The following is a 56,077-nucleotide window of genomic DNA, read 5'->3' as shown; positions in this document are numbered from 1 at the left end:
GGCCCGTCGGGAACCTCCAGCCCACCTCGGCATCGACGATCACCTTGCTGCCCTCGTAGATCGGCAGACCGCCGTCCTCGACCCGGATGGCGCCGCTGTCCAGGTGGTCCTCGTACCACGAACCGTAGTAGCTGAGGCGCAGGTTGGCGTGGAAGACTTCGCGCTGGTGGTTGATGCTGAAGTAGCCCTTGGTCTTCGGCAGCGACTCCTCGATCTTGTAGACGCGGGCCTCGTTGATGAAGTTCGCGTCGTAGCGATCCACCTTGGACCGGTTCCAGTTCGCCGCCAGCGCGTACGTCGTCTTGCCGCCAAGATGCCCGGTTTCGACGCTGGTCACCACGTCGACGCCGGTGGTGGTCGTGTCGAAGGCGTTGCCGAAGTAGGTCACCGAGTTGAGCGAGGCCGCTTCCGGATTGCCCGAGGCCACCAGCGCCGCGCGTTCCGCGTCGGTCAGCTCGAAGCTGGTACTCAGCGCGATGCGGTCTTCCACCTGGATGCGGTAGCCGTCAACGGTCACCAGCCAGTCGCCGCTGCTCCATACCATGCCCAGCGACGCGCTGCGGGATTCTTCCGGCGTGAGCGCGCGGGAACCCTTCAGCTGTGCGATGGGATTGGTCGGCGGCAACGTGGCGATGTCGATCAGCGCGCTGCCTTCGAACGCCGTGGTGATCTGGCTGATGTTGGCCTGGCCGGGCGTGGGCGCACGGAAGCCGGTGTTGACGGCACCGCGCAGCGCGAACGTGTCGCTGACGTCGAAGCGGCCGGTCAGCTTGCCGTTGGTGGTGCTGCCGAAGTCGTCGAAATCCTCGCGACGCACGGCGGCGGCCAGCAGGAACCGCTCGGTGAACTGCGCCTCCATGTCCAGGTAGACCGCCCAGTTCTTGCGATCCCACTCGCCGGCCGTGCGTGCGCTGAAGCCGTTGAAGCCGTTGGACCCCAGTGCGAAGCCCTGCTGCGTCAGCGGGCCGATGGCGGTGGACGGCCCGTCGCCCGACTTGACCTGGAAGCTCTCCACGCGCCATTCCGTACCGGCCGACAGGCGCACCGGTTGCGTGGTGAACGACGTTTCGATGTCGGTGCCGACATCGAAGTTCACGCCTTTCTCGGTCTGCGTATTGCCTCCGGGAAAGAAGCGCAGGCCGTCGGGTTGCGCCGCCCCGAGCGAGGCGTTGACCGTGTTGTAGATGGTGAAGTCGATGTCGTTGCGGCCGTAGGTCACGCTGGCATCCCAATGCCACGCATTGCCCCAGGTGCCCTTGACGCCGCCGACCACCGACACGTCCTCCAACGAACCGCCGAAGCGTGGCGTGAAGCCGCCGGGCAACGACGAGAGGAAGGTGAAGCAGTTGGAGGGCAGCGCCGCCACGGCCGAGCTGACCGTGCCGTACGGGATGAGATTGCCCGCGCCGTCGCGCAACGCGATGGTCGGACACGCACCGACGCCGGTGGTGTTGCCGATCAGCAGCGTTTCGCCGCCATCGTTGGAGTAGACGCCGGAACGCGCGGTCGGATCACGGAAGTAGAAGCCGCCATCGACATCGCGCTGCGCGTAATTGCCGAACAGGTAGACATCGACGGTGTCGCCGCTGATGCCCAGGTTGGCGACGAACTTGATGTCGTCGTTGACCTCCGGCGAACCCCAGATCTGCGCCGGTACCGGCACGTCCGGATAACCCGCGGCGATCGCCGCCGCCGCGTCGTTGCGCTGCACGCTGCGCGAGGTGGCTTCGACGTTGCGCCATTCCGCGGTCAGCGTGGCGTATCCGCGCGAGGTCAGCGGCAGGCCGATCTGCGCGGTGTACTGCGTGGTGAAGCCGTCGCCTTTGTAGTACTGGCCGGCGAACGCCTCGAAAGCGCCGCCCTCGCTGATCTTCTTCAGGCCGAAGTTGATGACGCCGGCGATGGCGTCGGAACCGTACTGCGCCGCGGCGCCGTCTCGCAGCACTTCGACCTGCTCCAGTGCCATCGACGGGAACACCGACAGGTCGGGACCCTGTGCGCCGTCCGACAGGCCATGGCCGAGGAAGGTGATGACGGCCGAACGATGGAACCGCTTGCCGTTGAGCAGTACCAGGGTGTTGTCCGGCGGCAGGCCACGCAGGTTGGCGGGGCGGATGAGGCTGGCGGCATCGTCGATCGGGATGGTGCTGACGTTGAACGATGGCACCAGCACGCGCAGCTGGTCGAGCGCATCCGTGGCGCCCTGGTTGCGGAATTCCTCGGCAGTGATGATGTCGATCGGCACGGCGGACGTCGACACCGAGCGCGGCTGGCTGCGGCTGCCGAGCACGGAGACCGTGTCGAGCGTGGTGGCCTCCTCGGCGGCCGGTGTGGCGGCTGGCGTCGCCGCCGGTTCCGCCGTCTGCGCGACGGTGTTGCCGCTGCCGACGACGGTGGCCGCGACCAGCGCCCATCTCACTGCGGATGCCAGCGGCGTCCTGAAAACACGTGCGTACGGCTGCTCTCTCTTGCCCATGCGTTGCGCCCCTGAATAGTGCGTTGGAAGTGGAGGATCTCTCTCGTGTGCGGGATGCAATGAAGCGCGCGCATCCCACGCACATCGGTAACCGGCGTAACGCTGTTGCGCAACAGCGTCGTGTTACCAGATCCACCTTAGGCGGCGGCGAAGTGCGTGAAGTGAGCAGACGATCACAGGGCGAGCTGCAATGACGCGAAGGTAATCCGCGTTATGTCCTGAAGCGTGCGGTTTCCATACGCTTTTTCCTTCGCGCACTGGCGTGGTGCGTCGTGCGCCAGCATCGTGCGAACGGCGCGGAACAGGTGTACACGCATGTATGTGAGCGTGTGCATGCGCGACATCAACGACGCGTCACGCGCGGTCGGTGTGGCGCCGGGGCGGGGCGTCCACGCCGGCGCCCGACTGGATCAGGCGCGCAGTTCCACCACGGGAACGAAACCGCCGAAGATCATGCGCTGGCCGTCGAAGGGCATCGGCGGATTGTCCTGGTTGGCCGGATCCATGCGGGGGTCTTCCATCATCTTCTTCATGCCGGCATCGCGCGTGGCCTTGTCGGGCCATTCCACCCAGGAGAACGCCACCGTTTCATCGTCCCTGGCCTGCACGGAGCGGAAGAAATCCGTCTGCTTGCCATGCGGTACGTCATCGCCCCAGCCTTCGATGATGCGGGTCGCGCCAAAGTCCATGAAGAACGTGTCGAAGATCGTGGCGTGCTCGATGAAGGCCGCCTTCGCCCGCGTCGGCACGGCGAGGATGAAGCCATCCACATAGGGCGATGACGCGTCGGGCGTGCCGAGTTCGAGTGCTGGCACGAAGCCGCCGTAGATCAGCCGCTTGCCATCGAACGGCATCGGATTGTTCTCAGGCGACATGCGCGGGTCGTCCATCATCTTCTTCATGCCGGCATCGCGTGTGGCCTTGTCGGGCCATTCGATCCATGAAAACAGCACGCTTTCGTCTTCCTTCGCCTGCACGGTCTTGCGGAAGTCGGTGACCTTGCCGTCCGGCACATCGTCCTCCCAGCATTCGACCACGCGCGTGGCCCCCTGTTCGATGAACACGGGATCGCCGAGGTTGGCGTGGTCGATGAACGTCTGCTTGTTGGCGGTGGGCACGGCGGCCACGAAACCATCGATGTACGGCATGGGAGACCTCCGGGGAATGCAGCGCCGGGATGGCGCCCTCCTGAACGCGACGCGCGGGCCAGGCGGATTTCGACAACCCGCCGGCGAGGGTCGTCATGCAATCTGCCCGACCCGCCGGAACGGCGGCGTGATGACCGCGGTGGCCGTGTCAGCGCTGCAGGCAGTTCCGATACCGCTCGTCCACGCGCGTGGCGAACCAGGCGGTGGTCAGCTCGCGGGTGATCTTCGGACTTTCCAACGTGATGCCGGGTATCACGGCACGGGGCAGCGGCGTGCCCGCGCGCGCTTCCGCCAGCGCATAGACGCGTGCGTACAGGTCGGTGTCGCCGAAGGCGAGGCGGTTGCCCTGCTCGAGCGCGCCGCGGATCGCGCGGTCATCCATGCGCAGCGCGTCGGCCAGCGAGCGCACCGCGCGTTCGGTCTGCCCGGGCTTGTCGAGCGGTGCACCGGGATCCAGCAGGTCGCCATCGAGTGCCAGCGTTGCGCCGGCGGCGATGCCGACGGCACGCTGGAAGGCGGCATTGCGGCTGGCGTACCAGCCGGCGTTGTAGTCGGCGAAGCGATGCACCTTGCGTGTATAGGGCGTCTCGTAGCCCAGCAGGTGGGCGATGCCGAAATACAGGCCGCCGCGGCGGGTGAAGACCTCGTCGCGGATGCTGCCCTGCACGGCATACGGATAGCCGGAGGCTTTCGATTCGGCGAACGGGATGCCGACCTGCATCGGGCCGCCGGTCTGTACCGGGTTGTAGTCGGCGAACAACCGCTTGCCGAGCGGCACGCTGCCGATCATGTCCTCGTAGATGTCGCTGAGGTCGCGTTCGGTACGCACCGTGCGCAGGCGCTCCGCATAGGTGCGCCCATCGGGCGAGCGCAGCGCAAGCGCGGCATCCACCATGAACTTCGGTACGTGCATCGTCGCGGCACGACGGTCGATCTCGCCGCGCGAAATTCTGGGAAGGTTGGCCACCGCAGGATTGGCGACGTAGCCGGATTCCTGTTCGGTGATGGCCAGTACCGCGCAGATGTTTTCCGTCGTGGGCTCGATGCGCTGCGCGGCGAAGGCGGTTTCGATGTCCGCGGCCCAGCGTTCGCGCTCGGCGACCTTGGCGGGCATCCGGCGCACGATCTCGCTGCGGGTATCGGCGGGTGGCCGGGTCGGCGCGGGTGGGGCGGTCACGCAGCCGGCCAGCAACAGCATGGCCAGCAGTGGTGCGATACGGGGCAGGAAATGGCGCGTGGCGTGCAGGGTCATGCGTGCAGCATACGGAGCAGGCCACGCCGATGCACGAGGACCGGGCGCGACCATGCGTGCGCGTGGATAATCACGGGACTGCCCGACTTCCGCGATCATGGACACCGCCCTCGACAACCCCTTCTGGTCCGCACTGGATTCGATCCACCGTGACATCGCGCTGCGCGCGGGCGATGTCGCGCGCTATCCCGCCGACCATGCGCCGTTCCTGGGCGTATCGTCTGCCGGAGTGTCGCTGGACGACGCGATCGAGTCGCTGGTCGCACCTGGCGAGGCGGTCTACCTGCTCGGCGTGGCACCGCACACCCCCGTGGGCTGGACGCTGCAGGCATTCCATCCGCTGGCGCAGATGGTGTGCGACACACCACTGCCCGTTGTCGACGGGCCCGACATCGTTCCACTCGACGACGCGCATCGTGATGACGTGCTTGCGCTGACGGCGCTCGTGTATCCGCATTATTTTCGCGCGCGGACGATGGACCTGGGGCACTACTTCGGCATCTATGAGGGCGGCCGGCTCGCCGCGATGATCGGCGAACGCCTCGGCAGTGCGGACCGTCGCGAGATGAGCGCCATCTGCACCCACCCGGACTCCACGGGTCGCGGTTACGCGCGCCACCTCACCACCTGGCTGACCAACCACACGCTGGCGCGTGGCGTGCAACCCTTCCTGCATGTCAGTCATGAGAATTCGCGCGCCAAGGCGCTGTACGAACAACTCGGCTATCGCGTCAGACGCGACATCGGCTTCTGGTCGCTGAAGCGTCGTCAGTGATGATGCCGGTGTGCCGGAACGGTGCAGGTTCGTGAAGCGGATTTGACGCGTCCATGCGCTGGCGCGGCTAAGGTCGCCGCTGGCTTCCACGGAGTGTGCGCATGATCGAGATCCTGGCCAGTCCGCCCCATGTGGCGGCGTACCGTTTCACCGACCAGCTCACCAGCACGGATTACGACACCTGCATCGCCGATCTCGAATCCCGGCTGGCGCGCTTTCCGCGCATCGGCGTGATCAGCGACATCAGCGACCTGCATGGCCTGGCGTTGGAGGTCGTCGGCAAGGACCTGCGCTACGCGTTGTCCAAGCGGGGCGAATACGAACGTTTCGCCCGGGCAGGCGTGGTGACCGACAAGCGCTGGTTGGTGGCCGTGACGGAACTGGCGGACCGGATCATGCCGCGGACGGACCTGCGCACGTTCGCCCAGGAGGAACGCATGCGTGCGTTGGCATGGGCGGCGGAAGTGGATCCGCATTCCGCGACCTCCTGATCCGCTACGGGAACAGCGCCCCGCTGAGCACCGCCAGCGTCATGCCCAGTCCCATGAAGGCCAGGCGGTGCAGCATGGAAAAGGGGGCGGGTGCGCGGTGCATGGTGCTATCCGAACCTGAGCGGCGCGAACGCGCCGTGAAATCCCCTGTAACCGCATCAACGCCGTGCCAGGAAGCAACCGGCCAGCCGGTGTCAGCACGGCGCGGGGGCAGTCCGCACGGGTGGCACACCGGTCACGGCGGAGCATGGACGGCCGCGTGGTCGTTCGGTCCGCGCAACGCGAGAACGCCGGCGGCGCGCCGGCGTTCTCGTGTCTGTCCGATGCGATCCATCAGCGCTGGTCGACGCTCCAGCCACCGGCGCCACGCGCGGCCAGCAGGATGAAGCCGCCGGCGATGGCGATGTTCTTCAGGAACATGATCTGCTGGATCTGGTCGCCCAGGGCGCTGTGGAAGAGCACGGCGCTGGCGATCGAGAACAGGGCCAGCAGGCTGGCGACGATGCGCGTCCGGTAGCCGGCAATGATGGCCAGGCCGCCGACCACTTCCAGCGCGATGACGAGCGGCAGCAGGGCGCCGGGAACGCCGACCGATGCCATGTAGCCGGCCGTGCCAGCGTAGGCGGCCAGCTTGCCGAGGCCCGAAATGATGAACAGCGAGGCGAGCAGAGTGCGGCCGACGAGGTCGGCGGCGCCACGAAGGGCAGGGGTGCGGGTAGCGGTGACGGTGGACATGGTGGACTCCGGGGAATGAGGTGGGTGCAGCGGGTACGGAGCGCAGGTTAGGCCGTCGCCAGGCATCCCGGAAGCCTATATATTTCGATGAAATCCATCGTCTGGAGCGATACATGCTGGACGCCGTCACCCTCGACCAGTTGCGCACCTTCATCGCGGCGGCGGAGCAGGGCAGTTTTTCCGCGGCGGGACGCAAGCTGCGACGCGCGCAATCGGTGGTCAGCCAGACGCTCGCCAACCTGGAACTGCAACTGGGCGTGACGCTGTTCGATCGCAGCAGCCGTTATCCGACACTCACCGATGCCGGCCATGCGCTGCTGATCGAAGCGCGCGCCGTGGCCGAGCACATGGACACGTTCAAGGCGCGCGCTCGCAGCGTGGCGGAGGGGTTGGAGCCGGAACTGTCGGTCGCGGTGGACGTGATGTTCCCGATGCAGGCGCTGACCCGCGCTGCCGCCCACAGCGGCACCGCGTTTCCGCATACGCCGCTGCGCTTGTACGTCGAGGTGCTGGGTGGCGTGATCCAGCCGGTGCTCGATGGAACCTGCCGGATCGGCGTGGTCGGTTCACTGCCGGACCTGCCTGACGACCTGGCGGTGGAGCCGCTGGTGCCGGTGCCGCTCGTCACCGTCGTCTCGCCCGCGCATCCGCTGGCGGCCGTACGAGGGACGGTGCCGACGAAGACCTTGGTGAAGCAGGTGCAACTGGTGCTGACGGATCGCACGCCGCTGACGGCGGGCCGCGATTTCGCCGTGCAGTCGCCGCTGACGTGGCGGCTGGCGGACCTCGGTGCGAAGCATGCGTTCCTGCGCGCCGGCCTGGGCTGGGGACACATGCCCTTGCATATCGTCGAGGAGGATCTGGCGACGGGCCGCTTGAAACGCCTGCGGATCGCGGAAGCCGATCCGCGCTATGCGCAGATGCCGATGCGCGCGGTGTGGCGCAAGGACGCGCCGCCGGGTCCGGCAGGACGCGCCTTCGTCGCGCAACTGCGTGAGGCGCGGGTGTAGCTCGCAGGCGTATTCAGGCGCGTGAAAACACGATGACCTCACTGAAGACCCCGTTCGCGATGTCAACGCGTGCGGTGGCCGTGCGTTGGCATGCCTGTCGCACCCGAGGAGCACGCCATGATCCGACGCGAAGCCGTCAGCGCCGCCAACCGGTTTGGGCTGGGTGCGCGCCCGGGCACGCTCGACCGTATCGACGATCCACGCGGCTGGCTGCATGCACAGCTGCGTGCGGTGCCTGCGGTCGCGCCCGCGGACCTGCCGTCCAGCGGCGATTATCTGCAGGCGGAGTACGACTACCAGCGCGACCGCCGCCAAGCGCGCCGGGCCGATAAACCCGGCGAAGCGGTCATGGGATTCCGCGAGCGGTTCGGCAGGCAGCAGCAGACGGAACTCGGCTGGCGCTATCGCCAGGCGGTGGTGACCGAACAGGATTTCGTCGAACGGCTGGTGCGGTTCTGGTCGAACCATTTCGCCGTCTCCCTCGACAAGCGCACGGCGACGCTCTACGCCGCACCGATGGAGCGCGAAGCGATCCGTCCGCATGCGACCGGCGACTTCGCCGGCCTGCTGCTGGCGGTCGAACAGCATCCGGCGATGTTGCGCTACCTCGACAACGTGCGCTCCGTCGGAGAGCAGTCGCGGCTGGCGGAGCGCCAGCGGCGACGCGCGCGGAATGACACGGCGCCGCGCGCCGGCCTCAACGAAAACCTCGCGCGCGAGATTTTCGAGCTGCACACGCTGGGCGTCGATGGCGGCTACACGCAGGACGACGTCCGTGAACTCGCACGCGCGATCACTGGCTGGAGCGTGCCGGCGGCGCGCGCCACGCAGGCCGGTCCCGGTGCGGCGATCTTCCAGTTCCGTGCCAATGCGCATGATGCGGGGGCGCGCCTGGTGCTCGGTCGTCGCTACGCCGCCGATGGCGAAGCGCAGGGCCGCGCGATCCTGCGCGACCTGGCGATGCATCCGGCCACCGCGCGGCATGTGTGCGGCAAGCTGGCGCGGCATTTCATCAGCGATGCACCACCGCCTGCGGTGATCGAGCGCATGACCGCGGCCTGGCAGCGGCACGCGGGCGCCCTGCGGCCGGTGTACGCCGCGCTGATCGACAGCCACGAGGCGTGGGCGGCCGATGCACGCAAACTGAAGACGCCGGACGACTTCGTCGTGTCGATGCTGCGCGGTGCCGGTGCGACGACGCTGGTGCAGCCGCGCGCGCTGGTCAGCCTGCTGGGACGGCTCGGGCAACCCCCGTTCACGCCGCGCTCGCCGGCAGGCTTCGCCGACGCGGCCGCAGACTGGAGCGGCGCGGACGCGATATGGAAACGCATCCAGGCCGCGCAATCACTGGCCGAGACCGCGGCGGGCGAGCACCCCGATCCCGTACGCACCGCTGCCGCCGTCTTCGGGGATGCGCTCGACGCCGACACGCGGCTGGCGATCCAGCGCGCCGAATCGCCCCGGGAGGGACTGGCGTTGTTGTTCGCCAGTCCCGCTTTCCAATGGAGGACGTGATCATGTCGATGTCGCTGACCCGACGCCATTTCCTTGCCGCAGGTGCGGCCGCAACGACGCTCAGCATGTGGCCGCGTTTCGCGCGGGCCACCGGCAGCAACGACACACGCCTGCTGATCGTGCTGTTGCGCGGCGGCCTGGATGGCCTGCACGCGGTGATTCCCGCCGGTGACCCGCAATACGCGTCGTTGCGCGGTCGTCTGGCGGTCCCGGATGCCCGCCGGCTGGACGCGGATTTCGCATTGCATCCGGCGCTCGCCTTCAGTCATGAGCTGTATGCCCGCCGCGAATGGTTGCCGATCGTGGCGGTCGCCCCGCCGTACCGGCAGCGCTCGCACTTCGAAGCGCAGGACAACCTGGAGAGTGGCGCAGCGGCGACAGGCGGCGCGTCGAACGGGTGGCTCAACCGGTGCGTCGCGGCCTTGCCGACATCGCGTGCACTGTCCGTCAGCACGGTGATGCCGCTGATCCTGCGCGGTCCGGCGGACGCGACGACATGGTCGCCGCCGCTCCCGGACGAGGTGAATCCGATCCTGCTGCAGCATCTGCAGCGGCTCTATGCCGCTGACGCGGTGCTGGCGCATCCCTTTGGACAGGCGATGGCCGCGCAGGGCATGCAGGCCGGCGGCAACGTCGCGCGCCTGCCGCAGGCGATGGCGGCGGCGGCGCGCTTCATGGCCGCGGTTGATGGTCCACGCATCGGCTTCGTCGAAAACGCCGGTTGGGATACCCATGCGCAACAGGCGCCGGTGCTTGCGCGAAAGCTGGCGGAACTCGACCAGGGCCTCAAGCAGTTCCACGACGGAATGGGTGGCGAATGGGCGCGCACTGTGGTGATGGTGGTCACCGAGTTCGGCCGCACGGCGGCGGTGAACGGCACCGGAGGCACCGACCACGGGACCGGCACGCTGGCGATGCTGGCCGGCGGTGCGGTGGCGGGTGGGCGTATCGCCGGCGACTGGCCGGGACTGGCGCGTGCGCAGCTCAACGAGGGCCGCGATCTGCGCGCGACCAACGACCTGCGGGGCGTGTTCAAGGGGGTGGTGGGCGATCATCTGGGCATCGCCCGTACGGCGCTCGACACGCGCGTGTTTCCCGACAGCAGTAACGCCCCGGCGATGGCCGGGCTGCTGCGTGGGTGAGGCTCAGCTGGCGGCGTGGCGCAGCTCGCCGCGCGCCAGCGTGGTGGCTTCCTCGACTTCCATGGGACGGCCGAAGAAATAACCCTGCATCTCGTCGCAGCCCATCTGCCGCAGTGCATGCATCTGTTCGGACGTTTCCACGCCTTCGGCGATCGTGCGCATACCCATTTCGTGCGCCAGCACGAGGATGGTGCGTGCGATCGCGCGGTCGGTGCTTTCGGCGGCGATGCCGTCGACGAAGCTGCGGTCGATCTTGATGATGTCCAGCGGCAGGCGCTGCAGGTACGCCATGCTGGAGTAGCCGGTGCCGAAGTCGTCCAGCGCCAGGCGGACGCCGAGCGCGTGCAGCGTCTGCAGCATTTCCTGGGCGGCGCCCATGTCTTCCACCAGCACGCTTTCGGTGAGTTCCAGGGTCAGTGCGTTCGCCGGCAGGTCGTGGCGTTGCAGGCATTCGGCGATCCACGGCGCCAGCGTAGGCTGGCCCAGCTGGCTGGGCGACAGGTTCACCGCCATCCCCAGCGTACGCAGCCCCATGCCGCGCCAGCGCGCCAGCTGCTGGCAGGCCTGTTCCAGCACGAAGTGGCCAACGTCTTCCATCAGTCCCGCGCTTTCCGCCAGCGGGATGAAGACCGAGGGCGGCACCTCCCCCCATACCGGGTGGCGCCAGCGCGCCAGGGCTTCGAAACCGGTGAGCTGTGAGGTGTCGCCGGCCACCACGGGCTGGTAAGCGAGCCGCAACTGCCCACGGGCGACGGCTTCGCGCAGGGCGGTCACGCGGCTCAGGCGATCGTTGGCCTCCTGCTGCGAACTCGCCGAGGGCAGACGCACCTGGTTGCGGCCGGCGCGCTTGGCCAGGTAGCGCGCTTCGTCGGCGCTGCGCAGCAGGGTCTGCAGGTCCGTGCCGTGTTCGGGTGAGTGCGCCAGGCCGATGCTGGCGGTGACCGTGAACGACGGATGCGTGGAATACAGCGCGATGGGTTGGCCGACGGCGCGGCGGATGTCTTCGGCCAGCCGGGTGAGCTGGTCGATGTCGATGTCGGCGAAATGCGCCAGGAAGCCCTCGCCGCCGTAGCGGTAGACGCTGCCTTGCGCATCGCAGGCCACCGAAATGCGTTGGCCCATCCGCCGCAGCACTTCGTCGCCGCCGTCGTGGCCGAACGAGTCGTTGACCATGCCGAAACCGTCGAGGTCGACGATCGCCAGTCCATGGCCGTACGCGGAGGGTCCCGCGATCTTCTCGGTGATCAGCGTGGCCTGTGCGGAGAAGCGCGGCAGGCCGGTCGCGCTGTCCAGCGCGGCCGCATCGTTGAGGCGACGCTGTGCATCGAGGCGGCGTTCGGTTTCCAGCAGCAGCGAGCGCGCGGTTTCCGCCGCTTCCGAAGAGCGCCGTCGCGAGATGTCGAGCAGGAACAGCACGAAGGCGATCAGCAGGCCGCTGCTGAGACCGCCGACGACCAGCGCGCGCGGCAGCGTGAACGAAGTCAGCGCCGGCGGCGCCCACAGTTCCAGCTGCACCTCATGGCCCGGCAGCGCCACGCGCTCGATCGACAGCGGTGTGCCCTGCGGGCGTCCCTGTTCCAGCGTGGGCATGCCGGCGGCGGAGGCGCGCACCGGGCGATCCGACAGCACCGCCTTGCTCAGCGTCCTCACGAAATCGTCCAGCGCGATGAAGCCCTGCGTGCGGCGTCCGGCGGTGTCGACGGTGAGCCACCAGCCGCCGGGAACCGGTTGCAGGTGGCCCGCATCCGCCACCGGCATGGGCGGGGAGGGCGCGACCGGTGCCTCGAAGCCCGGCTGCACCCAGCGGAACTCGCCGCCCTCGCCCACGCTGCGGACCACGCGGAAGCCGGCGAAGGCGCCGACCATGTCGTTGACGTAGTGGTCGAACAAGCCTTCCGCGGACGCCGGCACGGCCGCGCTCAGCGACGCCGACAACTGGCGCAGCGCGCCGCGGCGCAGTTCGATGCCGCGCAGGAAGGTCGGCGTGGTGCTGGCGGCCTGCGTCTTCATCACGTTGCGCGCCATCGCGTCGCGATCGCCGGATGCGGCCGTCCAATACAGGGCACCCAGCATCAACGCCGCGGCCATCGGCAGCACGCCGAACATGCGTTCGCGCAGCGAGTTCTCGCCGGCCACCGCCAGCGACAGGCCCAGCGCCACCAGCTGCGCCGACGCCGTCAGCGAGATCTGGTAGATCGACAATCCTTCGCGGTGGTACGGCAACTGGATCAGCAGTCCCAGCGTCGCCATGCCCGCGACCGAGGCCATCGCAATGCCGAGTCCGCGGGTGATGCCCCAACGCACGCTTTCCCAGCGCTGCAACGATTGCGGCAGGACGGCGACGGCCAGCCACGCGGTCAGCACGCCGTAGTCGGTATACCCGCCGATGATGGGTGTCGTGGGGCGCGGCAGCCACCCCAGCCGATGCAGCAACGTATTGGCGGGCGTGGTGATGTCGCCCAGTGTCTGCAACAGGGTGAGCAGCAACGGAACCGTGACGAGGGCGAGCACCATCCACGCTGCGCGCTCCTGTTCCCGCTGGCGCAGCAGCAGCGCCAGGGCCACCAGCGCGACGCAGAGCGTCGAGACCGGACGCATCGGCGGGAAGTCCACCCCCATCTTGCCGACCAGGCTGCCGGGAACATGCCAGCCGACCAGCGCAATCAGCGCGAATGCCAGCACGAACGCGACCAGCTCGGTGCTGGTGTCGAGGGTGCGGCCGTCGCGCAGCGTTGGCGTGTACACCAGCAGGAACATGGCCAGCGCCGTCAGCGACAACGACCAGCCGATCTCGGTCGTGGTTCCGCCGGGCTGCAGCGCACCCAGCACCGGCTGCACGGCGAGCAGCAGCAGCGCGGCGGCGAAGATGCGCATGACGAATTCGGGCCAGAATCCGCGCCAGACCCGCATCCACGCGATGATCGTCGCAGCTGCCAGCACCAGGCAGATGCCCAGCGCATGGAACTGCCACAGGTGCATCAGGAGCAGTGCCGTCAGCAGGCCGGCCACCGCCAACCGCACGGGCCGCTGCGGGCTGCGCCAGGTGGCGATGGCCACCAGCACGCCGACCACCGGCACGCTGTCGTCGAGGACGTGGCCACTGCCGGCGTCCACCAGGATGAAGGTGGCGGCCAGCAGCCAGGCGAATGCCGCCGCGAAGCGCTGTGCCCATTGGACAGGCCGCCAAAGGTCCTGGTGTATCGCCACTGCATTCCCCTGCGGAGCCGACACTCCGTGGCACTGTGATACCCAAATCACCGGCAAGCCGCAAGCGCTGCCGTGTTGTTCAGGGACCACGGACGCCGGTTTACGGCAGGACGCCAAGCAGTAAGCATCCAGCGTGCAGGATGCGGGCCGGCTGGTGCGAAGGTCGCGCACGAGGTCGCGACGCCGCTACCTGCGTGAACCCCGCGATGATCGGGCTGATGCGTACGGACGCGACCTGCGTCGACCTTCGCGACCCATGGCGTGGACGGCGACCATCGTGCGGCCAGCACGCCTGAACACGCGCGTGTCGGCGGCTGCAGGGACGTCGAATACGCTGGGTTCGACCGTCCACGGGGCACATGGGCGTCGTCCGGCCGCGCTAGAGTGCGCGGCATCGCCCACCGGGAGCCGCCGCCATGCCGATCGAACTGAAGATGCTCGCCTGGTCCGTTGCGCTGGGCCTGGTGCACGTCCTGCTGGGGGCGGCGCTGACCACGCGCCAGCGCGGGCTGAAGTGGAACGTCGGCGCGCGCGATGCCGCCTTGCCGCCGCTGACGGGCGCTGCCGCGCGGGTCGACCGTGCGCTGCGCAACTTCCTGGAAACCTTCCCGTTCTTCGCCGGCGCGGCGCTGGCGGTGGTGATGCTGGAGCGCGGCGATGCCAGCACCGCCCTGGGCGCGCAGTGCTACTTCTGGGCCCGATTGGCCTACCTGCCGGTGTACGCCGCGGGCATTCCTTACCTGCGCACGCTGATCTGGGCGGTCTCGCTGTGGGGGCTGCTGCAGTTGCTGTGGGCCCTGCTCTGACGCGGTGCGCCGGCGCAGGTTCATCGCACGGTGGGTGGGCGCCGCGGGTTTGACACTAGACTAGACCGCTCTCTCCTGCGTCCTGGGCTCTGGCCCGGCGTCGTGCCGCGATCGATCGGATGCCGTCTTTCCCTCTCTGCCGCCTGCCCCTGTCGTTGTTGCTGATCGCCACCCTTGGGCTGGCGGCATGCCGCGTGGGTGAGCCGGACGGCGTGGCGCCCGATGCGCTGGCCGAGGCGGCGCAGGATCCTGCCCCGCAGGACACGCCTGCGCAGCAGGCCGAGCGCGGCGACGGCGCGGTATCGACCGGTCCGCTCGCGGTACCGGCCCCGGCATCGCGTGACGGCATGCCGACCGACTGGCCTGTCTCGAAGGTGGTATCCGGCAAGGCCTGGATCAGCTGCCAGGCCGAGTACAACACCGAGGAAGGCGACGGCACGCCACTGGAATCGCTGGCGTTCTTCAGCGTGGTCGACGCGTTGTCGCCGTGCCAGAAGGGCGGCGTGCTGCGGTTGCGCTACCAGGGCAAGATCGCCGCCGACTTCACCGACCTGGTGTCGCGCGTGGCCGACATCGCCGGCCGCATGGATATCCACAAACGCATCCTCGACCTCGATTCCGCAGGCGGGCAGGTGGAGGACGCGATCAAGGCCGGTGACGCCATCGGCGCCAGCGGCTGGACCATCTGGGTACGCGAAGGCTCGGTCTGCCACAGCGCATGCGTGTTCGTGCTGGGCGCGGGCGACAACCGGATGATCTCCGGCAAGGTCGGCGTGCACCGCATCATCCGCATGAGCTCGACCGCCACCACGCGCGCCGAACTCAACGAGGAACTGCGCGGCGTCTACGACCGGGTGAAGGATTACCTGTCGCGCAACGGCGTGGCGGTGGCGGTGGCCGACCTGATGATGACCGTGCCCAACCGCCGCCTGCGCCTGCTCAGCAAGGACGAACTGCAGGAATACGGCCTGGACGGCACCAACGCGGCGCAGGACGACCTGGACCGCCTGCAGCTGATGCGCCGCTGCGGCGGCGACTTCGTGATGCGCCGCGATGCCTTCATGCGCAGCTTCGACAGCACGTGCAAGAAGGCGGGCGCGGGGCTGGACGACATGCAGGCGTGCGGCCTGGAACTGCGCACGCAGTTCGGCTTCCCGGATGCCAAGTGCCCGGCCGACAGCCCGCTGTCGGAGTTCGACCGCATGGCCGACAGCGACGATGCGCCCGTGGTGTTGCCCGAGAGCGCCGGCGCGGTGCCGTAGCGGGCGACGTCTTCCTGAAAGACGTCTGTCGTACGGAAGAGCAGCATTGAGCGCCTCGCGAGAGGCTTCGAGCGTGGAGCGAGCGACTTTTCGCCGCTTGGGCGAGGGTTTTATCCGCTCGCACGCCGAGAGGTGAGGCTGGAGCGCGGCCGCGTCGGGATCAGCCGTGGCCGCTGGCGACCCGGATCTCCACGTCGTCGATCCTGACCACCTGGCCGGCACGGATCTTCGCGGTCTTGCGCAGTTCCACCACGCCGTCCACCGACACGTCGCCGCTGGCCACGATCGCCTTGCCCTGGCCGCCGCTGTCGGCGATGCCGACCAGCTTCAGCAACTGGTTGAGTTCCACGAAGTCGTGGTCCGGATCAAGGTCGAAGTCGATGTGTGGCATGCGCGCAGTGTAAGCCAGCCGCGCTCATTCGCTTTCGAAGCGGGCGATCTCGTCGATCTGCCGGCGGGCACGGTGCAGGCTGCCGCCGGTGACGCTGGCCTCCACCGCATTGGCCAGCCGCGGCCGCGATGGATCGCGCGACCAGCGATGGAACCAGGCCGTTGCGGCCAATCCCGCCGCCCCGACGCCCAGGCCGATCCACACCACGCTCGGTGCCTTCGCATACAGGTCGTTCCCGCCCAGGCCGGCCAGCACCATCAGCAGCGGCACCCACAGGAACCACCACGGCAGGCCGGCGCACATGCCGTTGACGATGTAGGTGCGCCGCAGGGTGGCCAGTCGCTTCTGGATATCGACGATCGGCTGCGCATAGTCGATCTCGCGGATCCGGCGCAGGGTTTCACCCGCCATCGCGGTGGTCGCGATGCCGTACAGCTGCACCACGATGCCGGCCACGATCGTCGTCCACGGCAGGCCATCGGCCGACTGTCCGCCACTGATCCACAGCAGCACCGCCAGCAGGATGAAGGGGATGCCGAACAGCGTCTGCACCACCTGGCCCCAGAACAGCGGGCGCAGGCTGGACAGCGCCTTCTGCTTGCGCTGCTCCAGCAGCACATGGGTCTGCAGGGCGTCATGGCGTTCCAGGCGACGCGACAGCGCCTGCCAGGCGAGTTTCAGATCATCGGGTTCCATGGGGAGGTTTCCGTGTGCGGTGGTCATGGGTCAGAGTTCCTGGCGCAGCCGCTGCTTCAGCCGGCCGATCTTGGTGGCGACGTTGGTTTCGCTCAGGCCGAGTACGTCGGCCATCTCGCGGTAGCTGTGGTTTTCCAGGTAGAGCAGCAGCAGGGCGCGGTCGAGCGGCGGCTGCGCCTGGATGAAGCGGTACAGCAGGTCGACCTGCTGGCGGCCCTCATGGTCGTGCGCGTGCGGATCGGCCAGGTCGTGGTGGTCCTCGTTCCAGGCCTCGGACGGGACGCCACGCGTACGGCCGCGGACCTGCGAGATCGCCACGTTCAGCGCGATCCGGTACATCCAGGTGGCGAACGGACGGGTGCTGTCGTAGGACGGCCAGGCGCGCCACAACTGGGTGGCGATGTCCTGCATCAGGTCGTCGCGGTCGTCGGGGTGCCAGGCGTAGGTGCCGGCGACCTTGGCGACGATGCCGCGGTGGGCCTGCAGCAGCGACTGGAAGCCCTCCTGCGGGGCCGTAGCAGTCTGGGACGTCATGGAGAGGGTGGATTCCATTGCGGCAGCGGGTCGATTGTGCGGTCTGCAAGGTGATTCGCCGGGGCGCGGAAAAAATCACGCCGCATCGTGTCCCGACCCGGTCGGGCGTGCTGCAACGCGACAGGAGCCCCCCGAAGGCGCACAATATGCGGCTCGGCGTGCGGCTCCGCGACGCCCCGGAGTGTCCGCATGTCTACCGAATCCCCCACGCCCGCCCCCCTCCTGTTCGCCGATCTCGGCCTGCCGGCGCCCGTCATGGCGGCCGTCACCGAGGTGGGTTACGAAAGCCCGTCGCCGATCCAGGCCGCCACCATTCCCGCCATGCTGGCCGGCCGCGACGTGCTGGGCACGGCGCAGACCGGTACCGGCAAGACCGCGGCGTTCGCGCTGCCGGTGCTGGCCAACATCAAGATGAACGCCACCAGCCCGCAGGCGCTGGTGCTGGCGCCGACGCGCGAGCTGGCGATCCAGGTGGCCGAGGCGTTCCAGAAGTACGCCGGCAAGATCCCCGGCTTCCACGTGCTGCCGATCTACGGCGGCCAGAGCTACTACCCGCAGCTGCAGGCACTGAAGCGCGGCGTGCACGTCGTGGTCGGCACGCCCGGCCGCGTGATCGACCACCTGGAGCGCGGTTCGCTGGACCTGTCCGGCCTGACCACGCTGGTGCTGGACGAAGCCGACGAAATGCTGCGCATGGGCTTCATCGACGACGTCGAGACCGTGCTCAAGAAGACCCCGGAGACGCGTCAGGTGGCGCTGTTCTCGGCGACGATGCCGCCGGCCATCCGCCGCATCGCGCAGACCTACCTGAAGGAACCGGTCGAGGTGAACATCGCCTCGAAGACGACGACGTCGGCCAACATCCGCCAGCGTTACTGGTGGGTCAGCGGCATGCACAAGCTGGATGCGCTGACCCGCATCCTGGAAGTGGAACCGTTCGACGGCATGATCGTGTTCGCCCGCACCAAGGCGGCCACCGAAGAACTCGCCGACAAGCTGCAGGCCCGTGGCCTGGCCGCGGCGGCGATCAACGGCGACATGCAGCAGGCGGCGCGCGAGAAGACCATCCAGCAGCTCAAGGACGGCAAGCTCGACATCCTCGTCGCCACCGACGTGGCCGCGCGCGGGCTGGACGTCGAGCGCATCAGCCACGTGCTGAACTACGACATCCCGTACGACACCGAAAGCTACGTGCACCGCATCGGCCGTACCGGCCGTGCCGGCCGTACCGGTGATGCGATCCTGTTCGTCACCCCGCGCGAGAAGGGCATGCTGCGCTCGATCGAGCGCGCCACCCGCCAGCCGATCGAAGAGATGCAGCTGCCCAGCGTGGAAGCGGTCAACGATCGCCGCGTGGAGAAGTTCCTGGCGCGCATCACCGACACGCTTGCCTCCGGCAAGGCGGGCGAGTTCCGCGCGCTGATCGAGCGCTACGAGCGCGAGCAGAACGTGCCGGCGGTGGACATCGCCGCCGCGCTGGCGCAGCTGGTCCAGGGCGACACGCCGCTGCTGCTGTCGCAGGAGCGCACGCCGCGCGAACAGCGCCCGGTCCGCAGCGAGACCTACGGCAACGCGCCGCGCCGCGAGCGCGACGAGCGTCCGCGCCGCGACGACGGCCCGGGCGAGCGTCCGGCGCGCAGCGTCGACAAGCCCGAGCGCTCGAAGATCGAACGTCCCGACAGCGACCGTCCGCGCGCCGCCGCGCCGCCGCGCAGCACGCCCGACGTCGGCATGGAGACGTACCGGATCGAAGTGGGCCACGCGCACGGCGTCAAGCCGGCCAACATCGTCGGCGCGATCGCCAACGAGGCGGGGCTGGAGAGCCGCTACATCGGCCGCATCGACATCCAGAACGAATACACCACGCTGGACCTGCCCGAAGGCATGCCGCGCGAAGTGCTGATGCACCTGAAGAAGGTCTGGGTGTCCGGCCAGCAGCTGCGCATCCACAAGCCGGGCGAGGGCGGTGGTGCCGGTGCGGGTGCCGCGCCGCAGCGCAAGTTCGGCGGGCCGGGCAAGGGCAAGCCGCGCGGCGACAAGCCGTTCGGTGCCGGCAAGCCGCACCGCAAGGGACCGCCGCGCGAGTGACGCAGACCGGTGCGTAGGCGCCGGGAGTGACGAGGCAAGTCCGGCATGGGGATGCCGGCACGTGGCACGGAAATTGCATTTCGCAGACGCAAGCCAGCACACCGGATGTCGGGAAGCGGCGACGTATCGGAGTGTTGGTGAAGTCGATCGGGGAACGAGCAGGCGGGATCACGGGGTGGCTGTTGCTGCTCGTGGCCTTGTCGTGCCCGGCGCTGGCGACCCCGCAGCCGGGCCGTGACTACCTCGTCACTGGCGCGCCCACCTCCGAACAGGCCCCGCAGCGTCACTGTACGCCCGGGATGCAGGCCAAACTGACCGAACGGGTCGAGATTCCCGCGCCGCCCGGTGGATGGTCGGGTGCGCCGCAGGCGATCGACGTCTTCAACATCTTTGCCGGTGAGGTGCGCGTGCACCACGGCGACCGCGAGATCTGCGGGCGCATGCACGACGCGCGCACGCGCGATTCGCGCTTCCGTGCCGGCGTCGGCATGGTGGTGGTGCCACCGGCCGGCAACCACGAGCCCATCCAGGTGGCGTGGGAAACGCCGCTGAAGCCGGGCTGGATACCCACCGTGCGCATCGGCGCGCCGAGTCCCGTGCAGCAGTTCGACACCGCACGCCTGCTGGTGCGCACCGCCTGCATCGCCATCGCCATCGCGCTGGCCTTCATGGCCCTGATGGGCTTCCTGAGCACGCGCGACCGGGTCTTCTTCGGCTACGCGCTGCTGTGCGCGGTGAGCGTGCTGGGGCAGTCGGTGCTCAGCGGCCTGAGCGGTTACCCGGAGCCCTGGCTGCCCGCGGATGGGCAGGAGTCGCGCTGGCTGGTGGCATTTTCCTGCGTGGGATCGCCGATCCTGCTGTACGTGATGTGGCTGCTCGTCGGCGGCGCGCGCTTCTGGCCCAGGACGCAGCGCTGGCTGCCATGGTTCACGGCAGGCCTGTGTGCGCTCGCCCTGGCGACGGCATGGCTGCCGACGGCGGGCCTCTCCCGGCTGGCCATCGCGATGGACTTCGGCTTCGTGCTGGGCTGCATCGTGGTGTTCGCACTGGGCGTGGCGCTGCTGCGCCACCAGCGCGCCGATGCGACGGCCGCCATCGCATCGGTGCTGCCGTTCCTGACGATGGCGGCGATGGACCTGGCCGACAGTGGCCTGCTGATCGAGTACCGCGTGGAAGCGGTCCAGTTGTCGATCACCTGGTTCCTGACCGTCAGTGCCTATGTATTGAACCTGCGCCTTGGCCAGCTGCGTCGCCAGCGCGACGAGATGCGCGCGCTCGCCGACACCGACGAACTGACCGGCCTGCCGAACCGGCGCGCCGGCCTGAAGCGGCTGGAACAGCACATGCGCGACGCGCGCACCACGGCGGATTCGCTGGCGGTGGGCTTCCTCGACATCGATCTGTTCAAGCGCATCAATGACGTGCACGGGCACGAAGCCGGCGACCGCGTGCTGGTGGCGGTGGCGGCGACACTGACCGCGGCGGTACGCGATCCGGCGGACGTGATCCGCATGGGCGGCGAGGAATTCCTCGTGCTGCTGCCTGGCATCGGCGGCGCGACCGCCCGCGCGCGCCTGGAAGCGATGCGGACACAGGTCAGCGCCGCCGGCAGCCGCCTGGATATCGACGGTCTGGCGGTGACCGCCAGCATCGGCCTGGCGACGCTGATCGCGGACGACGCCGACGCGGCATCGTTGCTGCGCCGGGCCGACGAAGCCATGTACCGGGCCAAGCGTGCAGGACGCGACCGCGTGGTGGATGCCGAAGCCGCGCTGGACGTCGAGAACTGACGCACCGCGCCCGTCGCGGGCGACGACGGCTTGCCGATCCCGGATAATGGCGGCATGACCATCCGCCTCAACAAACACATCGCCGAGACCGGCTTCTGTTCCCGCCGCGAGGCCGACCGCTTGATCGCCGAGCGCCGCGTCACCGTCAACGGCATTGCCGCCGGCATGGGCGCGGTGGTGGGCGAGGGCGACGAGGTGCGCGTCGACGGCCAGCCGATCAAGGTGCGCGCCGCCAAACCGGGTAAGCGCAAGCATGTCTACATCGTGCTCAACAAGCCGGTTGGCATCACCTGCACCACGGAGTCGTCGGTGGACGGCAACATCGTCGACTTCATCGGCCACGAGCAGCGCATCTTCCCGATCGGCCGCCTCGACAAGGATTCGGAAGGCCTGATCCTGCTGACCAGCAACGGCGACATCGTCAACCAGATCCTGCGCGCGGAGAACCGCCACGAGAAGGAATACCTGGTGGCGGTGAACAAGCCGGTGACCGACGAGTTCCTGCGCGGCATGGCGCGCGGCGTGCGGGTGCACGGGAAGATGACGCTGCCGTGCCGCACCAGCCGGATCGCCAAGTTCGGTTTCCGCATCGCCCTGACCCAGGGCCTGAACCGCCAGATCCGCCTGATGGCGGCGGCGTTCGATTACCGCGTCACCCAGTTGCGGCGCGTGCGCATCGACAACGTGAAGCTGGGCGACCTGAAGGCCGGGCGCTGGCGCAACCTCACCGACCAGGAACTGCGCGGCCTGCTGCCGCAGCAGGAGGTCTGGTAGCGGTAGCGTGACCGCGGTCGCGTCAGTGGTGCTTACGTGCTTAGCGAACGCAGGCATACTGCCGCCGTCCTGATTCCTTACCGATCGCATGAGCCGACCGCCCAAGCCGGACAACGAAGCAGCGCGCCTGGCCGCGCTGCGCAGCTTCGACATCCTCGACAGCGAACCCGAGCACGCGTTCGACGACCTGGTCCGCATTGCCGCCGGCATCTGCGGCGTGCCGATGGCGGCGGTGACGCTGATCGACGGCGACCGCCAATGGTTCAAGGCGCAGGTGGGCATGGCGGATCCGGATCCGTCGCTCGATACCTCGTTCTGTGCGCACACCGTGCTGGATCCATCCGCCGCCACCGTGGTGCCCGACGCCACCCTCGACCAGCGCTTCGCGACCAATCCGCTGGTGGCCGCGGCCAACGGCATCCGCTTCTATGCCGGTGCGCCGCTGGTCACGCAGGAGGGCTTCGCGCTCGGCGCGCTCTGCGTGGTGGACGACCAGCCGCATGAACTGGCCCCGTTCCAGTTGCAGGCGCTGGATGCGCTGTCGCGGCAGATCGTGCAGTTGCTCGAACTGCGTCGCGTCAGCAGGCAACTGCGCCACCAGCTGCACGAGCGCACGTGGTACGAGCAGCAGATGCAGCGGTACCAGGACGAACTGGAACAGCAGAACGCCGATCTCTCGGAACAGACGAAGACCGATCCGCTGACCGGGCTGCCGAACCGCCGCGCGTTCACGGCGGCGCTGGATGGCGCCATGCAGAAGGCGGCGCAGAGCGGCGATCCGCTCGCCGTGGCGGTGCTCGACGTGGACCACTTCAAGACGGTCAACGATCTCCACGGCCACGACGAGGGCGACCGCGTGCTGGTGGCGCTGGGCGACATGCTGAAGGCGCAGGCGGCCGGCCGTGGCCTGGCGGCACGCCACGGCGGCGAGGAGTTCGTCATCCTGATGCCTGGTGCCACGCTGGAGGAAGCGCGCCTGCAGTGCGAATTCATGCGCCAGAGCGTCGGCCTGCTGCCGATCGGCCTGCCGGTGTCCGTCAGCATCGGCGTGGCCGCACGGCAGCGGGACGACAGCGCCGAGGCCATGTTCCGCCGCGCCGACCAGGCCCTGTACGAGGCCAAGCGCAGCGGCCGCGATCGGGTGGTGGCCGCCGCCTGATTTGATCCCGATCAATGCGCGCTGCGACCGGCGGACGCATCGTGTCCGTGTCGGCGGCGCATCGTGCGCTCGCCCTGCATGCGGAGCACGACGATGAAGATCCTGGTGGCAGTGGATGGAAGCGAGGTCGGCCTGGCCGCCGTGCGGCAGCTGGTCGACTTCAGTGCCGCGCTGGCGGAACCGCCGGACATCACCCTGTTCTATGCCGATCCGCCGCTGTTGCGCTCGGTCGCCCTTAACCTGGGCAAGGATGGCGTGGTGAGCTACCACGCGGAGAACGCCGCGTACGCGATGAAGAAGGCACGCACCGCGCTCAAGCGCGCGCGGCTGCCGTTCCAGGAGGCCTATCTGGTCGGCGAGCCCGCGGACAGCATCGTCAAGCAGGCGAAGGCATCGAAGTGCGACCTGGTGGTCGTCGGCACGCATGGCCGCGGTGCGCTGAAGCAGCTGTTCGTGGGTTCGGTCGCGCTGAAGGTCATCGCGCTGAGCCCGGTGCCGGTGCTGGTCGCGCGCTGACCGGCGTCCGTCGACGATGTTTCAGTCGACGACGTTCCTGGCCTCGGAGGTACCCAGCATCTCCGGGTGCTCGATGCGCTTCGGGCGCTGCACCAGCGGGTGCAGGAACACGGCGGCGAGGATGATGCCCACGCCGAGGTAGAACAGCGGCGTCAGCTCGCGCTGTTCGCCCAGCAGCACGATGGCTAGTACGATGGCGTAGACCGGTTCCAGGTTGGTCACCAGCTGCACGCCGTACGCGCTCAGGTGCTTCAGCGCCACCAGCGACAGCGCGAACGGCAGCAGCGTGCAGGCCAGCGACAGCACCACCAGCAGCGCGCCGTCCTTCAGGCCGGGCAACACGAACAGGTCACCGGCGAAGGCGGGGAACAGCATCGGCATCAGCGGCGCGAGCAGGGTCAGCAGCACCGTACCGGCGCCCAGTTCCAGCCCGGTGATCGTCAGCGGTTCGCCGTGGTCGATCAGGCGCTTGTTGAGCGGGCCGAACACCGCCACCAGCAACGCCGAGATGGCACCGACCAGCACGCCCAGCCGCATGCCGTCGGGGATGCCGCCGACCACCAGCGCCACGCCCGGCAATACCGCGACGCCGAACAGCAGTTCGCGCCAGGAGAACGGCCGGCGCGTCAGCCAAGGTTCTATCACCGAGGTGAAGGCAGGGGCGAGGGCGATGCAGGTGACCGCCACCGAGGCGTTGGACAGCTTGATCGCGCCGTAGAAGGTCAACCAGTGCAGCGCGACGATCGCGCCGATGCCGCAATAGGCCAGCACCAGCTTCGGCGACATCGCCCGCAGTCCGCGCCACACGCGCGGCAGGAAGGCGAGGGCGACCACCACGATCAGCATGCGCCACCACACCAGCGGCAGGGCGGACAGGCTGATCAGCTTGCCCAGGATCGGGGTGAAGCCCCACAGCAGCACGCACAGGTGGATCTGCAGCTGGGCCTTGGCGGTCGGGGTCATCGGCATGGGGCGCATTGTCGCTGAAGCACTGCTTGGCTGGCGATGGGGATGGTACGGGTCGGACATGCGCGGCCCTGCTGTGGGAGCGACGTAAGTCGCGAGCTTCTTGCCGGTTCGACGGGAAGGCCCATCGCTCGATGCCCTGCTCGATGTCGGATCCCGGCGTTCCATCGCGACTTACGTCGCTCCCACAGAGAGCCTAGAGGAACCGTGCGGCTGGACGCCTACTGCCGGTCATGCGATGGTCGCGCGCCACGGCCGCACCGACCCGCAGGACCCCCCGCATGAGCACCGGCGACGCACCGCCCCCACCGCAACGCCCGTTCGACCGTCGCGATGCGAAGACGCTGGGCCTGTCGGCGCTGGGTGGTGCGCTGGAGTTCTACGACTTCGTCGTCTTCGTGTTCTTCGCCAAGACCCTCGGTGTGCTGTTCTTCCCGCCCGGCACCGAACCGTGGCTGGCGCAACTGCAGGTGTACGGCATCTTCGCCGCGGGTTACGTGGCACGGCCGCTGGGCGGCATCGTGATGGCGCATTTCGGCGACCGGCTGGGGCGCAAGCGCATGTTCACCCTCAGCGTCTTCATGATGTCGGTGCCCACGCTGCTGATCGGCCTGCTGCCGACGCATGCGCAGGCCGGCGTGCTGGCGCCGCTGCTGTTGCTGGCGATGCGGCTGGTGCAGGGCATCGCGGTCGGCGGTGAAGTGCCGGGCGCGTGGGTATTCGTCGCCGAGCACGTGCCGCGCCGCCGCGTCGGCATCGCCTGCGCCACGCTGACCGCGGGACTGACGGCCGGCATCCTGATCGGCTCGCTGCTGGCGGCGTGGATCAATGCGAACTACACCCCGGACGAAGTGCAGGCCGGGATCTGGCGCGTGCCGTTCGTGCTGGGCGGCGTGTTCGGTTTCGTGGCCGTGTGGTTGCGTCGCTGGCTGGAGGAAACGCCGGTGTTCGTGGAGATGCGCGAACGCAAGCAGCTCGCGCGCCAGCTGCCGGTGAAGCAGGTGCTGGCCGCGCACCGGCCGGCCGTGCTGCTGTCGATGCTGGCGTCGTGGCAGCTGACGGCGGCCATCGTGGTGATCGTGCTGTTGACGCCGACGCTGGTGCAGACGAGTTTCGGCATCGATGCCGCCACCGCGTTCCGCGGCAACAGCGTGGCGACGCTGGCGCTGGTCGCCGGCTGCCTGGCGGCGGGCTGGGCAGTGGATCGCTTCGGCGTGGGACGCGCGCTGCTGGCGGGTTCGCTGGGGTTGGGCCTGTCCGCGTATGCGCTGTACGGCACTCTGGTGTCGGGTCACCACGATCAGTTCGTCGCGTGGTACGCGCTGGCCGGCTTCTGCTGCGGCGTGACCGGGGTGACGCCGGCGCTGATGGTGGCCGCGTTTCCGCCGGAAGTGCGCTTCACCGGCCTGTCGTTCTCGTACAACGTCGCCTACGCGGTGTTCGGCGGACTGACGCCGCCGATGATCGCGTGGCTGTCCACGTCATGGGGTGTGATGGCGCCCGCGCACTATGTCGCCTTCACCTGCCTGGTAGGCGTAGTCGTCGCGGTGTTCGTGCTGGTGAAGCGCCCGTTGCGGTACTGACCTCGGAGGTCAGCCGGCCAGGCGGCGGATCAGTTCCATCGCGGCGGCGGGATTGCGCTCCTTGGCGCTGCTGATGAAGTAGACGAACACGTCGCGACGCGGCAGCGCCGGTGCAGCTTCGCCCACGTGCGGCAACCCGGCGATGTCTTCGCCGCGCGACCAGGTGCGTGCGCGCTCGGCCCACAGGTCGAGTTCCTTCGACGGATAACCGGTGTCGATCGGCTGCGAGCGCATCAGTCGCGCGTAGACGAAGTCGGCGGTGAGGTCGGCGAACGACGGGTAGTCGGTGGAGTCGGTGAACACCATGGCAACCTGGTGGCGGCGCGCGAGGTCGATCAGGTCCGCGTCGACCGCGGCCGGGTCGCGCACTTCCAGCGCATGCCGCAACGGTCGTCCCTCGATGTCGCGCGGAAGCAGCGCGAGGAAAGCATCGAGTTCCCCGGCGTCGACGCGGCGGCCCGCCTCGAACTGCCAGACCAGCGGTCCCAGCCGCGCGCCGAGTTCGGCGATGCCACCGACGAAGTCCTCCACCTGCGCCTGCGTCGACGCCAGCGAGCGCGACTGCATGATCCGCTTGGGTGCCTTGGCCGAGAACACGAAACTATCCGGCACCTGGTCGCGCCAACTGGCGTAGGTCGCCGGCTTCTGTGCGCCGTAGTAGGTGCCGTTGATCTCGATGGCGGTGAGCTGGCGGCTGGCGAACTCCAGTTCGCGCCGTTGCACCAGGCCATCGGGATAGAAATTCTTGCGCCACGGCGCGAAGGTCCAGCCGCCGATGCCGACGCGGATACCGTGGGCCGCCGTCGGCGACGGAGCAGCGAAGAGATCGTCCATGCGTGGAGGATAGCGCGGGCCCCGTCGCTGCCGCGTTACCATCGGACCATCCCACGCTGGAGACCTCGCATGACCTGGACTACGCCCGACCTGTGCGACCAGTTCCCCGACGTGCAGGTGGCCGAGCCGGTATTCCGCGATTTCGGCGGACAGGCGCGCTTCGCCGGGCCGGCGGTGACGGTGAAGTGCCTCAACGACAACTCGCGCGTGCGCGAACTGGCGGCGACGCCGGGCGAGGGCCGGGTGATCGTCGTCGACGGAGGCGGATCGCTACGGCGCGCGCTGCTGGGCGACATGATCGCGGCGAACGCGGTGAAGCATGGCTGGGCCGGCTTCCTGATCTTCGGCTGCGTGCGCGACGTGGAGATCCTGGCGACGCTGCCGCTGGGCGTGCAGGCCTTGGCCGCGCATCCGATGAAAACGGACCGGCGCGACCTGGGCGAGGTCGATGTGCCGGTGTCGTTCGCCGGCGTGTCGGTTACGCCGGGCGACTGGATCTATGCCGACGCGAACGGCGTGCTGGTCAGCGGTATGCGTCTGCACGAGGCGTAACGAAGAAGGGCAGGCGCGAGGCCTGCCCTTCTTCGATCGATGGACGCCGGGAAGGCGCTGGACCCCCGCCTGCGCGGGGGTGTCACTTGATCGGTTCGTCCAGCATCAGCTGGCGCACGAAGCGCACCGGCGGTGCGCCGTAGGACAGCACCTGGTCGTGGTAGGCCTTCAGGTTGAACTGCGCGCCCTGCTTGGCTTCGGCGGCCTTGCGCAGGTCGAAGTGCTCCTGCACGCCGACGAAGTAGGTCGGCAGCTGCGCCGAGGTGAGCTGCGCGCGCGTCCACTTGCCCGCGGCTTCGCGTTCCTGCTGGAAGGTCTGGCGCACCATCAGGTCCATCGCCTGTTCGCGGGTCCAGCCGTCCACCTGCACGCCCTGGTCGAGGATCGCGTTGGCGATCGTGCGCAGGTAGAACTTCATCTGCACCAGGTGGAACAGCGGATCGTTGTCCAGGTAGCCGGCGTCGGACATCATCTTCTCGGTGTACACCGCCCAGCCTTCGGCGAACATGCTCGAGCGCAGCACGGCGCGCAGCGTCGACGGGAACTTGGCCGAGTGCCAGCCTTCCAGGTAGTGGCCCGGCGTGCCTTCGTGGATGCTCAGCAGGTGGATCATCCGGCTGTTGTACTCGCGCAGGAAGGAGTCGACCTGCGTCTGGTCCCAGTCTTCCGGAATCGGCGAGACGGCGTAGAAGGTCTTCAGGTGCTTGTCGAGCGGGCCGGGCGAATCGCAGTAGGCCACCGCGACGCCGCGCTGGAATTCCGGCATCTCGATGATTTCCACCGGCGCGTCGGGCAGGGTGACCAGGTCGTGCTTGCGCACGAACTCGGTGGCCTGCGCGAGTGCCGCTTCTGCGTCAGGCACGACCTTGTCGCGCGCGGGGCGCTCGGCGTACGCCAGTTCCAGTGCGGCCTCGATCGCCTTCTGCTGCTCGTCGGCGGTCGGCGTTTCCGGCAGCGCGGGTGCGCCCGGTTTGTCCTTCAGCACGGTCCGCGCGATGCCGTACATCTCCGCACGCACGCGCTTGAGTTCGCCTTCCGCACGCTGCTTGATGTCGGCGCGCGACAGCGACGACAGCAGCGCGAACTGCAGCTTCTGGTCGTACAGCGTCTGCCCGATGCGGAAGTCGCCCTTCGCGTTCGGCACCAGCGTCTTGTCCAGCCAGGCCTGGTGCTCGGCGACCGCCTTCTTCAGGCCGTCGATGGCGGCCTGCGCTTGCTGGCGGTCGGCCTCAGACAGGTCCTTGAGGTTCGGCGTGATGAACGTGTCGACGATGCTGAGGATGCCGGCGTTCTGCTTGGCGACCGTCTCGGCGTGCACCTTTGGCACGCGTGCGGGATCGAGGTTCTCGCGCGCCTGCGCCAGCAGCGCGGGGATCTTCTGCATGCGCGCGGTGGCGGACTTCAGGCGTTCCGGCAGCGGCGCGAACTCGCGCGCCATCAGCCCATAGATCGCGCCGCCGGCGACGTTGTTGTAGACCTGCGGATCCCACGCCCAGCTCTCCAGCGTTTCCGCCGTCCAGATGTCGTACTGCAACTGGTTGCGCAGGATGGCCGCGTCGACCTGGTTCTCGCGCGACAGCGCGGTGACATCCATCGCATCCAGTTCGCCGAGGGTCTTCTTGCTGAAGGCGAGGCCCTTCTGGCGACCATCGGTGCTGAGGTCGTCCAGTTCGCCGTCGTACTTGTGTTCGCCGATCTGGGTGGCGCTGACCGGCGACAGCTGCAGCCAGCCCTCGAGCGCGCGCTTGGACAGGTCGGCGAAAGCGGCGTCGGCCTTCGCGGTATCGGTAGTCGTGGCCGTCGCAGCGGTATCGGCGACGACGGTGGGAGCTTCGCTCTTCTGGCAGGCGGACAGCGAGGCCAGCAGGGCGGCGGCGAGCAGGGTCTTGCGCATGGGAAATCCTGTTGCGGTGCAAGGCGGGTCGGGACCGACAGCATAGGCCGAAGGTCATGCCCGGACCCGTGCCATTCGATATACGCTGGCGGCCCGTTCCCGGAGTCGCCGTCATGAAGCATGAAGGAAGCTGTCACTGCGGCCGCATCGCGTTCGAGGTCGCGGGCGACATCGGCGACGTGATCGATTGCAACTGCTCGTTGTGCCGCCGCCGTGGCGGCCTGCTGTGGTTCGCACCGCGCGAGGCGCTGGTGCTGAAGACGCCGGAAGGCGACCTGTCCACCTACACGTTCAACAGGCACCACATCCGCCACCACTTCTGCGCCGTGTGCGGCATCGCCCCGTTCGGCGAGGCGGCGCATCCCAAGACCGGCGTGCAGATGGCGGCGGTCAACGTGCGCTGCTTGCCTGATGTGGACCTGTCGACGCTGAAGGTGGCGCCCTTCGACGGTGCGAGCCTCTAACCGGTCGCGGCCTGCGTCGGCGATGTCGCGCGGCCGAGGAAGTCGTCCGGCATCGGGGGCAGCGGCGTGCGTTCGTCGCGCGCCTCTTCCTTCAGCCAGTCGATGAAGGCCTGTGCGGCGGCGCTGGGCGGTCGATGCGCAGGATGCACGGCGTAGTAGGCGAAGCGGGCTTTCAGCGCGGGGCCGGGCAGCCGCACCAGTTCGTAGCGTTGCAGGTAGGGTTGCGCGACGTGGCGACGCGCCAGTGCCGCCCCCACGCCGTAGACCGCAGCGCGCATCGCATCGGTGCTGTCGTTGAAGCTGTGCATCGGCGGTAGCCGCAGGCCACGCACGCCGGCGGCGAGGAACCAGTCGCGCCAGCCCTGCAGGGCCAGGTCGGTGACCAGCGGCAACTGCGCGATCTGGCGCGGCGCCTGCACGGCATCGAGGCCGGGCAAGGCAGGTGAGGCGACCGGGAACAGTTCGTCGTCCATCAGGTGATGCGACGTCAGTCCGGCCCACTGGCCGGGACCGTGGCGGATGCCGAGTTCGGGGCCGTCATCGTCGAAACGGGTCAGCGCGATGCCGGTGTCCACGTGCAGGCGCACATGCGGATGGCGCGCGCAGAAGCGCGGCAACCGCGGCAGCAGCCAGCAGTACGCCAGCGAGTGCAGCGTGGTGATGCGCAGGGTGGCGGTCTTGCCGGCCAGCCGCAGGTGCGAGGCGACGGCGTCGATGTCGCCGAGCGCCGCATTGGCTGCGTCGGCCAGCTGCCGGCCTTCGGCCGTGAGCTTCACGCCACGCGCATGGCGCTGGAACAGCACCACCCCGAGCAGGCCCTCCAGTTTGCGCACGTGGTGGCTGACCGCGCTGGCGGTGAGGTGCAGTTCGTCGGCTGCATGGGCGAAGTTCTGGTGGCGCGCGGCGGCGGCGAAAACCCCCAGTGCGGGCAGCAGGGCGGGGCGCAGGCTCATGGGGGCTCCAGGCACAAGCCAGATTTGTGGCTCGCCCGCATGCTACGCGCTTGTGGGCGCCCACGGGTTATCCAGAATAACCACAGGCACGAACGAGGGCTGCCGCGATGGCACAGGGAGACAGCGTGGCCGTGACCCCGCCGCAAGCGGTCGAGCGCGACTGGCGCACCCCGATGGAGCTGCTGGTGCTGGGCGCGATCTGGGGCAGCTCGTTCCTCTTCATGCGCATCGCCGCCAATCCGTTCGGTCCATTCGCACTCGTCGAAGTGCGCCTGGCCCTGGGTGCGCTGGTCCTGCTGCCGTTCCTGTGGCGTGAGCGTGCGCATTTCCGCGCGTCCATGTGGCCGAAGCTGGCGATCATCGGTGCGATCAATTCGGCGATTCCGTTCCTGCTGTTCGCCTGGGCCGCACAGCGTTCGCCGGCCGCGATCGGCGCGATCTGCAATGCGATGACGGTGCTGTTCGCCGCGATGGTCGGCTTCCTGTTCTTCGGCCAGAAGATTGGCCTGCGACGTTCGTTGGCGTTGCTGGTGGGTTTCATTGGCGTGGTGGTGCTGGCGACCAGCAAGGCCGGCGGCTTGAGCGTCGGCGGTGCCGTCATTGCGGGTTCGACCGCGGCGCTGCTCTATGGCGTCGGCGTGAACCTGGTGCGCAAGCATCTGGCCGGCATTCCGCCTGCGGCCGCTGCCGCCGCCACGTTGAGCTGCGCTGCCCTGCTGGTGCTGCCGTTCGCAGCGACGCACTGGCCCACGCATGCGATCGGCGCGGGGCCGTGGGCCGCCGCCATCACCATCGGCGTGCTCTGCACCGGCTACGCCTTCCTGCTGTACTACCGCCTGATCCACCGCATCGGACCCGCGCGCGCGGCGACGGTGACCTATCTGGTGCCGCTGTTCGGCGCCGGCTTCGCCTGGCTGTTCCTCAACGAACCGGTGACGCCGGCGATGCTCGCCGCCGGCGCACTGATCCTGGGCAGCGTGGCGGTGAGCCAGCGCGCTGCCTGAGTCGCCTTCAGGCGAACAAGCCCTGCGTCAGCGACAGCGGCGCATGCCGCTGCGCCACGCTTTCCACGGCGTTGCGCAGCATGGCGGGTGCGACGTAGGCGTGGTGCACGCCATTGATCGCGGCCATGTAAGCGCGCCCGAACGCGTTGCGGCAATGCACGCGCGTCCCCAGCGTCACCTCGACATCTGTTTCGGTCACGTGGACGCCGACACACGAACGGAAGGTCAGGTGGCGATCGTCGGCCCCCAGGATCACCTGCGCCCGCCTGCCGTCCGCATCGATCTTCTGCGCGATGACCGGATACCGTCCCAGGAACAGCGGACCCTCGGCTGTCGACAGCAGCGACGACACCGGGCAGCCGAGCGGCGAGGTGCGCAGCCGCAGCGGGCGGACCAGCACGTTGCGCAGCCGCATGAGCTGGGTCACACCGGCCGGGCGGTATTGCAGGAATCCCTCCAGCACATCGGCCAGCAGGTCCTGCGCGGTCGTGGTCGGCATGCCCTGCAGGCGCAGGCTGAAGGTGTCCTGGTGATGGAAGCCGGGCAGCTGCTCAAGCAGCAGTGAACCTAGCGGGGGCGAAGGCGATGACGCCACCGACGAGGCGCGGCCCTGGACGAAGCCGACCTCGCCGCACCAGCCGGCCAGGCACGTGCGCAGTTGGCAGCAACGCGCCTGCACCACGCTGCGGGCGCGTTGCTGCCAACTGCCCGGCGGTGCATGCAGGGCCAGGCGCACGGTGGGGATCCGCTGCAGGTGTCCCGGATGATCAGCCAACCATGTGCGCACGTCGTCGGGCAGCGTTTCGGTCAGGGTGGCGATGTTCGCGCCGCCCGCCAGCACCTGGTCGCGCACGGCACCCTGCGACAGGCCGCCGAGTTCGTCAGTGTGGCAGGACAGGGCGAACAGGACTGGATGCGTGCTGCCCGCCTGCAACGGGGCGAACTGATGCCAGGTGCCACTGCCGAAGCGCACGCTGAAAAGCCCATCCGCCGGTAGGTCGACGTGGTGGAGGGCGGCGGCGAAATGCGCCGGATCGCGCGCGAGTTGCTCGTCCGACGCGGTCGAAAAGCGCAGGCGCGCGCCGCCACTGCCGGTCACCGCCGTGAACGTGCGATGCCCTGCGTGGCGATGGAAGGGATGACCGTCGGGACCTACGGTGAAGGTGTACAGCGCGCTGCGTTCGCCGGCGTCGAAATCCGGCGCGGCGATGCGGACCGACGGTTCATCAAGCGCATCCACGAAGCCCGGGTGCTCGCGCTGCAGCGCGCCAGCGCCGGCATGGAGGCGATCGCCTGATCCCGGCCCCAGTTGCGCAAGCAGTACGACCTCGATGGGGAGGCCGCCGGAGTACGACTGGATGCGGGCGGTCGGAAAACCGGGGACGACATCGGCATGGCGAGGCATCGGATTCTCTCCTGCAGGCGCTCAGCGGGTCTTGGGTGTCATGGTCAGCGCGCGTGCCTTGGCTTCGCGCTTCAGCGGTCCTGCCGTCGGGCAGACCTCGAAGGCGAAGCCGGTCAGCGTGTTGACCAGGTTGTCGGGCGCCAGCCGGTAGAAGACGAACTGCCCGCGCTTGTCGCTGGTGACCAGGCCGGCCACCTCCAGCACCGACAGATGCCGCGAGATCGCGGGTGCGCTCATGTCGAAACGCGCGGCGATCTCGCCGGCGGTGAGTTCCTGCGCGGACAGGTAGGCGAGGATTTCGCGACGCGGGCGAGATGCGAGGGCGTCGAAGATGCGGTCGACCGTCATATACAGTTAGATAATTAACGTATTTGCTAAATATCTAAGTACAGGCCGTCCGTGTCAAGCGCCGCCGGTCGAGGTGGCGGGGGAGCTGATCCTTGGGAACCAGATGTTGAGCCAACGGGTTGCGTGAGCGCACCGGCTCTTGTGGGAGCGACATCAGTCGCGATGGGGCGATGCGATGCTGGCATCGCGATTGACGTCGCTCCCACAGGAAGGTCAGCGACTCAGCGCTTGGCTTCCCGCACCGGAAGCGGCACGTTGCACAGGTCGATGTGGCCGGCGGTGCGCACGTACCAGTCGTCGCGGCGGTTGCGGCGTGCTTCGGTGGCGGCGGCGAAGGTCTTCGAATCGGTGCGCAGCACCTGCAGCGGCACGCGCTCGTTCTCCGGCACGTCGCTGGCCAGGCGCACGGCGGTGATCGGCGTGCGCTGTTCGGCCTTCTCGTAGAAGCCCATCGGCTCCGGGCCACGCGGGATCGCGCTGAGCAGCTCCATACCCTTCACCACACGGCCGACCAGGGTGATGTTGCGGTCGAGCTGGCGCGGCGACTGACCGGTGACGACATACAGCTCGCTACCGTTGCTGCTGTCCGGCGGACCGCCGCGGCCGGCGCCGAGCGCGCCATAGCAGTGTGTCAGCCACGACTCGCCCGCCTTGGGATCGCGCGCGGCAGGAAAGCCGTCGACGAAACCCACCTGCGGCGCCCAGCCGTCGACGTCCGGAAGGCGAGAGAACTTGAGTCCCGCAGACGTGCGTGCGAATTCGGCCGGCAGCTTGGTCTTCGCCGTGCCCAGCGATTTGGCCTTGGCGGTATCTTCCGCGTCGGCATCACCGAACTGCACCACGAAGTTGTCGTGCGAGCGGTAGATGCCCAGCCCGTTCCAGAAGCCTTCGTGCGCCAGCGTGCGGATGTTCGCGACGTGTTCTGGTGCGAAGGCCGGTGCGAGTTCGATCACTACGCGGCCGCCGGGCACGTCCATGTACAGCGTGTTGGCGGGATCCAGCGTGCGCCAGTCCGCGTCGGGCGAGGCGTCGAGGATGTCCTTGGCCGTCAGCGGCTTCGGCGGTTCGGCCGCATGCAGCGTGGGCAGGGCAAGCAGGCAGGCGAGCAGCAACGGCAGACGGCGCATGGGCACTCCAGGGCACGGGATGCCCCGATTGTAGTGCGCCCGGCCCGCGTGCAGCGGACTCCGCAGGAAGCGGAGCCCGGAGGGGTCAGGTCTTGTAGTTCTTCGCGCGGTTGATGCCCAGCGCGATCAGCGTGCCCAGCGCACCCGACAGCAGGTAGGCGCCCAACCACGACAGTCCGAAGTTGGCGCACAGGCCCAACGCGACCAGCGGCGCGAAGCCCGCGCCGATCAGCCACGCCAGGTCGGAGGTCAGCGCCGCGCCGGTGTAGCGGTAGCGGCGGCCGAAGTTGGCGGTGACCGCGCCTGCGGCCTGGCCATACGAGAGGCCAAGCAGGGCGAAGCCGATCAGGATGAAGGCGCCCTGGCCGATCGGGCCGCCTTCCATCAGCGTCGGTGCGAAACCGCTGAACATCGCGATGCCCACCGCCAGTCCGCCCAGCGTGCGTGCGCGACCCACGCGGTCGGCGATCAGGCCGGAGACCACGATCGCGCCGGCGGCGATGAAGGCGCCGAGGATCTGCACCAGCAGGAAGCTGACGACGGACTGCTGCGAATACAGCAGGATCCACGACAGCGGGAAGATGGTGACGATGTGGAACAGCGCATAGCTGGCGAGCGCAGCGAACGCGCCGATCACCACGTGGCGGCCCTTGGCCCGGAACAGTTCGCGGATCGGCGTGGGCTCGAGTTCGAGTTCGCCCATCTTGTCCTGGTACTCGTCGGCCACCACGATGCGCAGGCGCGCGAACAGCGCCACCACGTTGATGGCGAACGCCACGAAGAACGGATAGCGCCAGCCCCAGGTCAGCAGGTCGGCTTCTTCCAGATTGGCGTAGAGGAACGCGAACACGCCGGCGGCGACGATGAAGCCGACCGGCGCGCCGAGCTGACCCAGCATGGCGTACCAGCCGCGACGTTCCTTCGGTGCATTGAGCGCGAGCAGCGACGGCAGGCCGTCCCACGAACCGCCGAGTGCGAGGCCCTGCAGCACGCGCAGGAACGCCAGCAGCGCGATCGAGACGACGCCCAGCGAACCATAGCCGGGCAGGAAGGCGATGCCGGCGGTGGCGGTGCCCAGCAGGAACAGCGACACGGTCAGTTTGAGGCCGCGGCCCCAGCGCGACTGGATCTTCATGAACAGCATGGTGCCGAACGGGCGCGCGACGAACGCCAGCGCGAACAACGCGAACGACCACAGCGTGCCTTCCAGCCGATCCACGAACGGGAAGAACACCGACGGGAAGATCAGTGCAGAGGCGATGCCGAAGACGAAGAAGTCGAAGTATTCGGATGCCCGCCCGATCACCACGCCGACGGCGATCTCGCCCGGCGCGACATCGGCATGCGCTTTGGTGCCGTGGTCATGGGTGGAACGGGTGGGGTTGATGGACGCCATGGGAACGGGCTGCCGGATCGGACCAGGGGAAAGGTATGCCCATAGGGTCGCAGACCGCACCCGCCGTCGCGATAGGACAAAACGTCCAATACTCCGCGCGGGGCCGGCCGACTACATTGATCCAGATCAATCCGTAGGCCCCCCACGCCCATGCCCCTCATGCGCAGAGCCCTGCAGGCCGCCGTGGCGATGTCCGCCGCCGCCGCGCTGTCGGGATGCAACCTGCAGGTCCTCAATCCCGCCGGCGACATCGCCGCCCGCCAGGGCAACCTGATCCTGGTGGCGACGGCGCTGATGCTGATCGTGATCATCCCGGTGATCGCGTTGACGTTCTGGTTCGCGTGGCGGTACCGCGCATCGAACACGCAGGCCACCTACAAGCCCGACTGGGACCATTCCACGCAGCTGGAACTGGTCATCTGGGGCGTGCCGCTGCTGATCATCATCGCGCTGGGCGCGGTGACGTGGATCGGCACGCACCTGCTGGATCCGTACCGTCCGCTGGGCCGCATCGCCGAAGGGCGCCCGGTACCTGAAGAGGTCAAGCCGCTGGAAGTGCAGGTGGTGGCGCTGGACTGGAAGTGGCTGTTCGTCTATCCGGAATACGGCGTCGCCTCGGTCAACCAGATGGCCGCGCCGGTCGACCGTCCGATCACCTTCCGCCTGACCTCGTCGTCCACGATGAACGCGTTCTACGTGCCGGCGCTGGCGGGCATGATCTACACGATGCCGGCGATGGAGACCAAGCTCCACGCGGTCATGAACAAGGCAGGCGACTACGAGGGCTTCTCGTCGCACTACAGTGGCGAGGGTTTCTCGCACATGCGCTTCCGGTTCCATGCGCTGTCCGATGACGGCTTCGACCGCTGGATCGAGGAAGCGCGCAGCGGTGGCAAGGCGCTGACCCGCGACGAGTACCTGCAGCTCGAAGTCCCCAGTTCGCGCGTGCCGCCGCGTCTGTACGCGTCCGTCGACACGGGGCTGTTCGATGCAGTGGTGAATCGCTGCGTCGACACCGATCGCCTGTGCATGGACCAGATGATGGCCTACGACGCGATGGGCGGGCGCGGACTTGACAGCACCGATGCCCTGCAGCGGCCACGTCGCGGCAACCTCGCCAGCGGCCGCTTCGTCCGCGCCGATCTTTGCACGCTCGAGACCGCGCAGGCCGCGGCCCGTATCTCGCCCATTCCCACCGCGGGCGGTTTGAAGGCGCCCTGACGCGCCTCGCCGCCTCACCCCTGGATTCACCGGATTCGCCCGATGGCTTTTGATACCAGCACCGTCACGCATTCCCCGATCACCGGTCGCCTGGCCTGGGATGCGATTCCCATGCTGTACGACCCGATTGTCGCCGCGACGTTCATCGGCACCTGCATCGGTGGCGCTGCGCTGCTTGCGGTGATCACCAAGTACAAGTTGTGGGGCTGGCTGTGGCGTGAGTGGTTCACCAGCATCGACCACAAGAAGATCGGCATCATGTACATGGTGCTCGGCCTGGTGATGCTGCTGCGCGGTTTCGCCGACGCGATCATGATGCGCCTGCACCAGGCGATGGCCTTCGGCGACAACACGGGCTTCCTGCCGCCGAACCACTACGACCAGATATTCACCGCGCACGGCGTGATCATGATCTTCTTCGTGGCCATGCCGCTGGTCACCGGCCTGATGAACTACCTGGTGCCGCTGCAGATCGGCGCGCGCGACGTGGCGTTCCCGTTCCTCAACAACTTCAGTTTCTGGATGACCACCGCCGGCGCGGTGCTGGTCATGCTGTCGCTGTTCCTGGGCGAGTTTTCGACGTCGGGGTGGCTGGCCCTGTCCAACCTGGGCAACCAGGATGCCGGGGTGGGGTTGGACTACTACATCTGGGCGTTGCAGATCGCCGGCGTCGGCACGTTGTTATCAGGCGTCAACCTGCTGGTGACCATCCTGAAGATGCGCGCGCCCGGCATGGGCATGATGAAGATGCCGGTGTTCACGTGGACGGCGCTGTGCACCAACGTGCTGATCGTGGTCTCGTTCCCGGTGCTGACCGCCGTGCTGGTGCTGATGACGCTGGACCGCTACGTCGGTACCAATTTCTTCACCACCGACCTTGGCGGCAACGCCATGCTGTACGTCAACCTGATCTGGATCTGGGGCCACCCGGAGGTCTACATCCTGATCCTGCCGCTGTTCGGCGTGTTCTCCGAGATCGTGTCCACCTATTCGGGCAAGCGCCTGTTCGGTTACTCGTCGATGGTCTACGCCACGGTCTGCATCACCGTGCTGTCGTACCTGGTGTGGCTGCACCACTTCTTCACCATGGGCTCGGGTGCCAGCGTCAACTCGTTCTTCGGCATCACCACGATGATCATCTCGATCCCGACCGGCGCGAAGATCTTCAACTGGCTGTTCACCATGTACCGCGGCCGAATCCGCTTCGAAGTGCCGATGCTGTGGACGATGGGCTTCATGGTCACCTTCGTCGTGGGCGGCATGACCGGCGTGCTGCTGGCGGTGCCGCCTGCGGATTTCGTGCTGCACAACAGCCTGTTCCTGGTGGCGCACTTCCACAACGTCATCATCGGCGGCGTGGTGTTCGGCCTGTTCGCGGCGATGACGCACTGGTTCCCGAAAGCCTTCGGCTTCAGGCTCGACGACTTCTGGGGCAAGGTCGCGTTCTGGTTCTGGCTGGCCGGCTACTGGTTCGCGTTCACGCCGCTGTACGTGCTGGGCCTGATGGGCGTGACGCGCCGCATGAGCCATTTCGACGATCCGTCGCTGCAGATCTGGTTCCAGATCGCCGCGTTCGGCGCGGTGCTGGTGGCCATCGGCATCGCCGCGTTCCTGTTCTGCATCTACATCAGCTTCCGTCGCCGTGAGCAGTTGCGCGACCACACCGGCGACCCGTGGGATGGCCGGACCCTGGAGTGGTCCACCTCATCGCCACCGCCGGACTACAACTTCGCCTTCACCCCGGTCGTGCACGACACCGATGCCTGGACGGACATGAAGCAGCGCGGCTTCGAACGACCGCAGGATGGCTTCAAGGCGATCCACATGCCGCGCAACACCGGTGCCGGCGTCATCCTGTCCGTGCTGAGCACGCTGTGCGGGTTCGCGTTGATCTGGCATGTCTGGTGGTTGGCGGGCGTGTCGCTGCTGGCGACGATCGTCTATGCGATCTGGCACAGCTTCGACCGCGATCGCGACTATTACATCCCCGTCGACGAGGTCGAGGAGACCGAACTCGCGCGTACCCGACAGCTGGAGCGCGTCCATGTCTGAGTCTATCGCCCTGACCCGTCCCGACGGTTCGCCGGTGTTCCTGGACACCGAAGGCAAGCATCATCCCGAGAACGGCACGCTGCTGGGGTTCTGGATCTACCTGCTCAGCGACCTGATGATCTTCGGCAGTCTGTTCGCCACGTTCGGCGTTTTCTCGGGCAGCTACGCCGCGGGGCCGTCCGGCCGCGACCTGTTCTTCCCCAACCTCCACCTGATCGCGATCAACACCGCGATCCTGCTGGTCTCCTCGATCACCTACGGCTTCGCCATGCTGGCGATGTTCAAGCGCAACGTGCGCGCGACCATCGGCTGGCTGCTGGTGACCGGCCTACTGGGCCTGGCCTTCCTGTCGATCGAGGTGTACGAGTTCTACCACCTGATCCACCTCGGGGCGGGTCCACAGCGCAGCGCGTTCCTGTCGGCGTTCTTCACGCTGGTCGGCACGCATGGCCTGCACGTGCTGTTCGGCGTCGTCTGGCTGGTCGTGCTGTGCTTCCAGGTGCGCAAGTGGGGGCTCAACCGGACCACCACGCGCCGCATCGCCTGCCTGTCGATGTTCTGGCACTTCCTGGACGTCGTCTGGATCGGCGTCTTCACCTTCGTCTACCTGATGGGCGTGCAGTGATGAGCAATCCTTCTTCCCATGACGACGACTTCCTCGAGGACGGTATCCCGCACGTCAACGTGAAGGAGTACGTGACGGGCTTCGTGCTGTCGGTGATCCTCACCGCGATTCCGTTCTGGCTGGTGATGGGCAAGGTGCTGCCCACGCCCACGATCACCACGCTGGTGATCCTGGCGTTCGCCATGGTCCAGGTGGTCGTGCACATGGTCTACTTCCTGCACATGAATCCGAAGTCGGAAGGCGGCTGGAACCTGTTCGCGCTGATCTTCACCACGGTCCTGCTGGTGATCGTGCTGATCGGTACGCTGTGGGTCATGCACAACATGAACACCAACATGATGCCCGGCACGCACGACATGCGTCAGATGCAGGAAGCGGCCCAGAGCCTGCCGTGACCGATCCGGCCGCCGCGTTTCCGGCCGCGTCGCGCGTGCCGCGCAGGCGGTGGCTGGTCGCGTTCGGCGGGCTGCTGGTCATCGCCTGCGCGGGTTTCATCGCGCTGGGCGTCTGGCAGCTGCAGCGGATGGCGTGGAAGCACGACCTGATCGCCCGTGTCGATGCGCGCATCCATGCGGTCGCCATGCCCTCGCCATCGCGCACGCGATGGCCCTCGATCGCCGATGCGACCGACAGCTATCGGCGTGTATCGGTTACCGGGCGCTTCGTGCCTGGAGCCGGAACGCGCACGCAGGCGGTCACCGAACTCGGTGGCGGCTTCTGGGTGCTGCAGCCTTTGCAGGCCGATGACGGCGACTACGTACTGGTGAACCGTGGCTTCGTGCCGATCAGTGGCACGGCATCGCCTGCGCCGGAGGGCCGGGTGGCGGTGGAAGGGCTGCTGCGCATCAGTGAGCCGGAGGGCGGTTTCCTGCGCCGCAACGCGCCGGAACAGGACCGCTGGTATTCGCGCGATGTCGCCGCCATCGCACGAAAGCAGGGACTGACTGCGGGACAGGTCGCGCCGTTCTTCATCGATGCCGACCGCGATCCGGCGTCGCGCGATTGGCCGCGCGGTGGCATGACCGTGGTGAAGTTCCGCGATTCGCATCTGTCCTATGCGCTCACGTGGTTCGGCATGGCGTTGCTGACGCTGGTAGCTGGCGGGTATCTGGTCGCGTCGGAACGCCGATTGCGCCATGATCGGTGGCGGAACGACTCGCGCCCCGATCATGCACGCACCCACGAGCCAGGATGAGGCCGGCACCGTACGCAGGACGTCTGCCGTGAGCAGCTCCCGCGACAGGGCGGGGCTGCGGAACATGCAGCAGCTGATCCAGTTGCGCTGGATCGCCGTGGTCGGGCAGGTGGCCACCATCCTGGCGGTGCACTACGGGTTGGGCATCGCGTTGCCACTCGGGTTGATGTGCGGCGTATTGGCCGCGTTGGCCGTGTTCAACCTGGTCAGCCAGCTGTGGTGCCGGCGACGCGAGCACGTGTCGAGCATCGCGTTGCTGGTGGGCCTGCTGGTCGACGTGGCCTCGCTGACGATCCAGCTGTACCTGTCCGGCGGCATCACCAATCCGTTCGTCTTCCTGTACCTGCTGCAGGTCGTGCTGGGCACGGTGCTGTTGCGCGCACCGCTGAGCTGGGTGATCGCGGCGGCCGCCGCACTGTGCGTGACCGGCCTGACGCTGGTACGCACGCCGCTGGAACTGACGGTCGAGCCCGCGCGCGGCCTGGCCGACCACTACGTGCAGGGCCTGTTGATCTGTTTCCTGCTGATCGCCGGTCTGCTGGTGGTGTTCATCACCCGCATCGGCCGCATCCTGCGCGAGCGCGATGCGCGCCTGGCGGAACTGCGCCAGCGCGCCGCCGAGGAAGACCATATCGTCCGCATGGGCCTGCTGGCCTCGGGCGCGGCGCACGAACTGGGCACGCCGCTGTCCACGCTGTCGGTGATCCTCGGCGACTGGCAACACCTGCCGACGATGGCCTCCGACGGGGAACTGCACAACGACGTGCTGGAAATGCAGGCGCAAGTGGCGCGCTGCAAATCGATCGTCACCAACATCCTGCTCGCCGCGGGCGGACCCCGCGCCGAGGCGCCGACCGAAACCACGCTGCACGCCATGCTGGACGAGCTGGCGAACGAATGGCGCGAGGCACGCAATCCAGCATCCTTCCGCTACCACAATCGTTGCGACGTGGACCCGGACATCGTCTCCGACGTCGGCCTGCGGCAGATGGTCTTCAACGTGCTCGACAATGCGCTGGAGTCGTCGCCGCAATGGGTGGCGATGGAGGCGCGCTGCGACGGCGACACGCTGGTGATCGAGATCGGCGATGCCGGCACCGGGTTCGTGCCGGACGTCCTGCAACGGCTGGGCACGCCCTACAACACCAGCAAGGGCCGGCCGGGCGGCGGACTGGGCCTGTTCCTGTCGGTGAATGTCGCGCGCACGCTGGGTGGTAGCCTGACGGCGAAGAACCGGCCGCAGGGCGGGGCCGTGGTCACGCTGGCGCTGCCGCTCGCCGCCATCGCCATCGAGGAGGACGACGATGATGAGCAAGAGTGATCGCCGTCTGCTGATCGTCGAGGACGATGCGGCGTTCGCGCGCACGCTGGTCCGATCGTTCGAACGCCGTGGCTACCAGGTGCGCCATCTCGCCGGCGAGGAGGGCATGCCCGCACTGCTGCAAGACTTCGCGCCGACGCATGCGGTCGTCGACCTGAAGCTCGCCGGTGGCGCGTCCGGCCTGTCCAGCGTGAAGCACCTGCATGCCTTCGATGCGGAGATGGTCATCATCGTGCTGACCGGCTACGCGAGCATCGCCACTGCGGTGGAAGCGATCAAGCTGGGCGCCCGCCATTACCTGGCCAAGCCGTCCAACACCGACGACATCGAGGCCGCCTTCCAGCGCGCCGCCGGCGATACCGACGTGGAGCTCACCGAGCGCACCACGTCGATCAAGACGCTGGAGTGGGAGCACATCCACGAAGCGCTGGCGGCCAGCGACTTCAACATCTCCGAGGCCGCCCGCCGGCTGGGGCTGCACCGGCGCACGCTGGCGCGCAAGCTCGAGAAGCGCCGGGTCAAGTAGCGGCGCCACCACCACCCTGGATTCGGCCCGTCCCGCGGGGGACGGCGACCTTGCCTGGTGGCCTGAGGTCCGGGTGACTACTGGCACATTCGCTATATCAAAGTTCGCAATAGCATCGTCTCCAACCTAGCGGGGGTCCCGCAGAGGGGGAAGCGATGAACGAGCCCGACATCCACCTGAAGAAGTTCCAGAAAGAGCTCAGCGCCGGCACCGTGTCGCTGGCGCTGCTGGCGGTGCTGGCCCGCGCCGGGGAGCCTCTTTACGGCTACCTGATCGCCAAGCAGCTGGAGCGCGTCGGCGACGGCGTGCTCAGCGGCAAGCAGAGCGCGCTGTACCCGGTGCTGCGCAACCTGGAGGGCGGCGGGCTGCTGGACAGCTTCGTCGAACCCTCCGTCGCCGGGCCGCCGCGCCGCTACTACCGCATCACCGAGGCAGGGCGGCAGACCCTGCAGTCCTGGGCCGCCGCCTGGCGCGCCACCCGCGATTCCGTCGATTCCGTGCTTGAGGGGATTCCTGCATGAACACCACCACCGTCCCGGGCAGCCGCCTGCCCACCACCATCCCCGAATACCTGGACCAGCTGCGCGCGGCATTGACCGGCGCCGACAAGGCGATGATCCAGGACGCCGTCTACGACGCGGAGGAATACCTGCGCTCCGAAATGGCCGAGAACCCGGGCAGGTCGGAAGCCGAGGTGATCGCCTCGGTCGCCGGCAGCTACGGCGCGCCGGACGAAGTCGCCGACATCTACCGCGAAACCGAGGTCACGGTCGCCAGGGCGCTGCGTCCGCCGGTACCGCCGAAGCGCACGTCGGCGCTGGGCCGGTTCTTCGGTGTCGTCGCGGATCCGCGGGCATACGGCGCACTGTTCTACATGCTGCTGTCGCTGATCACCGGCATCTTCTATTCCGTATGGGCCTTGATGGGATTCAGCACGTCGACAGGCCTGCTGACGGTCATCATCGGCATCCCGTTGCTGCTGCTGTTCCTCATGTCGATACGCCTGTTGTCGCTGGCCGAGGGTCGCGTGGTGGAAGTGCTGCTCGGCGTGCGTATGCCGCGCCGCCCGCTCTACACGCAGCGCGACAAACCCTGGATGACGCGGTTGAAGGAACTGTTCACGGATGGCCGCACGTGGACCGCGTTGATGTACATGGTGCTGATGCTTCCGCTGGGCATCCTGTACTTCTGTGTGGCGATCGCGCTGCTGTCGACGTCATTGGGATTGATCGCGTCGCCGCTGGCGCTCTTCGTGGGCCAAGGCTATGTGTTCACCTTCGGGAACTGGAACCTGGTCACGGAAGCGCCCTGGTTGCTGCCGCTGTTTTCCGTCATCGGCTTCATCCTGCTGTTCGCCACCCTGCATCTGGCACGCGCGGTCGGCCTGTTCCACGGCTGGCTGGCCAAGCATCTGCTGGTGCGTACGCCGGTGGTCTGACGCCGCAGGACTGGAAACGAAGAAAGCCGCCCGCGGGCGGCTTTCCTTTTCCTGCACTGGCACGGAGTCAGTCGGCGTATTTGGCGATGAAGTCGCGCACCTGCGGATACACCTGTTCGCGCCAGCGGCGGCCGCTGAAGATGCCGTAGTGGCCGGCGCCCTCGACGGTCAGGTGCCTGTGGTGCGCCTTCGCGATGCCGGTGCACAGGTCGTGTGCGGCGGCGGTCTGGCCCTGGCCGGAGATGTCATCGAGTTCGCCCTCGATGCTCATCAGCGCGGTTTTCTTGATCGCGGCCGGCTTCACCAGTTCGCCGTTGACCTTCCACTGGCCGCGCGGCAGCAGGAACTCCTGGAACACGGTACGGATGGTGTCCAGGTAGTACTCGGCCGGCATGTCGAGCACGGCGTTGTATTCGTCGTAGAACTTGCGGTGCGACTCGGCATCCTGCTGGTCGCCCTTGACCAGGTCGGCATAGAAATCCCAGTGCGACATGAAGTGACGGCTGGGATTCATGGCAATGAAACCGGCGTGCTGCAGGAAGCCCGGATATACGCGTCGACCTTCGCCGGGGTAAGGCGTCGGTACCGTGTGGATGACGTTGTTCTCGAACCACGACAGCGGATTGCGCGTGGCCAGGCTGTTAACCTCGGTGGGGCTGCGGCGCGCATCGATCGGGCCGCCCATCATCACCAGCGAGCGCGGCGTGGCTTCACCGCGCGCGGCCATCAGCGACACGGCGGCCAGCACCGGCACCGTCGGCTGGCAGACGCTGATCACGTGCAGGTTGTCCGCGCCGATGTGGCGGATGAACTCCTCCACGTAGGCGACGTAGTCGTCGAGGCTGAAGGCGCCTTCGGCCTCCGGCACCATGCGCGCGTCGACCCAGTCGGTCACGTAGACCTTGTGGTCGCGCAGCAGCGTGCGCACGGTATCACGCAGCAACGTGGCGTGGTGGCCGGAGAGCGGCGCGACCACCAGCACGACCGGGTCGTCTTTCAGCGTGGTGATCGTCCCGGCGTCGTCGGTGTAGCGCTTGAAGCGCAGCAGCCGGCAGAACGGCTTCTTGACGATCTCCTGCTCCACGACGGGAACGGTGCGGCCTTCGACCTCGACCTCGTGGATCTCCCACGCCGGTTTCTCGTAATCCTTGCCGATCCGGTAGATCAGTTCGTTGCCGGCGGCGATGCGCTCGGCGCCCGGCACGTTGGACAGCCAACTGGTCGGGGCGGAGAAGATGCGCGCGTTCGCTTCGGCCATGTAGGCCAGCGGCGCCATCCATGCGCGTCCGAGTTCGTGCAGTTGGTACAAGGTCATGGCGGTCCTGAATCCCACTTTTGGTGCGCGGTGCTGCGCCGCAGCATACCCCAAAGGCAGGGTCACCGCGCGTGGCCTGTTCAGGTTATCGGCCGATAATCCGCCGCCTCCAGTACCGCCACGTCGCCCGCCAGCCGTGGCCCCAGCCAGCAATGGTTGCCGATGGACTGGAAACCCTCGCCGTTGAAGGCCTGCCGATACCACGCCGCCTTGCGCGGTACGAAGCCCTCGTGGTCGCCTTCGAACTCGTCTTCCTTCGCGAAGGTCTCCAGGAACGCCACGCCACCGCACAGTTCGGCCAGGCCGGGCAGTCCTCGCTTCAGGTCGCGCGTTGGCACGTAGTGCAGCACGTCCGAGCACACCAGCAGATCGACGGGTTCGCAGGGACGCAGGTATTCGAAATCTTCGAAGCACGCATAGTGCACATTGCGCGTGCGCCCGAATCGCCGGACCGCGTACTCGCTGCCGTCGAAGCCGAGGTACTGCAGTTTCGGCCGCAGCTTCAGCAGCGGCGCGCGCCACGCGCCTTCGCCGCAGCCGATGTCGAGCACGGTGCGGATCGGACGCTCCAGGTGGTACTCGGCTACCGCCACGGCCAGCGCGATCTTGCGCGCGAGGCGCGGCGCGCCGCCGATGTCGCCGTCGCGGTACCAGCGCTGGAAGTAATCGGCGTCGTACTGCTTGGTCATGCGGGCATCCGGGAACAGGAAGGCGGGAAGCTTACGTGATGTGGCGCGCTATCCTATGCGCCATCCAATCCCGTGCCGCCAGCCGGAGCCAGCCGCATGTACCTGTGGGTCAAGACCTTCCATCTCGTCTTCGTCATCGCCTGGATGGCGACGGTGTTCTACCTGCCGCGCATCCTGGTCAACCTGGCCGAGACGACCGGGCAGGCCGACGTGCAGGCGCGCCTGCTGCTGATGGGGCGCCGGCTGTACGGCTTCGGCCACAGCATGTTCGGTATCGCCGTGATCCTGGGTCTGGTGCTGTGGCTGGGCTACCGGGTGATTCCGGATTTCCAGACGATGGTCGGCCCCGGCACGGGATGGCTGCACGCCAAGCTGACGCTGGTCGCACTGATGTTCGCGCACTTCATCGTCGCGGGCCGCTGGCTGAAGGGCGTGGCGAAGGGCAAGTCGCTGCCTTCGCCGACGGCGCTGAAGTGGTTCAACGAACTTCCGCTGTTCGCGTTGATCGCGGTCATCTGGCTCGTGCTGGCCAAGCCGTTCTGACGCACCTGCTCCGGCAACCGCCGGAGCAGGTCGTTCACTACTTCTGGAAATCCACTGGCTTCGGCAGCTCGACCGGCACGCCGTTGGCATCGCAGGTGTTGGCGGCACACAGGCGGGCACGCAACGCGGGCGTCGCCTGCACGACGACGTGGTAGATCGTGTTCTGCTCGACGGTGCCGCGCACGGCATCGCTGCCGGGGCCGCTGGCCCAGATGCCGACGTCTTCGCCGCCGTGCGATTCCGATTTCAGTGGCACCAGCGCTTCCTGCAGGTAGTCGGGATGCTCGGTGTCGACCTGGCTCAGGTCCGGACGGCCTTCCGACGTTTCCACGCTGCTCGGTGCATGCAGGAAATGCTTCGGGCCGGCGGGCTGGCGGTTGCTGGCGCCGGTGTAGCCGGGGCCGTTGGCATAGGTCAGCGTGGTGAAGGTCAGGCCGTTCTGGTCGCGAGCGAGGTCGCCCGGTGTGTCGTCTTCGCCGCCCTGGCCGCGCACCTTGCCGAGGATCGGGTTGCCGCGCACCGGATAGCCGACGAAATTGAGCGTGTGCGAATGATCGGCGGTGACCAGGATCAGCGTGTCGTCCTGCGACGTCGCATCCACCGCGGCCTGCACGGCATCCGACATCGCCACGGTCTCGCCGAGCGCGCGATAGGCATTGCCGTAGTGGTTGGCGTGGTCGATGCGCGCGCCTTCCACCAGCAGCACGAAGCCATCGCGTTTGCGCGACAGGGTGCGGATGGCGACGCGTGTCAGGTCGGCCAGCGAAGGCTCGCCCTGGGCATCCTTGCGGCGGTCGTGTTCGAACTGCATGTGGTCATACTCGAACAGGCCGAGCAGTTGCGGTGCGTCGGCCGCGGCGTCCAGCTGCTGCGTGTTGGTGACGTAGGCACCCTGTGGGTGGGCCTGCTTCCATTCGTCGACGAGGTTGCGGCCGTCCAGGCGCTGGCCGACCTTGTCGTCCTCCTCGGGATCGCGCACGTCGATCGGCAGGAACTCGCCGCGACCGCCGCCCAGCGCCACCGTCGGGCCATGGCCGAAACGCGCGGCGGCCATCAACTGCTGCGCGATGTCCTTGCAGCCCGCTTCGACCGCTTCCGGCGGCAGGTCGGTGTCGTTCTCCCAGTCGCGATGCGACACATGCGCATACGTCGCCGCGGGCGTCGCATGCGTGATGCGGGCCGTGGTGACGATGCCGGTGGCCAACCCGGCGCTGTCGGCCAGCATCAGCCAGCTGAGCAGGTCCTTGCTGCCGTCGGGCGTGCATTCGCCCTTGCGGCCCGCGGAGACGCCGATCGCGCCCATGTGCGTTTTCACGCCGGTGGCGACGGCGGTCATGGTGCCGGCGGAGTCGGGCGTCTGCGAATCGGTGTTGTAGGTCTTGCTGAAGGCGGTATGCGGGAAGCGCTCCCAGCTCAGCAGGTTTTCCTCGCCCGGCGTGCCCTTGCGCTGGCCTTCGAAGATGCGTGCGGCCGCGACCGTGGTCAGGCTCATGCCGTCGCCGAGGAACACGATGACGTTCTTCGCGCGCCCCTGCATCGCACCGTTCGCGGCGGCCTTCGCCGCACCATTCCGATACCACCACTGCGGCGTCTCGCCCTGCGGGTGCGCGACCGTCGGAACGTCGACGTGGAGGGCGGAGGAGGACGACTGCGAGGTGCTGGCGCAGCCCGCCAGTGCGGTGAGCAGGGTCATGCCGACGAGTGGCGAGACGAAAGCGCGGGGGAGCATGGCGAACCGGAAAATGATGGACGCATCATTATGCCGTCCGGGCAGTGTCCTGTTCGTGACACCGGGCATTCCGCGTGCAGGGTCGCCCGGCACAGGGCCTTGGGCTAAGGTGTCGCGTCCGTTTCTGTGAGTCATCTGGATGAAGCTGGTCTCGGCCTGGTTGAAGATCCCGTTCTGGCAGCGCGTCGTCGCCGGCTTCGTGCTGGGCGCCCTGGTGGGTTGGCTGATGGGGCCCGCAGCGGAGATCTGGCTCAAGCCGCTCGGCGATCTCTACGTCACCCTGATCAAGATGATCGCGGTGCCGCTGGTGTTCTTCGCGGTGATCAATGCCGTGTCCAGCCTGCACGGACAGAAATCGGTCGCCGCACTCGGCGGACGCACCTTCCTGTGGTTCGCGATCACCGCTGCGCTCGCGGTGTGCGTGGGCCTGGCGGTGGGCTGGATCGTGCAGCCGGGCAAGGGTCTCACGGGTCTGATGACGGCACCCGACTACCAGGTGCGCGACGTCCCCACGCCGGTGCAGGTACTGCTGGACATCGTGCCGGCCAATCCGTTCAAGGCGCTGACCGATGGCAAGATCCTGCAGGTCATCTTCTTCGCCGGCCTGCTCGGCTTCGCGCTGGTCAAGCTGGGCGAGCGCAGCGCGGGCCTGCGCAAGCTGGCCGGCGAGGCCAGCGACACCATGGTGCAGGTCACGCGCTTCGTGCTGGAAATGACGCCGATCGGCACGTTCGGCTTGATCGGCAGCCTGGTCGGCACCTACGGTTTCGAGAAGCTGCTGCCGTTGGGCAGCTACATCGGTGCGCTCTACGTAGCGTGTGCGCTGCACATCGTCGTGGTCTACGGCAGCCTGCTGCTGGCGCATGGCCTGAATCCATGGAAGTTCTTCCGCGGCGCCGCGCCCGGCATGCAGGTGGCGTTCGCCAGTTCGTCCAGTTTCGCGTCGATGCCGGTGGCGCTGCGCAGCGTCACCCACAACCTCGGCGTGGACAAGGATTACGCGGCGTTCGCCGTTCCGCTGGGCGCCAGTATCAAGATGGACGGCTGCGGCGCGATCTATCCGGCGCTGACGTCGGTCTTCGTGGCGCAGTACTTCGGCCTGGACCTGTCGGTCAACCAGTACTTCCTGATCCTGCTGGCCTCGGTGCTGGGCAGCTTCGGCACCGCCGGCGTGCCCGGCACGGCGACGGTGATGGTCACCGTGGTACTGAGTGCGGCCAACCTGCCACTGGAAGGCATCGGCCTGCTGGTGGCGATCGACCGCATCCTCGACATGATGCGCACGATGACCAACGTCACCGGCCAGATGCTGGTGCCGGTGCTGGTGGCGAAGGAAACCGGACTGCTGGACCGCGGGATATACGAAGCTGCTTCGACCAACCTGGGCTTGGAAGCAGGCGACCCCCGGGAAGGTTGAGTCGCGGCGCGCACCTCAGGCAAGCGTCGCCTTGTCGCGCGACACCCACCAGGCGAATACCGCCGCGGTGACGAACATCAGCAGGCTGTAGACGGCCGCCGGGACCGAGACGGTGGGGTTCTGCAGCACGTTGAGCGCGATGAAGATCGCCAGCGTGCCGTTGTGGATGCCGATTTCCATCGCGATGGCGATGGCCTGCTTCTTGGGCAGCCGCAGCGCCAGCGGCGCTGCGTAGCCGACGCCCATGCTGGCGAGGTTGAACAGCAGGCAGGCCAGGCCGACGATGGCGAAGTAGGTGGTCAGCGTCTTCCATTCCTGCGCGACCGCCGCGACCACCAGCAGGGCGAGCACCAGTACCGACAGCAGGCGGATCGGCTTTTCGGCGCGCGCGGCGAAGCCGGACGCCTTCGCACGCAGCAGCATGCCGATGGCGACGGGGAGCAGGATGATGGCGGCGACTTCGACCACCTTCTTGGTCGGTGGCGGCACGTACTGTCCTGCGCCGAGGAAGTGCTCCAGCGACAGGTTGAGGATCACCGGCAGTGTCAGCAGGCAGAGCAGGCTGTTGATGGCTGTCAGCGTGATGTTCAGGGCCACGTCGCCACGGGCGAGATGGCTGTAGATGTTGGCGGTGGCACCGCCGGGCGAGGCGGCCAGCAGCATCAGGCCGACCGCGAGTTCCGCCGGCAGACCGAACCCGATTGCCAGACCGAATGCGACCCAGGGCAGTACGAGTATCTGCAGGGCCAGGCCGATCAGCACGGCGCGTGGATAGCGCGCGACGCGGCGGAAATCCTCCAGCGTCAGTCCCAGCCCAAGGCCGAGCATGATGATGCCCAAGGCCAATGGCAGCAGCAGATTGGTCAACAGTGATGCCTGCATCGCGTACGACTCCCCTTCGGCGCAACGGACAGGTGGTGCGCGATGATCGACGCGCCACTGGAGGATCGCCGCAATCCGTCGTGCGACGCAAGTTGCGGCGCACCGCGATCGCCGGAAAGCACGAAGGCCGCACGAGGCGGCCTTCCGAAATGCTCACGAGTCGCGGCGCGCGTTACATCGCGACGCGGCGGCCGCTCAGGTAGCGGTTGGCCCAGTAGCCGGTGATCAGGCTGTCCACGCGCACGTCCTTGCCGCTGCTCGGTGAATGCAGGAAGCGGCCTTCGCCGACATAGATGCCGACATGGTTGATGCGGCCCTTCAGCCCGAAGAACACCAGGTCGCCCTGGCGCAGTTCTTCGCGTGCGCCGACCGGTTCGGCATCGGTCTTGGAGGCCATGTCGCGGGAGACGCGCGGCAGTTCGATGCCCAGCGCGGTGCGGAAGACGTAACCGACCAGGCCACTGCAGTCGAAGCCGCTGTCGGGCGAGGTGCCGCCCCACCGGTACGGTGTGCCCATCAGCGCAAGCGCGCGCTGCAGCACTACTTGGATCTTGCCGCCCGGCTGTTCCTGTGCAACGACGCCGTCCTTGCTGAGGTCATAGGCGGCGAGCAACTTGCTGATGTCGCCTGCGACCATCGCCGAACGATCGACCAGCGGCAGCGTGTCGCTGGCGGCCAGGCGCGGGAGCAGGGCGGAGAGTGTGGCGGTGGCGGCCTCGGCGGCCCGGTCCTTGACGCTGGCCGTAACGGATTTGGTGGCCTGCGGCTGGATGGTCGCGTCGGTCGACGCCCGGCTTGACGCTGTATCCACATCGGACGGCGCAGTCTGCGCCTGTACCACGGACGCCATGGCGCACAGGCCAAGGCTGATGAGGAGTCGGGAAACCCTCCGCGGCAGGCGGTGGGTGGCGGCTGGCTGGCCTGTCGGCAGGTCGTCGGTCGTCACGCGCGGTCGGGGTTTAACAAGTCAGGGGCGATAATGCCGCCTGATCGGCCCGATTTGGTTCAAATATCGTTATTTATTCGTTACGCGTGAACGTTCCGCGTCACAGAGTTGACCGAATCCTAACGAAGCACGCGTTTCGCGCCGCTGTAATGGTCCCGCCAGTAGGGACCGTCCAGACGGTCCAGTCGGACCGTCCCGCCGGTGCTGGGCGCATGCACGAACCGGCCTTCGCCCACATAGATGCCCACGTGTGTGACGTTGCCCTTGCTGCCGAAGAACACCAGATCGGCGCCAGGCGGCGCGGCTCGATCTTCGGTCCCTGCACCTGCGCCAGCTCGCGCGAGGTGCGCGGCAGGCGCAGGTCCAGCATGTCGCGGTAGACGTAGGTCACCAGGCCGCTGCAGTCGAAGCCCGCTTCCGGCGTGTTGCCGCCGTAGCGGTAGGGTGTGCCGACCAGGCCGATCGCACGCATCAGCACCGAGTTGGCGGCCGCGGGGTCGTCGGCCTCGACCATGGGCCACGCATGCTGGGCGGGTGGAGGCGAGGGCTTGCGGGCCTGCGGCTTGGAGCCGCCGCAGCCAGCCAGTGCGAGCAGGGCAATGCAGAGCATCAGCAAGGCCCGCGGCCGAAGTGGCGCGGGCAGGGGCAAGCCGGGATAATGTCGGGCCTTCATCGCGGCGCATCTTCGCCGCATTCCCTTGCGGCCGACAAGCCGCTCCCGTCCTGCCGGCCGGCAGGCCCCGCCCAGAGTCCCGCATGAAAATCGCAAAAGACAGCGTCGTCCGTTTCCATTACACCGTGTCCGAAGCCGGCCAGGAGCCGATCGAAAGCTCGAAGGACCGTGAGCCGCTGGCGATCCTGATCGGCCACGGCAACATCATCCCGGGCTTGGAAAACGCCATGCAGGACCGCGAAGCCGGCGAGAGCTTCGGCGTGGACGTGGCGGCGGCCGATGCCTATGGCGAGCGCCGCGACGGCCTGGGCCAGCGCGTGCCCAAGAAGCACTTCGGCAACCAGCGCCTGGTGCCGGGCCAGCAGGTCGTGCTGCAGACCAACTTCGGTCCGCGCGCGGTGACCATCCAGAAGGTCGGCATGAGCGTGGTGGACGTGGACCTCAACCACCCGATGGCCGGCAAGGACCTGCACTTCGATGTCGAAATCGTCGACGTGCGCGAAGCCAGTGCCGAGGAACTCGAGCACGGCCATGTGCACGGTGATGGCGGCCACCACCACTGAGTGGCGCGACACGTGTGATCCGACGGCCCGCGCAAGCGGGCCGTTTTCTTTTGCGGGCCGGATGCAGCGCGGCGCATGGTCTAATCGGCGCGACCAACAAGGGGAAGGGAATGACGGCGACGATCACGGACAACCTGGCGCCGATCGCGGTGACCGAGCGCATCGAAGCGATGGATGTGCTGCGCGGCTTCGCGCTGCTGGGCATCCTGCTGATGAACCTGGAAGGATTCGTGGGGCCGGTGATGGCCTCGGGTACGGGCCTGGACCCGAAGCTCGTGGGGATGGACCGCACCGTCGATCTGCTGGTGTACGTGCTGGTGCAGGGCAAGTTCTACACCCTGTTTTCGCTGCTGTTCGGGATGGGCTTCGCGGTCATGTCGCAGCGCGCCGAGCAGGCGGGCCGGCCGTTCGCCGGCGTGTACTGGCGGCGCGGCCTGGTGCTGCTGGCGCTCGGCGTGGTCCATGCGCTCTTCATCTGGGCCGGCGACATCCTGATGATGTACGCGCTGTGCTCGTTCCTCCTGCTCGCCTTCCGCCCGCTGCCGACCCGCTGGTTCATCTGGCTGGGGTTGGCTGCGTACGTGATGCCCGTGGGTTTCATGTTCCTCATGGGCGGCATGGGCTCGCTGCTCAATGGCACCGACGGGTGGGACAAGGCCATGGGCGGGATCGGCGAACAGATGCGGGTGCTGATCGAAAGCGAACGCGCGGCGTACGGCAGCGGCAGTTATGCCGACGCCACGTGGCAGCGGCTGAAGAGTGCAGGCATGGCGCTCAGCAACATCACGATGTTCGGCTTTATCGTGTTCGGCATGTTCCTGCTGGGCGCGTGGTTCGTGCGTAGCGGTGCGATTGCGCGGCCGCGTGAGTTTCCGCGCCTGTACGCCGGCCTGCGTTGGGTGGCCTTGCCGGTAGGGCTGTTGGCGATGCTGGGATCGGTGGCGCTGGAGCCGACGATGGACTTCGCCACGTTCGATCTGCGCATCTCCGCCGCGTTCGCATTGCAGATGCTGGCCAACCTGCTGATGTGCCTGGGTTATGTCGCCTGGGTGCTGCGTGCGCTGGCGTCGCCACTGTGGCAAAGGCCACTCGGCTGGCTGGTGCCGGTCGGACGCATGGCGCTGACCAACTACCTGATGCAGTCGCTGGTGTGCACGTGGATTTTCTACGGTTACGGCCTCGGCTACTTCGAACAGTTGCCGCGTGCGTGGCACCCGGTGTTCGCGCTGGCGTTGTTCGGCCTGCAGGTACTTGTCAGCCACCTGTGGCTGTCGCGGTTCCGGTTCGGCCCGATGGAGTGGCTGTGGCGGTCGGCGACGTACCTGAAACCGCAGCCGCTAAGGCTTCGCGCCCGCTGATTCCGACTAGACTGTGGGGGTGACTTCCCCCCACGACGACGTCCTCATCATCGGCGGCGGTGCCATCGGCCTGGCGACCGCGTTGGCGCTGCTCGACGCCGGCCGCGGCGTTCGCATCCTTGATGCGGGCACCGTGGGCGGTGGTGCATCGCACGGCAATTGCGGCACCATCACGCCCAGCCACGCGCCACCCCTTGCGGCGCCCGGCGTGGTCGCACAGGCGCTGCGCTGGATGTTCACCCCGGACGCACCGCTCTATCTCAAGCCGCGCGTCGATCCCGCGCTATGGCACTGGCTGCTGCGGTTCGCTGCGCGCTGCAACGTGCGCGACTGGCGGCAGAGCACGCAGTCGCGGGCGGCGCTGCTCAACGATGCACGCACGCGGCTGGCCGACTGGGTCGGCCGCTATCGGCTGCAGTGCGAGTTCGAGGAAGAAGGGCTGGACTACGTCTTCCGCGATCCACGCAAGTTCCAGCAATACGTGGACGAGGCGGCGGTGCTGGCAGAGTTCGGCATCGCGACCGAGGTGTTCGATGGGACCGCTTACGAACGCGACGAGCCCGCGATGCTGCCGGGCGTCAGGGGCGCGATCCGCTTTCCCGGCGATGGACGCCTGCGTCCGGACCGCTATGTGGCCGAACTCGCGCGCGTGGTGCGCGAGCGCGGCGGCCTGATCGAGGAGCACTGCCGTGCAGAGCGGCTGGAAGCGACGGCATCGGGCGTGCGCCTGGCGACATCGCAGGGTGAGCGAAAGGGGCGCGATGCGGTCATCGCGCTCGGCGCCTGGACGCCCGCGTTCGCCCACACGCTGGGACTGAAGGCGCCCATCCAGCCGGGCAAGGGCTACTCGATCACCTACTCGCGTCCGAACCTCGTGCCGCGCCACCCGATGGTGCTGAAGGACCGCTCCGTCTGCGTGACCGTGTGGGACAGCGGTTTCCGCCTCGGCAGCACGATGGAGTTTTCCGGCCTCGACGACACCCTCAACGCGACGCGTCTGGCGGCGCTGGAGCGCGGCGCGCGCGAGTTCCTGCGCGAACCTGTCGGTACCGAGGTGCATGAGCGCTGGTGCGGCTGGCGGCCGATGACCTGGGACGACCTGCCGCTGCTGGGGCGCGCGCCGGGTTACGAACGCGTCTGGATGGCGGCCGGCCACGGCATGCTCGGCATCAGCATGAGCACCGCGACCGGCCAGCTGATGGCCGACCTGATGACGGGTCGCACGCCGGCCTTCGACCCTTCACCTTACCGACCGGAGCGATTCGCATGAAACCGCAGGCGTTCGACCTGA

52 protein-coding genes and 2 pseudogenes (2 of these 54 only partly in view) are annotated in these 56,077 nt (G+C 67.8%); 31 read left to right on the top strand and 23 right to left on the bottom strand.

Annotated elements, in window-relative coordinates:
* From AX730_RS10435 to AX730_RS10425, 4 genes and pseudogenes are all read right to left on the bottom strand, one after another.
* Positions 1-2,476, bottom strand: partial view of a TonB-dependent receptor plug domain-containing protein gene (locus AX730_RS10435; RefSeq protein WP_062355857.1) — the 5' portion only. It extends 152 nt beyond the left edge of the window; 2,476 of the gene's 2,628 nt are visible here — the first part of the coding sequence; it begins with the start codon at positions 2,474-2,476; its stop codon lies beyond the left edge, outside the window.
* A gap of 410 nt (positions 2,477-2,886) precedes the next feature.
* The gene (locus AX730_RS19165; RefSeq protein ID WP_232310232.1) at positions 2,887-3,291 is read right to left on the bottom strand and encodes a DUF1428 domain-containing protein; all 405 of its coding nucleotides are present in this window, start codon (positions 3,289-3,291) and stop codon (positions 2,887-2,889) included.
* Positions 3,271-3,624, bottom strand: a pseudogene (locus AX730_RS19365) (DUF1428 domain-containing protein); the annotation flags it as partial. The gene AX730_RS19165 and the pseudogene AX730_RS19365, both read right to left, overlap by 21 nt.
* Positions 3,625-3,772: 148 nt before the next feature.
* Entirely contained in the window at positions 3,773-4,876 is a 1,104-nt protein-coding gene (locus tag AX730_RS10425) for a DUF1615 domain-containing protein (RefSeq protein ID WP_062355852.1), read from the bottom strand.
* Between the two features lie 97 nt (positions 4,877-4,973).
* On the opposite strand from AX730_RS10425, the gene AX730_RS10420 reads away from it, so the two are divergent.
* The gene (locus AX730_RS10420; protein WP_062355849.1) at positions 4,974-5,651 is read left to right on the top strand and encodes a GNAT family N-acetyltransferase; all 678 of its coding nucleotides are present in this window, start codon (positions 4,974-4,976) and stop codon (positions 5,649-5,651) included.
* Positions 5,652-5,752: 101 nt separating this feature from the next.
* On the top strand, positions 5,753-6,142 hold the full coding sequence (locus tag AX730_RS10415) for a SpoIIAA family protein (protein ID WP_062355846.1): 390 nt from the start codon (positions 5,753-5,755) through the stop codon (positions 6,140-6,142).
* 333 nt (positions 6,143-6,475) lie between these two features.
* Here the strand turns inward: AX730_RS10415 and AX730_RS10410 are convergent, their stop codons facing one another.
* The gene (locus AX730_RS10410; protein WP_062355843.1) at positions 6,476-6,877 is read right to left on the bottom strand and encodes a DoxX family protein; all 402 of its coding nucleotides are present in this window, start codon (positions 6,875-6,877) and stop codon (positions 6,476-6,478) included.
* Between the two features lie 113 nt (positions 6,878-6,990).
* On the opposite strand from AX730_RS10410, the gene AX730_RS10405 reads away from it, so the two are divergent.
* The 3 genes from AX730_RS10405 (at position 6,991) to AX730_RS10395 (ending at position 10,544) form a co-directional block, all read left to right on the top strand.
* A complete protein-coding gene (locus tag AX730_RS10405; protein ID WP_062355839.1) occupies positions 6,991-7,887 on the top strand; it encodes a LysR family transcriptional regulator in 897 nt (298 codons plus the stop codon).
* A 117-nt stretch (positions 7,888-8,004) separates the two neighbouring features.
* Positions 8,005-9,402 (top strand): DUF1800 domain-containing protein, encoded by a 1,398-nt coding sequence (locus AX730_RS10400; RefSeq protein WP_062355836.1) that lies wholly within the window; start codon positions 8,005-8,007, stop codon positions 9,400-9,402.
* A 2-nt stretch (positions 9,403-9,404) separates the two neighbouring features.
* Positions 9,405-10,544, top strand: a complete 1,140-nt coding sequence (locus tag AX730_RS10395; RefSeq protein ID WP_232310229.1) for a DUF1501 domain-containing protein — start codon at positions 9,405-9,407, stop codon at positions 10,542-10,544.
* Positions 10,545-10,547: 3 nt separating this feature from the next.
* On the opposite strand, the gene AX730_RS10390 is transcribed toward AX730_RS10395, so the two are convergent.
* On the bottom strand, positions 10,548-13,751 hold the full coding sequence (locus AX730_RS10390) for a putative bifunctional diguanylate cyclase/phosphodiesterase (RefSeq protein ID WP_062355833.1): 3,204 nt from the start codon (positions 13,749-13,751) through the stop codon (positions 10,548-10,550).
* A 416-nt stretch (positions 13,752-14,167) separates the two neighbouring features.
* Between AX730_RS10390 and AX730_RS10385 the strand changes: the two genes are divergently transcribed.
* Both AX730_RS10385 and AX730_RS10380 read left to right on the top strand, forming a co-directional pair.
* Entirely contained in the window at positions 14,168-14,557 is a 390-nt protein-coding gene (locus tag AX730_RS10385; protein WP_062355830.1) for an MAPEG family protein, read from the top strand.
* Positions 14,558-14,676: 119 nt separating this feature from the next.
* Positions 14,677-15,819 (top strand): COG3904 family protein, encoded by a 1,143-nt coding sequence (locus tag AX730_RS10380; protein WP_157074197.1) that lies wholly within the window; start codon positions 14,677-14,679, stop codon positions 15,817-15,819.
* A 160-nt stretch (positions 15,820-15,979) separates the two neighbouring features.
* Here the strand turns inward: AX730_RS10380 and AX730_RS10375 are convergent, their stop codons facing one another.
* From AX730_RS10375 to AX730_RS10365, 3 genes are read right to left on the bottom strand one after another with little or no spacing between them, the layout of a single operon-like run.
* On the bottom strand, positions 15,980-16,210 hold the full coding sequence (locus tag AX730_RS10375; RefSeq protein WP_062355824.1) for an RNA-binding S4 domain-containing protein: 231 nt from the start codon (positions 16,208-16,210) through the stop codon (positions 15,980-15,982).
* Positions 16,211-16,234: 24 nt separating this feature from the next.
* Positions 16,235-16,906, bottom strand: coding sequence for a hypothetical protein (locus tag AX730_RS10370; protein WP_062355821.1), 672 nt, complete (start codon positions 16,904-16,906; stop codon positions 16,235-16,237).
* Positions 16,907-16,936: 30 nt separating this feature from the next.
* Positions 16,937-17,440: an RNA polymerase sigma factor gene (locus AX730_RS10365; RefSeq protein WP_062355924.1), complete on the bottom strand. Its 504-nt coding sequence runs from the start codon at positions 17,438-17,440 to the stop codon at positions 16,937-16,939.
* Between the two features lie 189 nt (positions 17,441-17,629).
* Between AX730_RS10365 and AX730_RS10360 the strand changes: the two genes are divergently transcribed.
* The 5 genes from AX730_RS10360 (at position 17,630) to AX730_RS10340 (ending at position 23,767) form a co-directional block, all read left to right on the top strand.
* On the top strand, positions 17,630-19,528 hold the full coding sequence (locus AX730_RS10360; protein ID WP_062355818.1) for a DEAD/DEAH box helicase: 1,899 nt from the start codon (positions 17,630-17,632) through the stop codon (positions 19,526-19,528).
* A gap of 137 nt (positions 19,529-19,665) precedes the next feature.
* Complete coding sequence (locus AX730_RS10355) at positions 19,666-21,318, top strand: GGDEF domain-containing protein (RefSeq protein ID WP_232310228.1); 1,653 nt, start codon at positions 19,666-19,668, stop codon at positions 21,316-21,318.
* Between the two features lie 54 nt (positions 21,319-21,372).
* Positions 21,373-22,092, top strand: a complete 720-nt coding sequence (locus tag AX730_RS10350) for a pseudouridine synthase (protein ID WP_062355812.1) — start codon at positions 21,373-21,375, stop codon at positions 22,090-22,092.
* 88 nt (positions 22,093-22,180) lie between these two features.
* Entirely contained in the window at positions 22,181-23,251 is a 1,071-nt protein-coding gene (locus AX730_RS10345; RefSeq protein WP_062355809.1) for a GGDEF domain-containing protein, read from the top strand.
* Between the two features lie 93 nt (positions 23,252-23,344).
* On the top strand, positions 23,345-23,767 hold the full coding sequence (locus AX730_RS10340) for a universal stress protein (protein ID WP_062355804.1): 423 nt from the start codon (positions 23,345-23,347) through the stop codon (positions 23,765-23,767).
* Between the two features lie 21 nt (positions 23,768-23,788).
* Here AX730_RS10340 and AX730_RS10335 read toward each other — a convergent pair whose 3' ends face one another.
* Positions 23,789-24,736, bottom strand: a complete 948-nt coding sequence (locus tag AX730_RS10335; RefSeq protein ID WP_062355801.1) for a DMT family transporter — start codon at positions 24,734-24,736, stop codon at positions 23,789-23,791.
* A 278-nt stretch (positions 24,737-25,014) separates the two neighbouring features.
* Between AX730_RS10335 and AX730_RS10330 the strand changes: the two genes are divergently transcribed.
* On the top strand, positions 25,015-26,316 hold the full coding sequence (locus tag AX730_RS10330) for an MFS transporter (protein WP_062355798.1): 1,302 nt from the start codon (positions 25,015-25,017) through the stop codon (positions 26,314-26,316).
* Between the two features lie 9 nt (positions 26,317-26,325).
* On the opposite strand, the gene AX730_RS10325 is transcribed toward AX730_RS10330, so the two are convergent.
* Complete coding sequence (locus AX730_RS10325) at positions 26,326-27,150, bottom strand: DUF72 domain-containing protein (RefSeq protein ID WP_062355795.1); 825 nt, start codon at positions 27,148-27,150, stop codon at positions 26,326-26,328.
* 69 nt (positions 27,151-27,219) lie between these two features.
* Here AX730_RS10325 and rraA point away from each other — a divergent pair, with 69 nt between their 5' ends.
* Positions 27,220-27,702 (top strand): ribonuclease E activity regulator RraA, encoded by a 483-nt coding sequence (gene rraA / locus AX730_RS10320; RefSeq protein WP_062355792.1) that lies wholly within the window; start codon positions 27,220-27,222, stop codon positions 27,700-27,702.
* An 82-nt stretch (positions 27,703-27,784) separates the two neighbouring features.
* Here the strand turns inward: rraA and AX730_RS10315 are convergent, their stop codons facing one another.
* The gene (locus AX730_RS10315; RefSeq protein WP_062355778.1) at positions 27,785-29,596 is read right to left on the bottom strand and encodes a DUF885 domain-containing protein; all 1,812 of its coding nucleotides are present in this window, start codon (positions 29,594-29,596) and stop codon (positions 27,785-27,787) included.
* Positions 29,597-29,709: 113 nt separating this feature from the next.
* Here AX730_RS10315 and AX730_RS10310 point away from each other — a divergent pair, with 113 nt between their 5' ends.
* Positions 29,710-30,060 carry a GFA family protein gene (locus AX730_RS10310; RefSeq protein ID WP_062355775.1) on the top strand — a complete coding sequence of 117 codons (351 nt, stop codon included), beginning with the start codon at positions 29,710-29,712 and terminating at the stop codon, positions 30,058-30,060.
* Here AX730_RS10310 and AX730_RS10305 read toward each other — a convergent pair.
* Complete coding sequence (locus tag AX730_RS10305; RefSeq protein WP_062355772.1) at positions 30,057-31,013, bottom strand: LysR substrate-binding domain-containing protein; 957 nt, start codon at positions 31,011-31,013, stop codon at positions 30,057-30,059. The two genes, AX730_RS10310 and AX730_RS10305, sit on opposite strands and share 4 nt — an antisense overlap.
* A gap of 107 nt (positions 31,014-31,120) precedes the next feature.
* On the opposite strand from AX730_RS10305, the gene AX730_RS10300 reads away from it, so the two are divergent.
* Positions 31,121-32,017, top strand: a complete 897-nt coding sequence (locus tag AX730_RS10300; RefSeq protein WP_062355769.1) for a DMT family transporter — start codon at positions 31,121-31,123, stop codon at positions 32,015-32,017.
* Positions 32,018-32,024: 7 nt separating this feature from the next.
* On the opposite strand, the gene AX730_RS10295 is transcribed toward AX730_RS10300, so the two are convergent.
* From AX730_RS10295 to AX730_RS10280, 4 genes are all read right to left on the bottom strand, one after another.
* Complete coding sequence (locus tag AX730_RS10295) at positions 32,025-33,422, bottom strand: DUF2867 domain-containing protein (protein ID WP_062355766.1); 1,398 nt, start codon at positions 33,420-33,422, stop codon at positions 32,025-32,027.
* A gap of 21 nt (positions 33,423-33,443) precedes the next feature.
* Entirely contained in the window at positions 33,444-33,770 is a 327-nt protein-coding gene (locus AX730_RS10290) for a metalloregulator ArsR/SmtB family transcription factor (RefSeq protein WP_062355763.1), read from the bottom strand.
* Positions 33,771-33,991: 221 nt separating this feature from the next.
* Positions 33,992-34,897 (bottom strand): peptidylprolyl isomerase, encoded by a 906-nt coding sequence (locus tag AX730_RS10285; protein ID WP_062355760.1) that lies wholly within the window; start codon positions 34,895-34,897, stop codon positions 33,992-33,994.
* A gap of 85 nt (positions 34,898-34,982) precedes the next feature.
* Positions 34,983-36,293, bottom strand: coding sequence for an MFS transporter (locus AX730_RS10280; protein WP_062355757.1), 1,311 nt, complete (start codon positions 36,291-36,293; stop codon positions 34,983-34,985).
* Positions 36,294-36,452: 159 nt separating this feature from the next.
* Between AX730_RS10280 and cyoA the strand changes: the two genes are divergently transcribed.
* From cyoA to AX730_RS10235, 9 genes are all read left to right on the top strand, one after another.
* On the top strand, positions 36,453-37,514 hold the full coding sequence (gene cyoA, locus AX730_RS10275) for a ubiquinol oxidase subunit II (RefSeq protein WP_157074196.1): 1,062 nt from the start codon (positions 36,453-36,455) through the stop codon (positions 37,512-37,514).
* 42 nt (positions 37,515-37,556) lie between these two features.
* Positions 37,557-39,566 (top strand): cytochrome o ubiquinol oxidase subunit I, encoded by a 2,010-nt coding sequence (gene cyoB / locus AX730_RS10270; RefSeq protein ID WP_062355751.1) that lies wholly within the window; start codon positions 37,557-37,559, stop codon positions 39,564-39,566.
* On the top strand, positions 39,559-40,191 hold the full coding sequence (cyoC, locus tag AX730_RS10265; RefSeq protein ID WP_062355748.1) for a cytochrome o ubiquinol oxidase subunit III: 633 nt from the start codon (positions 39,559-39,561) through the stop codon (positions 40,189-40,191). Before cyoB ends, cyoC begins: the two co-directional genes overlap by 8 nt.
* Entirely contained in the window at positions 40,191-40,586 is a 396-nt protein-coding gene (cyoD, locus tag AX730_RS10260; RefSeq protein WP_062355745.1) for a cytochrome o ubiquinol oxidase subunit IV, read from the top strand. Before cyoC ends, cyoD begins: the two co-directional genes overlap by 1 nt.
* Positions 40,583-41,386, top strand: coding sequence for an SURF1 family protein (locus AX730_RS10255; RefSeq protein WP_083537844.1), 804 nt, complete (start codon positions 40,583-40,585; stop codon positions 41,384-41,386). Before cyoD ends, AX730_RS10255 begins: the two co-directional genes overlap by 4 nt.
* Positions 41,387-41,414: 28 nt before the next feature.
* Positions 41,415-42,707: an ATP-binding protein gene (locus AX730_RS10250; protein WP_232310227.1), complete on the top strand. Its 1,293-nt coding sequence runs from the start codon at positions 41,415-41,417 to the stop codon at positions 42,705-42,707.
* Positions 42,691-43,233, top strand: coding sequence for a response regulator transcription factor (locus tag AX730_RS10245; RefSeq protein WP_232310226.1), 543 nt, complete (start codon positions 42,691-42,693; stop codon positions 43,231-43,233). The genes AX730_RS10250 and AX730_RS10245 overlap by 17 nt, the downstream gene beginning before the upstream one ends.
* Before the next feature lie 155 nt (positions 43,234-43,388).
* Positions 43,389-43,754 (top strand): PadR family transcriptional regulator, encoded by a 366-nt coding sequence (locus AX730_RS10240; RefSeq protein ID WP_062355736.1) that lies wholly within the window; start codon positions 43,389-43,391, stop codon positions 43,752-43,754.
* Positions 43,751-44,671 carry a sensor domain-containing protein gene (locus AX730_RS10235; protein ID WP_062355733.1) on the top strand — a complete coding sequence of 307 codons (921 nt, stop codon included), beginning with the start codon at positions 43,751-43,753 and terminating at the stop codon, positions 44,669-44,671. The genes AX730_RS10240 and AX730_RS10235 overlap by 4 nt, the downstream gene beginning before the upstream one ends.
* A gap of 67 nt (positions 44,672-44,738) precedes the next feature.
* Here AX730_RS10235 and AX730_RS10230 read toward each other — a convergent pair whose 3' ends face one another.
* Both AX730_RS10230 and AX730_RS10225 read right to left on the bottom strand, forming a co-directional pair.
* On the bottom strand, positions 44,739-45,986 hold the full coding sequence (locus AX730_RS10230) for a polyhydroxyalkanoate depolymerase (protein WP_062355730.1): 1,248 nt from the start codon (positions 45,984-45,986) through the stop codon (positions 44,739-44,741).
* An 80-nt stretch (positions 45,987-46,066) separates the two neighbouring features.
* Entirely contained in the window at positions 46,067-46,675 is a 609-nt protein-coding gene (locus AX730_RS10225; protein ID WP_062355727.1) for a class I SAM-dependent DNA methyltransferase, read from the bottom strand.
* Between the two features lie 96 nt (positions 46,676-46,771).
* On the opposite strand from AX730_RS10225, the gene AX730_RS10220 reads away from it, so the two are divergent.
* On the top strand, positions 46,772-47,218 hold the full coding sequence (locus AX730_RS10220; protein WP_062355724.1) for a CopD family protein: 447 nt from the start codon (positions 46,772-46,774) through the stop codon (positions 47,216-47,218).
* A gap of 37 nt (positions 47,219-47,255) precedes the next feature.
* Here AX730_RS10220 and AX730_RS10215 read toward each other — a convergent pair whose 3' ends face one another.
* Complete coding sequence (locus AX730_RS10215; RefSeq protein WP_062355721.1) at positions 47,256-48,911, bottom strand: alkaline phosphatase family protein; 1,656 nt, start codon at positions 48,909-48,911, stop codon at positions 47,256-47,258.
* A 175-nt stretch (positions 48,912-49,086) separates the two neighbouring features.
* On the opposite strand from AX730_RS10215, the gene AX730_RS10210 reads away from it, so the two are divergent.
* The gene (locus AX730_RS10210; RefSeq protein WP_062355718.1) at positions 49,087-50,364 is read left to right on the top strand and encodes a dicarboxylate/amino acid:cation symporter; all 1,278 of its coding nucleotides are present in this window, start codon (positions 49,087-49,089) and stop codon (positions 50,362-50,364) included.
* Positions 50,365-50,379: 15 nt separating this feature from the next.
* On the opposite strand, the gene AX730_RS10205 is transcribed toward AX730_RS10210, so the two are convergent.
* From AX730_RS10205 to AX730_RS10195, 3 genes and pseudogenes are all read right to left on the bottom strand, one after another.
* A complete protein-coding gene (locus AX730_RS10205) occupies positions 50,380-51,246 on the bottom strand; it encodes a bile acid:sodium symporter family protein (RefSeq protein WP_062355715.1) in 867 nt (288 codons plus the stop codon).
* Between the two features lie 172 nt (positions 51,247-51,418).
* Positions 51,419-52,192 carry a C40 family peptidase gene (locus AX730_RS10200; protein WP_062355713.1) on the bottom strand — a complete coding sequence of 258 codons (774 nt, stop codon included), beginning with the start codon at positions 52,190-52,192 and terminating at the stop codon, positions 51,419-51,421.
* 119 nt (positions 52,193-52,311) lie between these two features.
* Positions 52,312-52,664: pseudogene (locus tag AX730_RS10195) on the bottom strand (C40 family peptidase).
* Positions 52,665-52,948: 284 nt separating this feature from the next.
* Here AX730_RS10195 and AX730_RS10190 point away from each other — a divergent pair.
* The 4 genes from AX730_RS10190 to gorA form a co-directional block, all read left to right on the top strand.
* Positions 52,949-53,428 (top strand): FKBP-type peptidyl-prolyl cis-trans isomerase, encoded by a 480-nt coding sequence (locus AX730_RS10190; protein ID WP_062355710.1) that lies wholly within the window; start codon positions 52,949-52,951, stop codon positions 53,426-53,428.
* 110 nt (positions 53,429-53,538) lie between these two features.
* Entirely contained in the window at positions 53,539-54,786 is a 1,248-nt protein-coding gene (locus tag AX730_RS10185) for a DUF418 domain-containing protein (RefSeq protein WP_062355707.1), read from the top strand.
* Between the two features lie 19 nt (positions 54,787-54,805).
* Positions 54,806-56,056, top strand: coding sequence for an NAD(P)/FAD-dependent oxidoreductase (locus AX730_RS10180; protein WP_062355705.1), 1,251 nt, complete (start codon positions 54,806-54,808; stop codon positions 56,054-56,056).
* Positions 56,053-56,077 carry the 5' portion of a glutathione-disulfide reductase gene (gorA, locus tag AX730_RS10175; protein ID WP_062355702.1) on the top strand. It continues 1,331 nt past the right edge of the window, so 25 of the gene's 1,356 nt are visible here — the first part of the coding sequence; it begins with the start codon at positions 56,053-56,055; its stop codon lies beyond the right edge, outside the window. Before AX730_RS10180 ends, gorA begins: the two co-directional genes overlap by 4 nt.

Source organism: Pseudoxanthomonas mexicana (assembly GCF_001556105.1).
Taxonomy (GTDB): domain Bacteria; phylum Pseudomonadota; class Gammaproteobacteria; order Xanthomonadales; family Xanthomonadaceae; genus Pseudoxanthomonas_A; species Pseudoxanthomonas_A mexicana_A.
This window is presented reverse-complemented; position numbering and strand designations above follow the sequence as displayed.

Excerpts from the sequence above, each read along its gene's own strand:
- AX730_RS10380 (WP_157074197.1), top strand. The coding sequence starts at position 14,677 with ATGCCGTCTTTCCCTCTCTGCCGCCTGCCCCTGTCGTTGTTGCTGATC.
- AX730_RS10215 (WP_062355721.1), bottom strand. The coding sequence starts at position 48,911 with ATGACCCTGCTCACCGCACTGGCGGGCTGCGCCAGCACCTCGCAGTCG.
- AX730_RS10190 (WP_062355710.1), top strand. The coding sequence starts at position 52,949 with ATGAAAATCGCAAAAGACAGCGTCGTCCGTTTCCATTACACCGTGTCC.
- AX730_RS10410 (WP_062355843.1), bottom strand. The coding sequence starts at position 6,877 with ATGTCCACCGTCACCGCTACCCGCACCCCTGCCCTTCGTGGCGCCGCC.
- AX730_RS10310 (WP_062355775.1), top strand. The coding sequence starts at position 29,710 with ATGAAGCATGAAGGAAGCTGTCACTGCGGCCGCATCGCGTTCGAGGTC.
- AX730_RS10375 (WP_062355824.1), bottom strand. The coding sequence starts at position 16,210 with ATGCCACACATCGACTTCGACCTTGATCCGGACCACGACTTCGTGGAA.
- AX730_RS10235 (WP_062355733.1), top strand. The coding sequence starts at position 43,751 with ATGAACACCACCACCGTCCCGGGCAGCCGCCTGCCCACCACCATCCCC.
- AX730_RS10245 (WP_232310226.1), top strand. The coding sequence starts at position 42,691 with ATGATGAGCAAGAGTGATCGCCGTCTGCTGATCGTCGAGGACGATGCG.
- AX730_RS10395 (WP_232310229.1), top strand. The coding sequence starts at position 9,405 with ATGTCGATGTCGCTGACCCGACGCCATTTCCTTGCCGCAGGTGCGGCC.
- AX730_RS10185 (WP_062355707.1), top strand. The coding sequence starts at position 53,539 with ATGACGGCGACGATCACGGACAACCTGGCGCCGATCGCGGTGACCGAG.
- AX730_RS10420 (WP_062355849.1), top strand. The coding sequence starts at position 4,974 with ATGGACACCGCCCTCGACAACCCCTTCTGGTCCGCACTGGATTCGATC.
- AX730_RS10400 (WP_062355836.1), top strand. The coding sequence starts at position 8,005 with ATGATCCGACGCGAAGCCGTCAGCGCCGCCAACCGGTTTGGGCTGGGT.
- AX730_RS10345 (WP_062355809.1), top strand. The coding sequence starts at position 22,181 with ATGAGCCGACCGCCCAAGCCGGACAACGAAGCAGCGCGCCTGGCCGCG.
- AX730_RS10225 (WP_062355727.1), bottom strand. The coding sequence starts at position 46,675 with ATGACCAAGCAGTACGACGCCGATTACTTCCAGCGCTGGTACCGCGAC.
- AX730_RS10370 (WP_062355821.1), bottom strand. The coding sequence starts at position 16,906 with ATGGAACCCGATGATCTGAAACTCGCCTGGCAGGCGCTGTCGCGTCGC.
- AX730_RS10330 (WP_062355798.1), top strand. The coding sequence starts at position 25,015 with ATGAGCACCGGCGACGCACCGCCCCCACCGCAACGCCCGTTCGACCGT.
- cyoB (WP_062355751.1), top strand. The coding sequence starts at position 37,557 with ATGGCTTTTGATACCAGCACCGTCACGCATTCCCCGATCACCGGTCGC.
- AX730_RS10305 (WP_062355772.1), bottom strand. The coding sequence starts at position 31,013 with ATGAGCCTGCGCCCCGCCCTGCTGCCCGCACTGGGGGTTTTCGCCGCC.
- AX730_RS10415 (WP_062355846.1), top strand. The coding sequence starts at position 5,753 with ATGATCGAGATCCTGGCCAGTCCGCCCCATGTGGCGGCGTACCGTTTC.
- AX730_RS10365 (WP_062355924.1), bottom strand. The coding sequence starts at position 17,440 with ATGACGTCCCAGACTGCTACGGCCCCGCAGGAGGGCTTCCAGTCGCTG.
- AX730_RS10295 (WP_062355766.1), bottom strand. The coding sequence starts at position 33,422 with ATGCCTCGCCATGCCGATGTCGTCCCCGGTTTTCCGACCGCCCGCATC.
- AX730_RS10315 (WP_062355778.1), bottom strand. The coding sequence starts at position 29,596 with ATGCGCAAGACCCTGCTCGCCGCCGCCCTGCTGGCCTCGCTGTCCGCC.
- cyoC (WP_062355748.1), top strand. The coding sequence starts at position 39,559 with ATGTCTGAGTCTATCGCCCTGACCCGTCCCGACGGTTCGCCGGTGTTC.
- AX730_RS10325 (WP_062355795.1), bottom strand. The coding sequence starts at position 27,150 with ATGGACGATCTCTTCGCTGCTCCGTCGCCGACGGCGGCCCACGGTATC.
- AX730_RS10300 (WP_062355769.1), top strand. The coding sequence starts at position 31,121 with ATGGCACAGGGAGACAGCGTGGCCGTGACCCCGCCGCAAGCGGTCGAG.
- AX730_RS10360 (WP_062355818.1), top strand. The coding sequence starts at position 17,630 with ATGTCTACCGAATCCCCCACGCCCGCCCCCCTCCTGTTCGCCGATCTC.
- AX730_RS10335 (WP_062355801.1), bottom strand. The coding sequence starts at position 24,736 with ATGCCGATGACCCCGACCGCCAAGGCCCAGCTGCAGATCCACCTGTGC.
- AX730_RS10425 (WP_062355852.1), bottom strand. The coding sequence starts at position 4,876 with ATGACCCTGCACGCCACGCGCCATTTCCTGCCCCGTATCGCACCACTG.
- AX730_RS10210 (WP_062355718.1), top strand. The coding sequence starts at position 49,087 with ATGAAGCTGGTCTCGGCCTGGTTGAAGATCCCGTTCTGGCAGCGCGTC.
- AX730_RS10350 (WP_062355812.1), top strand. The coding sequence starts at position 21,373 with ATGACCATCCGCCTCAACAAACACATCGCCGAGACCGGCTTCTGTTCC.
- AX730_RS10405 (WP_062355839.1), top strand. The coding sequence starts at position 6,991 with ATGCTGGACGCCGTCACCCTCGACCAGTTGCGCACCTTCATCGCGGCG.
- AX730_RS10385 (WP_062355830.1), top strand. The coding sequence starts at position 14,168 with ATGCCGATCGAACTGAAGATGCTCGCCTGGTCCGTTGCGCTGGGCCTG.
- AX730_RS10230 (WP_062355730.1), bottom strand. The coding sequence starts at position 45,986 with ATGACCTTGTACCAACTGCACGAACTCGGACGCGCATGGATGGCGCCG.
- AX730_RS10340 (WP_062355804.1), top strand. The coding sequence starts at position 23,345 with ATGAAGATCCTGGTGGCAGTGGATGGAAGCGAGGTCGGCCTGGCCGCC.
- AX730_RS10280 (WP_062355757.1), bottom strand. The coding sequence starts at position 36,293 with ATGGCGTCCATCAACCCCACCCGTTCCACCCATGACCACGGCACCAAA.
- AX730_RS10290 (WP_062355763.1), bottom strand. The coding sequence starts at position 33,770 with ATGACGGTCGACCGCATCTTCGACGCCCTCGCATCTCGCCCGCGTCGC.
- cyoD (WP_062355745.1), top strand. The coding sequence starts at position 40,191 with ATGAGCAATCCTTCTTCCCATGACGACGACTTCCTCGAGGACGGTATC.
- AX730_RS10205 (WP_062355715.1), bottom strand. The coding sequence starts at position 51,246 with ATGCAGGCATCACTGTTGACCAATCTGCTGCTGCCATTGGCCTTGGGC.
- AX730_RS10240 (WP_062355736.1), top strand. The coding sequence starts at position 43,389 with ATGAACGAGCCCGACATCCACCTGAAGAAGTTCCAGAAAGAGCTCAGC.
- AX730_RS10220 (WP_062355724.1), top strand. The coding sequence starts at position 46,772 with ATGTACCTGTGGGTCAAGACCTTCCATCTCGTCTTCGTCATCGCCTGG.
- rraA (WP_062355792.1), top strand. The coding sequence starts at position 27,220 with ATGACCTGGACTACGCCCGACCTGTGCGACCAGTTCCCCGACGTGCAG.
- AX730_RS10285 (WP_062355760.1), bottom strand. The coding sequence starts at position 34,897 with ATGCGCCGTCTGCCGTTGCTGCTCGCCTGCCTGCTTGCCCTGCCCACG.
- cyoA (WP_157074196.1), top strand. The coding sequence starts at position 36,453 with ATGCGCAGAGCCCTGCAGGCCGCCGTGGCGATGTCCGCCGCCGCCGCG.